Source organism: Streptosporangium sp. NPDC050148, from assembly GCF_055586505.1.
In genome coordinates this window covers 55,915-112,618 of the sequence record NZ_JBVJIA010000001.1, presented here as the reverse complement: position 1 = coordinate 112,618, position 56,704 = coordinate 55,915, and the positions used below count along the sequence as shown (strand labels likewise).

Genomic DNA, 56,704 nt, shown 5'->3' with positions numbered 1-56,704 from the left:
GATGCTCGTGGCGTCGAAGACGGCCTGGTAGTGCTCGGGGCCGATGCCCATCATGTCGCAGATGATCTTCAGCGGGAGCTTGGCGGCCACCTCGGTCACGAAGTCGCAGCCGGGACCGGTGGCGATCAGCTCGTCCACGGTCCGCGCGGCGGTGGCCTCGACGTCGGCCTCGAACTGCTTGATCATCTTCGGGGTGAACGCCCGCGAGACGATCCGGCGGAGCCGGGCGTGCCGGGGATCGTCCATGTTGATCATCGAGCCGAAGTACTCGCTGAAGTCCGGGCCGAGGTCCTGGATGGACGTCGCCCCCCGGCCCGAGGAGAAGACGTCGGCGCGGCGGCTGGCCTCGACGATGTCGGCGTGCCGCACCAGCGCGTAGTAGCCGGGGCCGGGCGGGGCGAAGGGGATCTCGGGTTCGGCGAACATGATCGGGCCCGGCTGGGCGCGGAGCACCGCGAAGGCGGCCTCCCGATCGGCCATCGGACGTTCCCAGAAGGAGATGTCCGACAGGTCGATGTCCGCGAGTGAAACCGTCACGCCAGCCTCCACTAGAACCACATTCTGTTCAATGGATCCTGCCACAGGATCCTCAGCTCAGCCAGTCCAGGACGAGGTCGTTGACCGCCCGGGGCCGTTCCAGGTGCAGGAAGTGTCCCGCCCCGGACACGTGTTCCACCCGGGAGCCGGGCGGGAGGAAGTCCGCGGCCCGGGCCGTCAGACCGGCGTCCAGGCAGCCGTCGCGTTCCCCGTGCAGGTAGAGGATCGGCACCCGCCCTCCGGTCGCGGCCTGCTCGGCGGCGTAGCGGCCGGTGGGCGGCACGGTGCCGAGCATCGCCCGGTAGTAGCCGATCGCGGCGGCGAGGTTCGCCGGGTCGCCCAGGCTGCGCCGTACCAGGGCGACGTCCTCGGTCGCGTCGTAGCCGGGTGACCAGTCGCGCCACAGCCCCTCGATGAAGCCGGGACGGGACGCGGCGGCCTCGGCCGCCCAGGTCTGGAAGAGGAAGATGTAGAAGGACCGCTTGAGCTGCTCGTAGTCGAGGAAGGACTCGGCCATCGACGCCATCGGGGGCACCGCCATCGCGACCGCCCTGCGCCAGCGTCCGGGGGCGAGGGCGGTGGCGCCGTAGACGGGGAAGGCGCCCCAGTCGTGGCCGATGAGCACGGCGTCGCCGTCACCGCCGAGCGCCTCGTGCAGCGCGCAGGCGTCGGCGACCAGCGCACCGCCCTCGTAGGCGCCGTCGGCGGGGATCGAGGTGGGAGCGTAGCCGCGCATGAACGGCGCGACGGCCCGGTGGCCGCGTCCGGCGAGCTCGGGCAGCAGGTGCCGCCAGGTGTGGGCGGTGTCGGGGAAGCCGTGCAGGCAGAGCGCGAGCGGCCCCTCCCCCGCCGTCAGGCAGGTGAACTCGACGCCGTTGGCGGTGACGGTGATGATCTCCATGCAACGCAACCTAGCATCCGCTTGGTAAGCGGCCGTGCCCGCCCGGGCCGAGGTCAGGTGGCGTACGGCAGGTGCTTGACGCCGTTGATGAAGTTGGAGAGCAGCGGGTCGGGCTCGCCCGTCGAGCGGATCCCGGGCAGGCGGGTGAACAGCTCCCGGAACATCACGGTGATCTCCCGCCGGGCCAGGTGCGCGCCCAGGCAGTAGTGGGGACCGGGGCCGCCGAACCCCAGGTGCGGGTTGGGGCGGCGGGTGACGTCGAAGACGTCGGGGTCGGTGAAGACGGCCTCGTCGCGGTTGGCGGAGTTGTAGAAGAGCAGGACCTTGTCGCCCCTGCGGTAGTGCTGCCCGCCCATCTCGTGGTCGCGGGTGAGGGTACGGCGGAACTGGATGACCGGGGTGGAGTGGCGGACGATCTCCTCGACCGCGCCGGGGATGTGCCCCTCGAAGTCGGCGGCGAGCAGCTCGCGCTGGCCGGGGTTCCGGGTGAACAGGTGCAGGCCGTGCGCGATGGCGTTGCGGGTGGTCTCGCTCCCGGCGACCACGAGCAGGATGAAGAACGAGCCGAGTTCCTGGGGGGTGAGGTGCTCGTCGCCGTTCACCAGCATGCCGACCAGGTCGTCGCGGGAGGTGCCCCGGCGCTCGCGGCCGAGCCTGATCGCCAGCCGGCTCAGCCCGCGCCCGGCGGCCAGCAGGGTGACCAGGCCCCGGGCCACGTTCCAGCGGTTCAGGGTGGGCTGGATCCCGGTGTACTCGGCGTCGGCGTTGCCGAGGATGACGTTGGTGGCGCGCAGCACGCGGGGGTGCAGCTCCGGCGGGACGCCCATCATGTCGCAGATGACCTGGACCGGCAGCCGGGCGGCGATCTGGGTGACGAAGTCGCCCGGCCCCTCGGCGATCGCCTCGTCCACGATCCGGGTCGCCGCCCGCTGGAGGTCCTCCTCCATCTTCGCCAGCACCCGGGGGGTGAAGGCCCGGGAGACGATGCGCCGGAGCCTGGCGTGCCGGGGGTCGTCCATGTTGATCATCGAGCCGAAGTAGACGGCCAGCCAGCGGGGCATGTCGACGATGCTGTTGGCGGTCGGCTCGCTGCTGAACACCGCGGCGTTCCTGCTCGCCTCCGAGACGTCGGCGTGCCGCACCAGCGCGTAGTAGCCGGGTCCGTGCCCGACGAAGGGGATCGTGTTCTCCCGGGTGAAGATCGGGCGGTCGAGCGCGCGGAGCCGCCGGAAGACCTCGACGCGCTCCCGCTGGGGCAGCGCCCAGAACGCGATCTCCGACAGGTCGAGGTCCGCCGCGTTCACGGTCATCGCCCCAGATTCCGGCAGGTGCCCGCTCACGTCAAGGGCGGACCCTCCGGGTCACGTCACCGCCTGCCGGACGAACCCGGCACCGGGGCTGTGGGATGGTGGTGACGTGACGTTGGAAGACCTCGTCCGGCTGCGCCGGGCCCGTGACCTGGTGGATCGCGACTACGCGAAGCCGCTCGACGTGCCCGCGCTGGCGCGTGCCGCCCTGATGTCCCCGGGCCATTTCTCACGCAGTTTCCGCGCCGCCTTCGGGGAGACGCCGTACAGCTACCTGATGACGCGCCGGATCGAGCGGGCCAAGGCGCTGCTGCGGCGGGGGGACCTGACGGTGACGGACGTGTGCTTCGCGGTCGGCTGTACCTCGCTGGGGTCGTTCAGCTCGCGGTTCACCGAGCTGGTCGGTGAGAGCCCGAGCGCGTACCGGGCCCGCCGCCACGACGAGGGGGCGGCCATCCCGGCCTGCGTCGCCAAGATCCACACGCGACCGGTCAGGAACGGAGAAGCCAAACCCGTCCCGCGCCCGTAGCGTGAGGAACATGGCAATCAAACTCTCGCAGTGCTTCATCGCCGTCGACGACCACGACAAGGCGCTCCCCTTCTACCGTGACGTTCTCGGCCTGGAGGTGCGCAACGACGTCGGGTTCGAGGGGATGCGCTGGGTGACCGTGGGCGCGCCGTCGCAGCCCGACGTGGACATCGTCCTCGAACCGCCCATCGCCAACCCCAACGCCTCGGCCGCCGACAAGGCGGCCATGGCGGAGCTGCTGGCCAAGGGTCAGCTGCGCGGTGTCATCTTCCACACCGACGACTGCGACGCCACCTTCGAGCGCATCAGCGCAGCGGGCGGCGAGGTGCTGCAGGAGCCGATCGACCAGCCGTACGGCGTTCGCGACTGCGCCTTCCGCGACCCTTCGGGCAACATGCTGCGCTTCAGCCAGCCCAGCGGGCGGTGAGCCCCGGTCCCGCGAGCTCCGCGAGCCCCGCGAGCCCCGTGAGCTCCGCGAGCCCCGTGAGACCTGCGAGACCCGTGGGCCCCGTGAGTTCCGCGGTTCGCGACGGCCACCGGTGACGGTGGCCGTCTCCGCGCCGGTCCGGACGGCGGCGTCACGGTCTACGGCCGGGGTACGCGGCCGGCCGGGGCGGCGACGAGGTCGGCCGCCCTCTCGGCGATCATGACGGTGGGCGCGTGGGTGTGTCCCCGGTTGATGACGGGCATGACCGACGCGTCCACCACCCTCAGGCCCGCGATCCCCCGGACCCGCAGGGCGGGGTCCACCACCGAGCCGGGGTCCTCGCCCATCCGGCAGGTGCCGACCGGGTGGTAGAGGGTCTCGCTGCGCTCGCGGACCCAGCGGGTCAGCTCCTCCTCGGTCCGCGCACCCCAGTAGGGGGCCATCGGCGGCCCGGCCAGCGGCCGGAGCGCCTCGGTGGCGAACAGCTCCCGGGCCTTGACCAGCCCGGCCACCAGCCGCCGTACGTCCGCCTCGGCCGTGAGGTAGCGGGGGTCGATCACGACGTCGCGGCCGTCCAGCCGGACACGGCCGCGGCTCTCGGGCCGGAGCAGGATCGAGGCGATGGTCAGGCCGTGGCCGGGCGGCGGGGTGAGGCCGTGGTCGATGAACGGCCCCGGAGCGAAGATCAGCTCGATGTCGGGGGCGGGCTCCTCGGGCGAGGTACGGATGAACGCCACGGCCTCGCCGACGTTGGAGGTGAGCATGCCGCGACCGGTGGCCAGGAAGCGGAGCAGGTTGCCGGCCGACTCGGCACCGGCCAGCGTGATCGGCCGGGGGCAGTGCAGGAAGACGCCCGAGGCGAGGTGGTCCTGAAGGCCGGCGCCGACCTCGGGAAGCTCGTGGACCGGCTCGACGCCCGCGGCCCGCAGCTCGTCGGCGGGGCCGACGCCGGAGAGCATGAGCAGGTGCGGGGAGCCGATCGCCCCGGCCGAGAGCAGCACCTCCCGGCGCGCCCGCAGCACCGCGACGGCACCGCCGTCCGCACCGCCGCCCCCGGTGGCACCGGTACCACCGGCTGCACCGGAGCCGTCACGCGCACCGCGCCCGCGGCGTCCGCCACGGCGTCCCGGACCGCCCGTGTACTCCACCCCGACGGCGCGGCCGTCCTCGATGAGGATCCGGCGCACGTGCGAGGAGGTCAGCACGGTGAGGTTGGGCCGCCCTCTCGCGGGAGCGAGGTAGGCGTCGGCCGAGCTGCACCGGCGGCCCCGGTGCTGGGTGACCGGCGTCGGCGAGCACCCCTCGTTGGAGGGACCGTTGAGCTCGTCCAGGCGGGCGATGCCCAGCTCCTCGCAGGCCCGCAGGAAGAGCGCGGTGGCGGGGTTCGGGGAGCGCAGCTCCGAGACGTGGACCGGGCCGCCGGTGCCGTACACGCCGCCGTGGTTGGAGCCCGAGCGTCGCTCGGCCCTGCGGAAGTACGGCAGGACCTCCTCGTAGGACCAGCCGGGCACGCCCCAGCCGTCGTAGTCGGCGCGGTGCCCGCGGACCCACATCTGGGCGTTCATCGAGGAGGAGCCGCCGAGCATCCGGCCGCGCGGCCAGTACAGCTCCCGGCCGGACAGCCCGTCCTGCCGGGTCGTGGTGAAGTTCCAGTCGTGCTCGGTCTTGAACAGCCGGGCGAACCCGGCGGGCATCCGCACCGCGAGCATCCGGTCGGACCCGCCCGCCTCGACCAGGGCGACCGTCGTGCCCGGATCCTCGGACAGGCGCGCGGCCAGCACGCACCCGGCCGATCCCGCCCCCACGACGACGTAGTCGTACTCCCCGCCGCCCCCGCCGCCGTGCCTGCCGCCGTGCCTGCCGCCGTGCCTGCCGCCGTGCCCGGCGCCGTCGTTCACGCTCACTGACCCCTCCTCGCCAGACGGTCAGCTCGCCTCCCCGTAAGCGGGCTCTTACCTGCTTACTCCCTCCCGGTTTGCCCGTCAATTTGTGACCGTGATTACCTACCGGTCAGTATCTCGGGCTGCGAGGATGAGCGGGTCAGAGCCCGCCGGAGGAGGACGCACGATGCTCAACCTGTCGATCGCGCTGGAGGACAGCGCCCGGGAGACCCCGGACCGCACCGCACTGGTCTTCGGCGACCTGAGGCTGCCGTACTCCCTGGTCAACACGGTCGCGAACCAGGTTGCCAACCTGCTGGTCTCCCGGGGCATCGGACGCGGCGACAAGGTCGCGCTGGCCTGCCCCAACCTGCCGTACTTCCCGTTCGTCTACTACGGCATCCTCAAGACCGGCGCCACGGTCGTGCCGCTCAACGTGCTGCTGCAGACCAGGGAGATCGCCTACCACCTGGAGGACTCCCAGGCCAAGGCGCTGTTCTGCTTCGAGGGGACCCCCGAGCTGCCGCTGGGCGAGCGCGGGCGGGCGGGCTTCGAGGCGTCCTCGGCCGAGCACTTCTTCGTGCTGCCCGCCACCGCCTTCGCCACCGAGTCCGAGCACGGGGAGACGATCTGGGCGGCGCTGGACGGCGTGCCGGGCGAGTTCGAGACCGTGGCGACCGCGCCCGACGACACCGCGGTGATCCTCTACACCAGCGGCACCACCGGCCAGCCCAAGGGCGCCGAGCTGAGCCACCAGAACATGCTCCTCAACGCCATCGTCTCGGACGAGATGTTCCCCCGCACCGAGGACGGCGACGTCTACCTCGCGGTGCTGCCGCTCTTCCACTCCTTCGGGCAGACCGTCGTCATGAACGCCGGATTCCGCCGCAGGGGCACCATCGTGCTGATGCCGCGCTTCGAGCCGGGTCCGGCCCTGGAGCTGATGCGCACCGAGAAGGTCACGCTGTTCGCGGGCGTGCCGACCATGTACTGGGCCATGCTGACGAAGATCCACGCGGACGGCGACGAGGTGCCCACCTCGCTCAGGGTCGCGGTGGCCGGCGGCTCGTCCTCCCCGGTCGAGGTGCTGCGGGACTTCGAGAAGACCTTCGGGGTCGGCATCTACGAGGGGTACGGCCTGTCGGAGACCTCCCCGGTGGCCAGCTTCAACCAGGTGGGCAGGCCCAGCAAGCCCGGTACGGTCGGCACGCCGATCTGGGGCGTGGAGATGAGGCTGATCGACGCCGACTGGAAGACGATCGAGGGCGAGGGCCCCGGTGAGATCGCGATCCGCGGCCACAACATCATGAAGGGCTACTACAACCGGCCCGAGGCGACCGCCGAGGTCATGAGGGACGGCTGGTTCCGCACCGGCGACATCGCCACCCGCGACGCCGACGGCTACTACTCCATCATCGACCGCGCCAAGGACATGATCATCCGCGGTGGCTTCAACGTCTACCCGCGCGAGCTCGAGGAGGTGCTGATCACCCACCCGGAGGTCTCGCTCGCGGCGGTGGTCGGCGTCTCCCACGACTCGCACGGCGAGGAGGTCAAGGCGTACGTCATCCGCACCCCCGGCGCGACGGTCACCGAGGAGGAGCTGATCGCCTGGGCGAGGGAGAACATGGCGGCGTACAAGTACCCGCGGATCGTCGAGTTCCGGGACGCGCTGCCGATGACCGCGACGGGCAAGATCCTCAAGCGCGAGCTGCGCTGACCCCGAGGGCCGCGACGCCCGCCCGGCGGCGCGGTGTTCCGGGCGCGCGGGCGGTGCTCTCGCGAGGGGCGTTCCCGGGGAGGGACCTCCCGGGAACGCCCCTCGTGCGTGCGGCGCGTCAGGACCGGTCCCGTCCCAGGGCCGGTCGCGCGTCAGGGCCGGTCCCGTCTCAGGACCGGTCGCGCGTCAGGACCGGGCGCGTCTCAGGGTCGGGCGCGTCTCAGGGCCAGTCGCGCGAAGGGCGGAGCGGGACGTGCGCCGCGCCCTGGGCGTCCAGCTTCACCGCGAGGACCTGGTGGAGCTGGACCTTGTTGCGCTCGAAACCGACCACGCAGGCCGCCATGTAGAGCCGCCAGACCCGCGCCGTGGCCTCGCCGACCTCCCTGACCGCCTCGTCCCAGTGCTCGTCGAGGTTGGCGCACCAGTACCGCAGGGTCTGCGCGTAGTGCTCGCGCAGGTTCTCCTCGTGACGGATCTCGAAGCCGGTGTCCTCGATCTGGCGGGCCAGGTAGCCGACCGACTCCAGCTCCCCGTCGGGGAAGACGTAGCGGTTGATGAAGCCGCTCGCGTTGAAGGTCCTCTCCGTGCCCGTCGGCCGGGTGATGCAGTGGTTGAGCAGCCGCCCGCCGGGGACGAGCCTGTCGTACAGGAAGCGGAAGTAGAAGGGCAGCTGGTCCTTGCCGATGTGCTCGGTCAGGCCGATCGAGCTGACCGCGTCGAAGCCCGTCTCGGTCACGTCGCGGTAGTCCATGTGACGGACCTCGGCCAGCTCGCCGAGCCCGGCCTCGGCGATGGCCTTCTGGGCCCACTCGGCCTGCTGGCGCGACAGGGTCACGCCCAGCGCCTTCACCCCGTACTCGCGGGCGGCGTGGATGACCATGCCGCCCCAGCCGCAGCCGACGTCCAGCAGCCTCATGCCGGGCTTGAGCGCGAGCTTGCGGGCGACGAGCTCGAACTTGGTGAACTGCGCCTCCTCCAGCGTGGCGTCCTGCTCGGGGAAGACCGCGCAGGTGTAGGCCATGGACGGGCCGAGCACCCACGAGTAGAACCTGTTGGAGACGTCGTAGTGGTGGTGGATCGCCTCGGCGTCGCGGCGCTTGGCGTGCCTGCTGCCCATCCGCGCCAGCATGCTGCTGCGCACCTCCTGCGGGGGAGGCGGCATCCGCGTGAGCAGCGGGCGCACGCCCAGGGCCCGGATGGCGGCGAGTTTCTCCCTGGCCGGGAGGTCGTTGACGGTGAGCGCCCACATCCGCGACAGCAGCGTGTACATGTCGCCGTGGACGTCGAGGTGACCGGAGACGTAGGCCCTGGCCAGGCCCAGTTCGCCGGGCGCCTGCGCCAGGTAGGCGACGGCCGCCGGGGTCTTCACCTCGACGGTGATGTCGGCCCCGTCGGGCCCGGCCTTGCTTCCGTCGTAGGCGATGAAGCGTACGTCCGCCTCCGGGCCCATGACCTTTTCGAAGATCTCTGCGAGCAACACAGAATCAACCTCTCCTAACGCCCCCGAACACACTTGTCGTAGAGATCGAGCAACCGGCCACCCCCGTCGTATGCCCGCTTGACCGGCCAGTAGGCGGTTCCGTTATAAAACCGCCAGAACTCATCTTCTGGATAGAACGAGGTGGAGTACAGCGATTTATGCCCCTCCAGCTCGTGGACCCGGTTCTCGATGAGACGGTTGTGGTAGCCGTCGAACTGCCCCCGGGGCAGCGGGACCGTTCCCCAGAAGCCGAAATTGACGTACAGCCGCCCGGTCTCCAGCGGGTAGAGCGGCCACTCGCCGGTGGAGCGCAGCGGGCACATCCACACCGGCGTCATGCCGACCTTGTCGTGGAAGAACTCCAGGAACTCGGCGCCGCGCTCGACGGGCACCTCGATGTCCTGGATGACCGACTCCTGCAGGGGCAGGCCGCGCCAGCGGTCCACCCGGGCGACCACGCCGTACTTGCGGTCGAGGCCGACGAGCCTGCGGTAGACGTCCGAGCGCATCCACTTGCGCGGCATCAGGGAGCGCACCAGCGCGTTCTGCACGCCGAAGGCGCGCGAGCACCAGAACCAATCGGTGTCCCAGCGCCACAGATAGTCGCGGACGGTCAGCCAGTCGCGGGTCCTGGTCTGGATCGACCGGTAGTAGATGCGCATCCCGGTGTAGTCGGACAGGTAGGGGGCCCGCTCGGCGAAGCGCCCCACGGTCACGTACAGCTCGCCGGGGCCGAAGAACGTGCCGTCCACGAAGTCGACGCGCTCGCCCTCGTACTCGCCGCTCTCGCAGATGTCGCGCATCGCGAGCATGCACTTGTCGGCGTCGCCGAACGGGATGTGGGTCAGCCTGACGTAGGGCTGGACGGGCTTGAGCCTGATCCGGATGCGGAGCGCGTAGCCGAGCGTGCCGTAGGAGTTGGGGAAGGCCCGGAACAGGTCGCGGTGCTCGTTGTCGTCGCGGGCCACCACGATCCGGCCGTCGCCGGTGAGGATCTCCATCTCCTCCACGGACTCGTGCGGCAGCCCGTCCCTGAAGCTGGTGGACTCGATGCCGAGCCCGGTCACCGCCCCGCCCAGCGTGATCGTCTTCAGCTGCGGCACCACGTACGGCATGAGCCCGTGGGCGAGCGTGGCGTCCACCAGGTCCTCGTAGGTGGTCATCCCCTGGACCTCGGCGGTCATCGTCCCGGGATCGACCTCGATGACCTGGTCCAGATCCCTGGCCGACAGCTTCGCCGCCCGGGCGCCGTCCCTGAAGCGGAACAGGTTCGTGGTGGCCTTGGCCAGGCGCGGCACCGCGTCGTCCGGAAGGGCGGCGTAGGACTCCCTGATCTGCTCCACCGCTTGCCGGTGCGCCGACATCGCCGTCATCCGTCGCACGGTGATCACCCCCACTGCCCGTCGTTGGAAAGATCGCCCCTAGGCACGTTATATCTCGGATCTCTCCGGAGCCAGGCGGGGCGCGTTAAACGCGAGAAAACTCTACGAGAGTGCCGAACGGGACCTGCGGCCGACCACCGGATCGACCCCGTTCACCACGTTGCTCACCGGTCTGCCGTCGATCGCCGCCTCCAGGTTGTCCAGCACGCACCGGATCAGGCGGCCGGTGGACTGCGGGGTGACCCCGGCCACGTGCGGGGAGAGCAGCACCCGGGGGCTGCTGCGCAGCGGGTCGCCGGGCGGCAGCGGCTCGGTGTCGAACACGTCGAGCGCGGCGCCGCCCAGATGTCCCGACTCCAGGGCCGACAGCAGCGCCGCCGAGTTCACCACCTGCCCGCGCGCCGCGTTGACCAGCAGCGAGCCCGCGGGCATCGCCGACGGGTCGATCATCCCCCGGGTCTCCTCGGTGAGCGGGACGACCACGACGAGCACCCGGGAGCCGGCCACCAGCTCGCCGATCTCCCGGTAGGTGTAGGGCACCTCGCGCGGCGTACGGGTCCAGTAGGAGACCTCGCAGCCGTGGGCGGCGAACATCCGCGCGGCCGCCTCGCCGATCGGGCCGAAGCCGACGATGCCGACGGCCGAGCCGTACAGCTCGGCGGGCCCGAGGTCCAGCTGCGGCCAGCGGCCGGCGCGGACCGCGGCGTCGGCCTCCGGCAGCCTCCGCGACAGCGCGAGCGCGGCGGCGAAGCACCACTCGGCCACGCCGATCGCGCTCACCCCGGCGGTGTTGGCCAGCGGCACGCCGGCCGCGGCGAGCGCGGCGAGGTCGTGGCCGTCCACGCCGACGGAGGGCTGCTGCACGAACGCCAGGTCCGGCGCGGCCCGGACGGCCTCGGCGTCCAGGGTGAGCCCGCCGCTCCAGTCGCCGACCACGATCTCGGCGGGGCGCAGGGCCGCCAGCAGCGATTCCCGGTCGCGGGCGGCCGGGACCGACACCTCGATCCGGTCGCCCAGCGATCCGAGCAGGTTGCGCACCGCCGCCTCGGGGAGGGGCGGCAGCGCGAGCACCTTCCAGGTCATGTCACTCGCCTCCGCGGGGGTGGAAACCGGCGAACACCCGGTTCATCAGGGGGCGTTGAGCATCCCACTCCTCGTCGTGGACGGTCCAGGCCAGCACCACGGCCGTGTCGCCGACCTCGATGAACCGCCGCAGCTCGTGGTAGGTCACGCCGGGGACCGCCCAGGGGATCCCGCCGTTGTCCTTGGCGGTCCAGGTGAACTCCCACTCCAGCCCGGCCCCGTAGGCCAGGGGGACCCTGCGCACGTCCTCGGTGTGGATCTCGCTCTGCTGGGAGGCGCTCTCCCTGACGACCTGCTGGAGCCCCTCCAGGCCGTCGAAGGACTGCTCCAGCGGCTCCACCGCCAAATGGGCGCGCCCGTCGCGGCGCAGCCACTGGGTGTAGCCCGTCTCGCCGGCCCAGTCGCCCCTCCAGCCGGCCGGGTAGGTGATGGACCAGTTCTCCGGGGGCCGGGCCCGCCACGTCCGCAGCGCCTGGGCCGGCGCGGCCGTCCTGGTCGCGGTCGGCGTGGGGGTCGGGGTGGGGGTGGACGTGGGCGTCGGGGTGGGCGAGGCGGTCCTCGTCGGCTCGGGCTCCGCCGTCGTGACGGCGGGCCCGGAGCGCGCCACGCTGCGCTGGTCGGGCTGGGACATCGCGACGGCCGCCACCGCGCCGCCCGCCGCCAGCACCAGCACGGACGCCACGATCAGCGGGACCCGCCCGCCGCGCTGCCGGCGGCGCCGTCCCGCGGCCCCGGGCAGGCTCGCGGTGTCGCCCCCGTCGCGAGCCCCGGCCCGGCGGGACGTCCCGGTGGCGCGGTGGACCGTGCTCTCCCCGCTCCGGCGCGAGGAGGTCTGCCCGCCCGGCCGGATCGCGGTCTCGCCGGTCCTGCGGATCGCGGCCGACGGGTCGCTGAGGACCTCCGCCAGCAGCGCGTCGGCCTGCTGGGCGCTCAGCCGGTGCGCGGGGTCGCGCTGGAGCATGCCGGCGAGCACCGCGCGCATCTCCGGCGGCACCCGGCCGAGGTCGGGTTCCTCGCTGATGAGCGCGCCGAGCGTGGCGATGGCGTCGCGGCGCTCGAAGGGGGCCTGGCCGACCAGGGCCGCGTACAGGGTGGCGCCGAGCGCCCACAGGTCCGACCAGGGGCCCGCGTCGGCGCCGGTGGCGCGTTCGGGCGGCAGGAAGCTCGGCGAGCCCGTCACCATGCCGGTCTGGGTCAGCGAGGTGTCGCCCTCGATGGTCGCGATGCCGAAGTCGGACAGGACGGCGCGGCCGTCGGCCTCCAGCAGGATGTTGCTGGGCTTGACGTCGCGGTGCAGGATCCCGGCCCCGTGGGCCGCGCGCAGGGCGGAGAGCACCTGGCGGCCGATGTCGGCGACCACGTGCACCGGAAGCCGTCCGACCTCGTCGAGGCCGCGGGCCCGGACCAGCTCCATGATGATCCAGGGACGGCCGTCCTGCTCGGCCACGTCGTAGATCGCCACGATGCCGCGGTGATTGAGCCGGGCCGCGGTCCTGGCCTCGCGAGAGGTGCGGGCCAGCTGGAGCCGGTGCTCCGCCGGGGAGAGATGGGGCGGCAGCAGGACCTCCTTGACGGCCACCGCGCGGTTGAGGAGGGTGTCGTGGCCTTCCCACACGACCCCCATCCCGCCCCTGCCGAGCTCCCGCAGCAATCGATAGCGCCCAGCGACCACCCGTTCACTGTGCGGATACGTCATCGCAAAACCCCTAGGTCCCGTTCGGAGAGGGCGCAAGTTTCCCATACGCGCGCGGGCGCCACGCGGCTCCTGGCGATGTGTCTTGCCACGGAAAGCCGAATGTTGTTCTACTTGGGCGGAACGGGCCGCCACGGTGGCGGAACGGGCCGCCGGGTCCCTCACCGGGCGTCCGCCCGTGCGGCCCGCGCCGGACCGGAGTCGACATCGCACCGAGGAGAACGTACATGGAGCGCGTGACCAGGAAGGGCCCGCTGGCCGGAGTCCGCGTGCTCGAACTGGCGGGACTGGCCCCCGGGCCGTTCGCCGGGATGATGCTGGCCGACCACGGCGCCGAGGTGCTGCGCGTCGAGCGGGCGAGCACGGTCGCCAAGGCCGGGGACCGTCCGCGCGCCGACGTGATGGACCGCGGCAAGCGGACCGTCGGCGTGGACCTGAAGTCGCCCGAGGGCGTGGCCGCCTTCAAGGAGCTGGCCCGGCACGCCGACGTGGTCGTCGAGGTCTTCCGGCCCGGGGTCGCCGAGCGCCTCGGCATCGGCCCGGCCGACCTGCACGCGGTCAACCCGCGCCTGATCTACGGGCGGATGACCGGCTGGGGCCAGGACGGCCCGCTCGCGGCCACCGCCGGGCACGACATCGACTACATCGCCGTCTCCGGCGTGCTGTCGATGCTGGGCCGCGCGGGCGAGCGGCCCACGCCGCCGATCAACATCCTCGGCGACTTCGCCGGCGGCGGCCTCATGCTCGCGTACGGCGTGCTGCTCGCGCTGATCGAGCGGGAGCGGACCGGCGAGGGCCGGGTCATCGACGCGGCCATGGTGGACGGCGCGGCGGCGCTGTTCGCGATGTTCTACCACGGCGTGCAGAGCGGTTTCTGGGGACCGCGCGGCACCAACCTGCTCGACACCGGCGCGCCGATGTACGACACCTACGAGACCTCCGACGGCGGGTACGTGGCCGTCGGCTCGCTGGAGCCGCAGTTCTGGACGGAGATGATCACCCTGATGGGGCTGGACGCCGCCGGGCTGCCCGACCGCGAGGACCGGTCGAACTGGCCGGAGCTGCGCGAGCGGCTGGCCGAGGCGTTCGGGTCCAGGACCCGCGCCGAGTGGGAGGCGGTGTTCGACGGCTCGGACGCGTGCGTCTCCCCGGTGCTGGAGATGGGCGAGGCCCCCGACCACCCGCACAACAAGGCCCGCGGCACGTTCGTGGAGGTCGGCGGCGTCCGGCAGCCCGTCCCGGTGCCGCGCCTGCTGGGCGTGGCCGAGCAGGACCTCTCCCCCGCGACCCGGCTGGCCGACCTGACCTCCTGGGGCCTGCCGGAGGAGACCGCGGCGCGGCTGCGCGAGGCGGGGGTGCTGGCGTGACGGGCGCCCACGACCCGCGGGACACGCAAGAGACCCTGAAGAGCCTGGAGACGAAGGAGGCGGAACGCGTGAAGGACACGGCGGGATCGGCGGGGATGGACGTCTTCGAGGCGCTGTACACGACCAGGGCGATGCGCAGGGTCAAGCCGGACCCGATCCCCGAGGAGGTCCAGCGCAGCATCCTGGACGCCGCGGTCCGCGCCCCCAGCGGCGGCAACGTGCAGAGCTGGCGGTTCCTGCTCGTCGACGACCCCGGGGTGAAGGAGCGGCTCGGCCCGCTCTACCGGGACGCGCTCGGAAAGCTCTTCGAGGGCCACTACCGGCCGATGCGCGAGAAGGCCGAGGCCGAGGGCGACACCCGGACGCTCAGCGTGCTGAACTCGGCCAAGCACCTGGCCGACCACTTCGAGCACTACCCGCTGCTGCTGTTCGCGTTCGTGCGCAACGACCCGTCCGGCGGCTCGATCTTCCCCTCGGTGTGGAGCGCGCAGCTGGCCGCCCGCGCCCACGGTGTGGGCAGCGCGCTGACCAGCGTGCTCGGCATCTTCCACGCCGAGGAGACGATGCGGGTGCTCGGCGTTCCCGAGGGCAAGGGCTGGACGATGGCCTGCGCGGTCACCTTCGGCTACCCGACCGGACGCTGGGGCGTCGCGCCCCGCCGCCCCGCGCACGAGGTGAGCTACCGCAACCGGTGGGGGCAGGACGTGGGATTCGAGATCCCCGAGCCCCTGTGGAGCCCGGAGGGCTGAGCCCCGGAGGGCCGGGGTCCGGCCCGGTCCTCTTCCGCCGCCCTTTTTTTCGCCGCCCTTCGTGGAGCCCGGAAGGCCGGGACCCGGAGGGCCGAGACCCGCCCGGTCCCCTTCCGCCGCATCCCTTGCCGCCTCCCTCACCGCCCCTTTCGCCGCGTCCCTCAGCGCGTTCCCTGCCGCGTCCTCCGCCGCGTCCCCTGCCGCGTTCTCGTGCGGGGAACGCGGCGGAGCACCCATGGGCCGTCGTTCGCCCTCCCCGGCGCCCTTCCGAGACCCCGGTGATCCCGGTGATCCCGGGCCCCGGGCTTCCAGGCTCCCGGCGCCCTCCTGCCGCCCGGTGACCTCGGCTTCTCCGAGCCCCGGCGTCCCGTCGTTCCCGTAGCACCAGCGGTACCTCCAGCCGGAGGTGTACCGCTTTTCGTCGTACCTGTTGGCTTATATGTAGTAGATGTACTACATTCATTCGCATGAGTACTGCGGTAAGCGTCCGCGAGCTGCGGATGACATACGGTTCCGCCGAGGTCCTGCGAGGCGTCGACCTGCAGATCCGGCGCGGCGAGATCTTCACCCTGCTCGGCCCCAACGGGGCCGGGAAGACGACCACCATCGAGATCCTGGAAGGCTTCAGGAACCGCTCGGCCGGCGAGGTGAGCGTGCTCGGGAGCGACCCGGAGCAGGCCACCGAGGCGTGGCGGGCCAAGCTGGGCATCGTCCTGCAGAGCTGGCGCGACCACGGCCGGTGGGGCGTCCGCGAGCTCCTGGGCCACATCGGCTCCTTCTACGACGACCCGCACGACCCGGACCGGCTGCTGGCCGACCTGGGCCTCACCGCCCAGGCCGACCAGCGGGTCAGCCGCCTGTCCGGCGGGCAGCGCCGCCGGCTGGACGTGGCCCTGGGCATCGTCGGCCGTCCCGAACTGCTCTTCCTGGACGAGCCCACGACGGGGTTCGACCCCGAGGCCCGGCGCGAGTTCCACCTGCTCATCGAGCGGCTCGCGGCCGACGACGGCATCACGGTGCTGCTGACCACCCACGACCTGGCCGAGGCCGAGAAGCTGGCGCACCGTACCGCGATCCTGGTGGGCGGCGAGATCGCCGTCTGCGGCACCCCGTCCGAGCTGGCGAGGCACGTGCAGACCGGTTCGCACATCCGGTGGGTCGAGGACGGCCGGGAGAGGGTCCTGCGCACCGAGGACCCGTCGCGGGCGGCCTGGGAGCTGCATCAGAGGTTCGAGGGGCCGGTGCCCGGCCTGGAGATCCGGCGCCCGTCGCTGGAGGAGAGCTACCTGGAACTGATCGGGAGGGCGGCATGAACGTCAAGGCACTGCGCATCGGGCTGCGACGCGGCTGGAGCGAGCACACGCACCTGCTCAAGGACCGCAGGGAGATGCTGAACACCCTGCTCGGCACGGTCGTCATCTTCGCCGGCCTGCTCGTGTGGATCGGCGACAACGAGGTCAAGGGGACCGGGGTCTCCATGAAGACGTTCATGACGGTGGGCTTCCTGGCCTTCACCGTCTTCTCCAACGGCGTGATGGCGCTGCCGATGGCCATCGCGGCCGACCGGGAGGAGGGCACGCTGCTGCGGCTGCGGACCGTCCCCGGCGGCGTCGGCGCCTACGTGGTGGGACGGAGCGTGACCGTCCTGGGCCAGATCGTCGTGCAGAGCGTGCTGATCCTGGCCATCGGCGTGGCCCTGGGCGGGGTCGCACCGCCCCGCGACTGGGCGACCCTGGCCTGGGTGCTGCTGCTGGGCACGGCCGCCGTGGTGCCGCTGGGCGCGGCCATCGGCTGCATGCTGCCCGGCCCCAAGACCGCCGCGGGGGTCCTGGCGCTGCCGATGATGGTGCTGATGGTCACCTCCGGGGTGATGCTCCCGATGACCTTCCTGCCCGAGGTGGCGCAGTGGATCTCCCAGGTCTTCCCGCTCTACTGGCAGGGGCTCGGCCTGCGGGCGGCCTTCCTGCCCGACACCATGCTCACCGCCGAGATCGGCCGGAGCTGGCGCCTGCCCATGGTGGGAGCGGTGCTGGCGGTCTGGGCGGTGGCCGGGACGCTGCTGGCGCCGCTGCTGATCCGCCGGGTCACCCGTCGCGAGTCCGGCTCGCGCCTCGCCGAGCGCAGGCTCGCCGCACAGGCCTCCTGAGTGCTGGGAGACTGCTGGGATGTCCGCCGAAGACGTGTACAACCGGATCTCGGTGCTGAGAGCCGAGCGTGGCATCTCACGCAAGGAGCTGGCCGCCGCGCTGGGGGTCCACTACCAGACGATCGGTTACCTTGAGCGCGGCGAGTACAGCCCGAGCCTGTTCCTGGCCCTGCGCATCGCCGAGCATTTCGAAGTCCCGTTGGAAGTCGTGTTCTCCCTCAGGCCGTTCCCGCGGCTGGGCAGTGGTTAGGCAGATGAGATCGTGAACGGTTGGAAAGAGAACTGGCGTCGGGCCCGCGTCGAAGCCCTGCAGCGCGACTACCTGCCCGGCTGGTACGCCACCCGGCGTCGCAGGCGGCTGCTCGCCGTCGCGGCGGCCTTCGGCGTCTCGCTGTTCTGGGTGGACGCGGCCGTGGCCTGGATCAGCGGTCCCGGCGACGGCCCCGTCCTGGTCAACATCGTGCTGCTGACGATCTCGCTGATCGTCTACCTGCCGGCCGTCAGCCTGCTCAACGTCGCCACCCGCGGCGTCGTGGAGCTGTCCGAAGGCGACCTGGACGAGCGCCAGGTCGGTGAGCGCCTGCGGGCCACCGCCCTCACCCACCGGATCATGACGGGCGTCCTGATCGTCCTCCTCGTCGTGGTCCTCGCGGTGGGCATACCCCAGAAGCGCGAGTTCTTCGTGCCGGGCGGGGCGCTCGTCCTACTGGTGATCGCGCTGTTCATGACCCACTTCGTGATGCCGCTGATCGTCTCCGGCTGGCGGCTGCCCGACCCGCCGCCCGACGACGACGCCTGAGTCGGACGGCGGGCGGACGGGCGCGGGTGGGCGCGGACGAGCGCCGGGCGGGGGGACCCGGCGCACGGCGCATCGGAGCCCGGCGGATCAGGACCCGGCGCGCGGAGCTCGGCGCGTCGGGCCCCGGCGCGTCGGACTCGGCGGACGGGGACCCAGTGGATCGGGACTCAGCGGATCGGGGACAGCACCGCCGCGTAGATGTCGGCACCCCCGGGGTGGTGGATCTCCACGTCGGTGGTGAAGGCCCGCGGCGGGGTGCCGCCCGACTCGGTGTGCTTCCACAGCTGCTGCCAGGACTCCAGCAGCGCGGCCGGCATCGGCCCCCGGGCCTCCAGCTTCAGCGACGGCACGCCGGGCACCCGGACGGCCACCATGCCCTCGGGCAGCGCGGCGGCGCTGCGCACGGCGACCCCCACGATCTGGGTGTAGGCGCCGTGGTGGTCGCTCTCGTAGTCGGTGAGCACCGCGTAGATGTTCTCGTCCACCCGGCCCGGCACGTGGGCGAACGCCCCCGGGGACCCCGCCCGTGCCCAAAGGACGGTGAGCCTGCCCCTGCCCGGCTCCATCTCGTCGGCGTTCGACGTCCGTACGGCATGGCCTACGACGAGCATCTCGGGCCGGTCAACCACGATCACAGCGCCTCCTCATGGCCATCCACTTATTCACGCAAACGGGATCTTAGCCGTCCGGTCCGACGAGACGGCCCTCTTGGAGAGGCGGAAACGGGGAACGCTCATTTCTGATAATTCACGGGATAAGGTGGATCAACGTGAGATTTCTCAATGGGATGACGCCGGCCTACGACCTGACCTACAGCGACGTGTTCATGGTCCCCTCGCTCTCCGCCGTCGGTTCACGGCTCGCCGTCGACCTCTCCAGCCGGGACGGCACGGGCACCACCATCCCCATCGTGGTCGCCAACATGACGGCGGTGGCGGGGCGGCGGATGGCCGAGACGGTGGCCCGGCGAGGCGGGATCGCGGTGATCCCGCAGGACATCCCGATCGAGGTGGTCGCCGACGTCGTCGACTGGGTCAAGCGCCGCGACCTGGTCCACGACACACCGCTGACCCTCACCCCGCACGACACGGTCGGCGAGGCCCTGAACCTGCTGCCCAAGCGTGCCCATGGCGCGATCATCATCGTGGACTGGGACAACCGCCCGGCCGGTGTGGTCACCGAGAGCGACTGCGTCGGCGTGGACATGTACACGCAGCTCTCCCAGGTGATGTCCGACCACCTGCTCACGCTGCCCGCCGGGCTCGACCCGCGCCAGGCCTTCGACCGCCTGCACGAGGGTCGTCACCGGCTGGCCCCGGTGGTGGACGGCGACGGCCGCCTGGTCGGCATCCTGACCAGGACCGGCGCGCTGCGCGCCACCCTGTACCGGCCCGCGGTCGACGCCTCGGACCGGCTCCGCGTCGCCGCGGCCGTCGGCGTCAACGGGGACGTGGCCGCCAAGGCCAAGGAGATCCTCGAGGCCGGGGTGGACTGCCTGGTGGTGGACACCGCGCACGGTCACCAGGAGAAGATGATCGGCGCTCTGCGGGCGGTCCGCGCGCTGGACCCGGGCGTGCCCGTAGCGGCCGGCAACGTCGTCACCGCCGCGGGCGTACGCGACCTGGTCGAGGCCGGGGCCGACATCGTGAAGGTGGGCGTCGGTCCGGGGGCGATGTGCACCACCCGGATGATGACCGGGGTGGGCCGCCCGCAGTTCTCCGCCGTGCTGGAGTGCTCCACCGAGGCGCGCAGGCTGGGCCGCCACGTCTGGGCCGACGGTGGCGTCCGCCACCCCCGCGACGTGGCACTGGCCCTGGCCGCCGGCGCGGCCAACGTGATGATCGGTTCGTGGTTCGCAGGCACCTACGAGTCGCCGGGCGACACCCGTACCGCCGCGGACGGGCGCAGGTACAAGGAGAACTTCGGCATGGCCTCGGCCCGCGCGGTGCGGCTGCGCACGGCCGAGGACTCGCCCTTCGACCGGGCGCGCAAGGCACTGTTCGAGGAGGGCATCTCCACCTCCAGGATGTACCTCGACCCGGCCATGCCCAGCGTGGAGGACCAGATCGACGCCATCGTGGCGGGCCTGCGCTCCTCGTGCACGTACGCGGGCGCCTCCACCCTGGAGGAGTTCCACGAGCGCGCGGTGGTCGGTGTGCAGAGCTCGTCCGGCTACAGCGAGGGCAAGCCGCTGCACCAGAGCTGGTGACCCTCCCGCCGGTACGCCGCCCCGGCGGGAGCGCACCGTCCCGGTGAGAGGGGGCGAAAAGGCGCGCATCGTCGGGCGGACGAAGGGTAGTCGGCCGGTGGCCCCATCCCCCATGCGAAAGGCGAGCGACATGAAAGAGACGCCCACCGGCCTGAACGACCAGGTCGTCGTGAACCGCAGGGTCCTCGCGGGATACGACAACTACCTGGCGGCGCAGCGGACCGTGGACGGCCTGTCCGACGCGGGGTTCCCCGTCGAGAACGTGGCGATCGTCGGCAGCGATCTCAAGCTCGAGGAGACCGTCACCGGCCGGATGACCAACGGACGGGCCGCCCTCACCGGGGCGGGCAGCGGCGTGCTCTTCGGCGCCGTGGTCGGCATGTTCCTCGGCCTGTTCACCTCGACCACGATGTCGTTCTTCATGCTCGTGCTCTGGGCGGCCCTGTGGGGGGCCGTGATGGGCGCCGCTTTCGGGTTCATCAACCACGTGTTCACCGGCGGCAAGCGGGACTTCGCCTCGCGCAGCGCGATCGTCGCCGGTCGCTACGACGTGCTGGTCGCGGCCTCGCACGTGGACCACGCTCGGGCCATCCTGGACTCGACCCCCGGCCCGGCCGATACCGTCGTGGTCGAGGTCCCCTCGTCCGCGGCCCTGTACGACCCGGCCGCGGCCACCTCTCCCGCCAACTCCGTCCCGCCGCAGCCGACCGCCTCGGACTCCGCCACCGCGTCGTTCGCCTCTCCCGCCGGTTCCGACGTGCCCCCGCAGCCGTCGCTCTCGGACGTCTCCACCCGGCCGACCGTGCCCGCCTCGTCCATGCCGCGGATCGACCAGGACCTTCCCGGCGAGGCCGGTGCCCCGGCCGTCCCCGTCACCGGTGAGCACCTGACCCCGGCCCCGCAGGCCACTGCGGACCGGCCCGCGCCGGCGCGACCGGAGACCGCCGAGCCCCAGGTCCCCGCCCAGGGCACCTCCCCCGACCGGCCCGCCACGTCGGCCGCCCAGGACCGGCCCCGCTCCTGACCCATCGACGAGAACCCGGTGGGCGCCCGGGCAGGGCGCCCACCGGGGCGCGGGAGGAGGGCCGGTCAGCCCTTGACGCTGCCGGCCAGCAGGCCGCGGACGAAGTAGCGCTGCATCGACAGGAAGACGATCAGCGGGATGACCAGCGAGACGAACGCTCCCGAGGTCAGGCGCTGCCACTCGTTGCCCTTGGTCCCGGCCATCTGCGCCAGCCGTACCGTCATGGGGCCGCTCTCCGGGGTGCCGCCGGCGAAGATGAGCGCCACCAGCAGGTCGTTCCAGACCCACAGGAACTGGAAGATGGCGAAGGTGGCCAGCGCGGGCCCGACCAGCGGCAGGACGACGGTGCGCAGGACCTTGCCGTGGCTGGCCCCGTCCACCCGGGCCGCCTCCATCAGCTCGCCGGGCAGCTCGGACATGAAGTTGTGCAGCAGGAAGATGCCCAGCGGCAGCGCGAAGCAGGTGTGGGCGAACCAGACCTGGACGAACCGGGCCGGGCCCTCCAGCTCCCAGGCGGGCATGAGCTGGACGCCGAAGGCGGACACGCCCTCGGAGAAGAACGACAGCAGCGGCACCAGCGACATCTGCAGCGGCACGATCTGCAGCGCGAAGATGCCGATGTAGACCCACTCCCGGCCGCGGAACGGCAGCCAGGCCAGCGCGTAGGCGGCGAAGGTGGCCAGGGCCAGCGGGAAGAGCACCGACGGGATCGTGATGACGATCGAGTTGATCAGGAAGCTCATCATCTGGCCGGAGGACGAGGAGGTGCCGAACAGGACCTCCTGGTAGTTCTCCAGGGTGATCTGCGGGTCGGCGAAGAACGTCCACCACCCGGTGGTCTTGATCTGGTCCTCCGGGCGCAGCGAGGACAGCAGCAGCCCGAAGGTCGGGGTGGTCCAGAGCACCGCGATGACGATCGCGGTGGCGCTGGCGACCCGCCCGCTCAGCCGCCGGCGTACGCGCTGCGGTGCGGTCCCCACCTCGGGGCGCACCGCGGTCCGGGTCAACGTGGCCACGGGTCCTCCTTCGCCCGCCGCGTCCCGGCGGCGCCCTGACGGCGTGCTCGTCCGGTCATCGGAGGGCCTCCCTGCGCTGGCGGATCTGGTAGATCACGATCGGCAGCACCAGCACGAACAGGAAGACCGCCAGGGCCGCGCCCCTGCCCGTCTCGCCGTACCGGAACGCCTGGTTGTACATCTCGTTGGCGATGACGCTGGTGTCGAACTGGCCGCCGGTCATGGTGCGGACGATGTCGAACAGCTTGAGGGTGGCGATCGACTGGGTGACCATCACCACGATCACGGCCGAGCGGATGGACGGCAGCGTCACCTGGAAGAACATCTGCGCCGGGGTGGTCCCGTCCAGCCTGGCGGCCTCGACGATCTCGGCGGGGATGCCCTTGATGGCCGCGGACAGCACCACGGTGGCGAACCCGGCCTGGATCCAGACCATGACCACGATCAGGAAGAGCGTGTTGAGCGGCGGCTCCTGGAGCCACTGCTGCGGCTCGCCGCCGAAGGCGACGACGAGCTGGTTGAGCAGGCCGATCTGGTCCTGCTCCTCGGAGCGGTAGGCGTAGACGAAGCGCCAGATGATGCCCGCGCCGACGAAGGAGATCGCCATGGGCAGGAAGACCAGCGACTTGGCGAGCGACTCGAACCGGGTGCGGTCCACCAGGACGGCGTAGAGCAGCCCGACCGTGGTCACCAGGATCGGGACGAGCAGCACCCACACGAGGGTGTTGCGCAGCACGGTGAGCGCCTCGGTCTGGGTGAACATCCAGGCGTAGTTGTCTGCGCCGACCCAGCTCTGGCCGTCGCCGCTCATGAACGACAGCATGGAGGTCCGGATGGCCGGGATGACCAGGCCGATGGTGAGCAGCAGCACGGCCGGCAGCAGCAGGATCGCCGCGTGCAGCCAGGCGCGGCGGCGCATCGGGACGCGGTCGACCAGGATCAGCACCACCGCGACCACGACGAGGAAGGCGGCGACGCCGATCAGGAGCTGGACGATTTTGGGAAGTTCGGCGGCGAAGTCGAAGTCCATCGGAGGATCTTTCGGAAGGATCGGACCGGGTGGGTGACGGCCCGGCCCCGCGGGGTGCGGGGCCGGGCCGTCGGTGGGTCAGGACTTCGGCCAGGAGGCCTCGATGTAGTCGAGGACCGTCTTGGTGTCCTTGCCGTTGATCCAGTCGGTCATGCCCTTCCAGAAGGTGCCGGCGCCGACCGCGGCCGGCATCTGGTCCGAGCCGTCGAAGCGGAAGGTCGCGTTCGCGTCCTGGAGCATCTCCATGGAGAGCTTGTCGATCGGGTTGCGCGCGTTGGCCGGGTCCACGCCCTTGCGGGCGGTGACGTAGGTGCCCTGCTTCATCCGGGCCACCGGGAACTCGGCGGAGGCGAGGTAGGCCCGCACCGCCTGGACCTCGGGACGGTCGGCGAAGGCCACCACGAACTCGCCCGCGCCCAGCACCGGCTTCTTGGCCGGGTCGTTGCCGGGCAGGTAGAAGGCGAACACGTCGCCGTTCTCGGCGACCTCGGTGCCCTCGGGCCAGAAGTTGGCGTAGAAGGACCCCTGGCGGTGCAGGGCGCACTTGCCCTCGGTGATCGGGACGCCGCCCTCCTGGAAGGCGGTGCTGGCGATCGACTTGACCGGGCCGTAGCCGCCGTTGACGAACTTCTCGTTCTTGAGGATCGCGCCGACCTTGTCCACCGCGGCGCTGACCTTGGGGTCGTTGAACGCCAGCTTGTGGGTCACCCAGTCGTCGTAGCCCTCGGGGCCGATCTCGCGCAGCAGGATGTCCTCGATCCAGTCGGTGGCCGGCCAGCCGGTCGCCTCACCGGACTCGATGCCCGCGCACCACGGCTTGACGCCGGTGCCGGCGATCGTGTTGGTGAGCGTCATGAGCTCGTCCCAGGTCTTGGGGACGGTCCAGCCCTTCTCGCTGAACATCTTCGGCGAGTACCAGACGAGGGACTTCACGCTGGCGCCCAGCGGGGGTCCGTAGAAGACGCCGTCGACCGTGGAGTACTTGGCCCAGTCGGCCGACCAGCCCTCGGTGGCGAGCTTCTTGACCTCGTCGGGGGCCGGCTTGAGCTTGCCCGCCTTGGCGAAACGCTCCACGAGGCCGGGCTGGGGCATGAAGGCGATGTCGGGCGGGTTGCCGCCGTCCGCGCGGACCTGGATCTGGGCCTCGAACTCGCCGGTGCCCTCGTAGGTGATCTTCATGCCGACGCAGTCGGCGAAGGGCTTCCACGCCTGCTCGAAGCGGTCGGCCTCCACGTCGCGGATCGGCGCGTAGATGCTGACCTTCTTGCCCTCGTGCTTGCCGTACTTGGTGAATTCGGCGCATTCGGGGGCCGCGGCCGCGCTGCCGCCACCGTTCGCCGTGGTCTTGTTCTCGGTGGAGCCGCACGCGGTGGCGACCAGCGCCAACCCGATGCTGCCGGCCACCAGGGCGGCACGACGGGGCCGGGAGAGGAGCGACATGGAACCTTCCTCCATATGTACTTGCCGGGGAGCCTGAGAGCGCTCTCTGGAAGAATTGTCGGCACACAACGCAATGTCAACAACTGTGATATTACGGTTACAATCGCGTTTTTCTTGACATGATGGTTGCGGTACGGTGATGCTCCAGAGAGCGCTCTCACGCTATGGCCTAACAGAATGGGGCGGTGAGGACATGACCATGTCCGCCGAAAAGTCCTACGAACTTCAGGACTCCGGCGTGCTGAGGTTTCCCGAGGGCTTCGTCTGGGGGGCCGCCACCGCGGCCTACCAGATCGAGGGCGCCACCCGAGACGACGGCAGGGGCCCGTCCATCTGGGACACCTTCTCACGGACCCCCGGCAAGGTCCATGCTGGTCACACCGGTGACGTGGCGTGCGATCACTACCACCGCTACCGCGAGGACGTCGCGATCATGCGCGACCTCGGCCTGCACGCCTACCGTTTCTCCATCGCCTGGCCCCGCATCCAGCCCGACGGCTCCGGCCCGGTCAACCCGCGCGGCCTGGACTTCTACGACCGTCTCGTCGACGAGCTCCTCGGCGCCGGCGTCACCCCCGTCGTGACGCTCTACCACTGGGACCTGCCGCAGGCCCTCGAGGACCGTGGCGGCTGGACGAACCGGGACACGGCCCGGCACTTCGCCGACTACGCCGCGATCACGCACGCCAGGCTGGGCGACCGGGTCGAGACCTGGACCACCCTGAACGAGCCCTGGTGCTCGGCCTTTTTGGGGTACGCCTCGGGCATCCACGCCCCCGGCCTCGCCGACCCCGCGCTGGGCTTCGCCGCCGCGCACCACCTGCTGCTCGGCCACGGCCTGGCCAACGCGGCGCTGCGCGCCTCGGGCGCGGAGAAGGTCGGCATCACGCTCAACCTCGCCCCGGTCATCAACGACGACACCGCGGCCGACCGGGCCGCCGCCGAGATCGTCGACGGCCTGCAGAACCGGATCTTCCTGGACCCGGTGCTGCGCGGCGAGTACCCCGCCGACGTCGTCGAGCGGGCCCGGCGCTTCACCGACTGGTCCTTCGTCCAGGACGGCGACCTGGAGGTCATCGGCGCGCCCATCGACCTGCTGGGCATCAACTACTACACCCCGCAGACCGTGGCCGCCCGCCCCGGGGAGGCCGGCAACCCGGTCTTCCCCGGCAGCGAGGGCATCGCCTTCGGCGGGGCCGACGCGCCGAAGACCGCGATGGGATGGGCGGTCCAGCCGTTCGGCCTGACCGACCTGCTGCTGCGCCTGTCCCGCGACTACCCGGGCACCCCGCTGATGATCACCGAGAACGGCGCGGCCTTCGACGACTCCGTCGAGGACGACCGGGTGCACGACACCGACCGGCTGTCCTACCTCGACGGGCACCTGCGCGCCGCGCACGCGGCCATCGAGGGCGGCGCGGACCTGCGGGGGTACCTGGTCTGGTCGCTGCTGGACAACTTCGAGTGGGCCGAGGGCTACAACAAGCGCTTCGGGGTGGTGCACGTCGACTACGGCACCCAGCGCCGCATCCCCAAGGACAGCGCCCGCTGGTACGGCGAGGTCGTCCGCCGGAACGGGCTGTGAGAGCGCGTCCGACCCTGGAGAAGGTGGCCGCCCGGGCCGGTGTGTCCCGGGCGACCGCCTCGCGCGTGGTCAACGGCTCCACGCGCGTGGCTCCGCAGATCCGCGAGGCGGTCACCCGTGCCGTCGAGGAGCTGGGGTACGTGCCCAACCAGGCCGCGCGGAGCCTGGTCACCCAGCGGTCCGACTCGATCGCCCTGGTCTTCCCCGAGCCGGCCACCCGCGTCTTCTCCGACGACCCCACCTTCGCCGGGATCATCCGCGGGGTCAGCCTGGAGCTGGAGGAGGCCGACAAGCAGCTCGTGCTGATGCTCACCGACACGGCCGGCGGCTACCAGCGGGTCGAGCGCTACGCCACCAACGGCCACGTCGACGGGGTGGTCATCGCGTCCATGCACGGCACCGACCCGCTGCCCGGCGTCCTGGCCAGGCACGGCGTGCCGGTGGTCTGCAGCGGCCGTCCCGGCGTGCCCAGCAGCCTGCCGTACGTGGACATGGACAACGTCGGCGGTGCCCGGCGGGCGGTGCGGCACCTGGTGGAGCGGGGCCGCCGCCGGATCGCGGCCATCGCGGGACCGCAGGACATGATCGCGGGGATCGACCGGCTGACCGGCTACCGCGAGGTGCTGCGCGACTCCGACCGCCGCTCGATCATCGCGGTGGGCGACTTCACCCGCGACTCCGGGACCGCGGCCATGCGCCAGCTGCTCGCCGACGACCCCGAGATCGACGCGGTGTTCGTGGCCAGCGACCTGATGGCGCTGGGCGCGCTGCTCGCCCTCCGCCAGGCGGGACGACGGGTCCCCGACGACGTCGCGGTGGTCGGCTTCGACGACATCCCCGCGGCGTCCTACACCGAGCCGCCGCTGACCACGGTCAGGCAGCCGACCCTGGAGATGGGACGCCGGCTGGCCCGCATGGTGCTCGGCCAGGAGGAGGGGACCCAGGTGGTCCTGCCCACCGAGCTGGTCGTACGGGGGTCCACGACGCCCTGACCACCGGCCCGGGAGCCTACGACGACGACCTGACCACCAGCTCGGTGGACAGGATCACCGGTTCGGCGCTCTCCCCCTCCAGCAGGGCCAGCAACAGCCGGACCATGGTCGCGGCCTGCTCGGCGTGCGGGTTGCGGACGGTGGTCAGCGGCGGGTCGGTGTAGCGGGCGGCCTCTATGTCGTCGTAGCCCACGATCGCGATGTCGTCCGGGACCCGCCGCCCGATCTGGCGGAGCGCGTGCATGGCGCCGATCGCCATCAGGTCGTTGGCGGCGAAGACCGCGTCGATCTCCGGGTCGTCGGCGAGCAGCTGGCGCATCGCGACCGCGCCGGACTCCCGGGTGAAGTCGCCCACCGCGATGATCGAGCGGCGGTCGGAGTCGCGCAGCGTCTCGCGGTAGCCGGTCAGCCGGTCCTGCCCGGCGATCATGTCCAGCGGCCCGGCGATCGTGGCGATGCGCCGCCGTCCGCGTTCCAGCAGGTGGCGTACGGCGGTGGCGGCACCGGCGACGTTGTCGCCGTCGACGTAGGGCATCTCGACCGGCACGGCCGGGCGCCCGTAGGAGATGACCGGGACGCGCAGCCGGGTGAGCGCGACCGGCAGCGGGTCGGCGCCGTGGCTGGAGACGAGCATGACGCCGTCCACGTGGCCGCCGGCGACGTAGTTCTCCACCCGGGCGTGGCTCTCGGGGGACCCGGCCAGCAGCAGCACGACCTGCTTGTTGACGGCCTCCAGCTCCAGGCTGACCGAGCGGATCACGGTGGAGAACATCGGGTCGTCGGAGAACACCCGGTGGGGCGACTCCGAGACGACCAGCGCGACCGAGTTGGTCCGCTGGGTGGCCAGGTTCCTGGCCGCCCCGTTGGGAACGTAGCCCAGCTCGTTCACCGCGCGCATGACCAGGTCCCGGATGTCGGCCGTGACCGTGGTCTGGCCGTTCACCACCCGGGAGACGGTCGACCGGGAGACCCCGGCTCGGGCGGCGACCGCCTCCAGGGTGGGTCGTCTCATCGTGCTCTCCTACAGTCCGTTCCGCGCGATGACCTCGCGGTACCACAGCGCGCTGTCCTTGAGCAGGCGCCGCTGGGTGGCGAAGTCGACGTGCACTATGCCGAACCTACGCCGGTACCCCTCGGCCCACTCGAAATTATCCAGCAGCGACCACACCAGGTAGCCCCGTACGTCGGCCCCGTCGGCGATCGCGGCGTGCACGGCGCGCAGGTGGCCGTCCAGGTAACCGGTCCTGCGCTCGTCGTGGACGCGCCCGTCCTGGACCACGTCGTCGAACGCCGCGCCGTTCTCGGTGATCATAAGGCCGATCTCGGGATAGTCGTCGGACAGGCGCACCAGCAGCCGGGACAGGCCGGTGGGCACGATCGGCCAGCCCATGGCGGTGGCCGGAACACCGTCGGCCGGGCAGAACCGGACGTCCTCGCTGCCCGGCCACGCCGCGTCCGCCGCCAGGCCGGGCCCGGCCTCCACGACGCACGGGTTGTAGTAGTTGATGCCCAGCACGTCGATCGGCTGGTTGATGATCTCCAGGTCGCCGTCCCGGACGTGGTCGAGGCCGCCGTTGCGGCCGACGATCTCCAGGAACGCGGCCGGGTACTCCCCGCGCAGCGCGGGCTCGGTGAACTGCCGCACCAGCAGGGTGTCGATCCTGGCGACCGCCTCGGCGTCCGCCTCGGACGGCTCCGCGCCCGGGTCGTCCACCTGGGCGGGGGTGATCACCGGCGAGAGGTTCAGCACCAGCGAGATCTCCCGCGCGCCGGCCTCGCGCAGGGCCCGCGCGGCCAGCCCGTGCCCGAGCATCAGGTGGTGGGCCGCCCGGAACGCCGCGGCGGCGTCGGTCCTGCCCGGGGCGTGCACCCCGTTGCCGTAGCCGAGGAAGGCCGCCACCCACGGTTCGTTGAGGGTCGTCCAGTGCCCGACCCGGTCCCCCAGCCGCTCGTACACGGCCGCGGCGTACTCGGCGAAGCGGTGGGCGGTGTCGCGCTCGGGCCAGCCGCCCGCGTCCTCCAGCGCCTGCGGCAGGTCCCAGTGGTAGAGGGTGGCGTACGGCGTGATGCCCGCCGCGAGCAGCCCGTCCACCAGCCGGTCGTAGAAGTCCAGGCCGCGGGCGTTGACCGGGCCGCCGCCGCCCGGCCGGACCCGGGGCCAGGCCACCGAGAAGCGGTAGGCGGCCAGGCCCAGCTCGCCCATCAGGGCGATGTCGCCGGCGTGGCGGGCGTAGTGGTCGCACGCCACGTCGCCGGTGTCGCCCCCGGCGACCTTGCCCGGCGTACGCGAGAAGGTGTCCCAGATCGAGGGCTCGCGGCCGTCCTCGTGCACCGACCCCTCGATCTGGTAGGACGCGGTGGCCGCGCCCCAGACGAAACCGGTGGGGAAGTCGGCACGCCCCTGCGTGAGGGTGGCCCCCCGAGTGCCCACGACGGTCATCCCTTCACCGCTCCCTGCATGATTCCTCCGATGATCTGTTTGCCGAGCAGGGCGAACACCACGACCAGCGGCAGCGTGCCGAGGGTGGTGCCCGCCAGGCCGAGTACGTAGTCGTTGACGTATCCGCTGGCCAGCGTGGACAGGGCGACCTGGACCGTCGGGTCCTCGGGGGTCAGCACGACCAGCGGCCAGAAGTAGTCGTTCCAGACCGACATGAAGGTGAGCATGCCGAGCACCGCGGCGGCCGGGCGCGCGGCCGGGAGCACCACGTGCCAGAACAGGCCCCGGGTGGTGCAGCCGTCGACCCGGCCGGCCTCCAGCAGCTCCGTCGGCAGGGCCCGCGACAGGTACTGGGTCATGAAGAACACGCCGAACGCGTTGACGAGCGCGGGCACGATCAGCGCGTACATGGTGCCGGTCCACTCCAGCTTCACCATCAGCATGTACAGCGGGATGATGCCGAGCTGGGTGGGGACCATCATGGTCGCCACGGTCAGCAGGAGCAGGATGTTCCGGCCGCGGAAGCGCAGCTTGGCGAAGGCGAACCCGGCCAGCGTGGAGAAGAACATCACCGCGATCGCGACCGAGCCCGCCACCAGGACGGAGTTGAGCATCGCCAGGGCGAAGGGCACGGTGTCGAAGACGCGGGCGACGTTGGCGAAGAAGTTGCCGCCGGGCACCAGCGGCGGCGGCACCTCGGCCAGCGCGGCGTTGTCCCGGGAGGCCACCACCACGCTGTAGTAGAGCGGCAGCATGGAGAAGAACGCCACGGCCATGAGCGTCAGGTAGGTGAGCCTGCGGGCGGCGTCGGAGCGACGGCCCCCGGGGCCGCCGGACCCGCGGCGGGCGGGGGGCGCGTCCGGCACGGAGGCCGGGGCCCGGACCGGTGCGTGGGCGGGCAGATGGGCCGGGACGGGGCTCGGGGTGGGCGCGCTCACGTCAGCCCTCCCTTCGCGCGACGGGTGAGCAGGTAGTTGACGCCCGCGACCACGACGATGAAGACGAACATCATCCAGGAGATGGCAGAGGCGTAGCCCAGGTCGAGCTTGGTGAAGTTCTCGTAGATGAGCAGCGCGAGCGTCTGGTACTGCCGGTCCGCCCCGCCGGAGATGCTGTACGAGCCGAACAGCAGCGGCTCGGCGAGGATCTGCATGGCGCCGATCGTCGAGGTGATGACGACGAAGATGATCGTGGGCCTGATCATCGGAACGGTGATCTTGCGGAGCTGGGTCATCCCGCTGGCCCCGTCGATGGTGGCCGCCTCGTACAGCTCGCGCGGCACGGCCTGCATGGCCGCCAGGAAGATCAGGGCGTTGTAGCCCGTCCACCTCCACATGATCATGATGGAGATGGCGGAGTGCGAGGTCAGCACGCCCTCGTTCCAGGCGACGCCCTCGACCCCGAAGAGCGAGAGCATCCAGTTGATCATGCCGAAGTCCCGGCCGAACAGCTGGCTGAAGATGACCACCACGGCGACCACACTGGTCACGTTGGGCAGCAGCATCGTGATGCGGAAGAAGGTCTGGGCCCGCAGCGGCCGGTTGAGCAGGTGGGCCAGCCAGATGGCCAGCAGCAGCTGCGGCACGGTCGAGAGCACCCCGATGGACAGGGTGTTGAAGGTGGCGTTCCAGAAGTAGTCGTCGGCGAGCAGCGTTCGGAAGTTATCCAGGCCGACGAAGGTCTGCTCGTCCGACAGCAGCGTCCACTCGTGCAGGCTCACCCAGGCGGTGTAGGTCAGCGGGAACAGCCCGAAGGCGGAGAACAGCAGGAAGAACGGGGCCACGTACGCGTACGGCGAGCCCTTGACGTCGAGCTGATGGACCAGGTGGCGGCGGAGGCTGCGGCGAGGTCGCACCGGTCTGTTCGGCGGGACCGCCGCCAGGCGGTCGGGAGCGCGGGTGGCCACGGCGGCTCCTTTCGGCGAGTCGTTGGGGGGCGGGGGCGGGCCGCTCGCCGGGTACGGGAGGGCCGTCGCCGGGCCGGGCGCCCGGAGCGCCGGACGGGGGCGGTCTCCACCCGCCCGGCGGACCCGGCAGGCCGTGCCGGCCGGGCGGGTGCCCTGGTCCGTCGGACGGGTGTTCTCGTTCGTCGGGCGGGTGTTCTCTCGTCCGTCCGGCGGTCTCTCGTCCGACGGGCGGGTTTCTCGTCCGACGGGCGGGCGGGTCGTCGGGCGGGTGCCGGACCTCGGGCGGGTGGCCGGATCCGTCGGGCGGGTGGCCGGCCGGTGCGAGCCCGGCCGGCCGGAGCGGGACTACTTGATCCGGCTGACGTCCTTGAGCGCCTGGGTCCAGGCCTCCTCGGCGTTCTGCTTGCCCTGCTCGATGCGCTGCAGGCCGTTGTTGAACGCCAGCAGGACGTCACCGGCCTTGGGACCCGCGGGCTGCGGCTTGAGCGCCTTGGCCGCGTCGGTGAAGATCTTGCCGATCGGCGCGTTGCCGAAGTACGGGTTGACGTAGTCCTTCACGGCCGGGTCGTCGTACAGCGCGGGCAGCGAGGGCAGCGCGCTGGCCTCCTTGAAGAGCTTGATCTGGCTCTCCTTGCTGGTCAGCAGGTCGATCAGCGCCGCGGCCTCCTCGGGGTGCTTGCCCTGCTTGGGCAGCATCAGGTGGGTACCGCCCTGGTTGCCGCCGCCCCCGGGCACCGCGGCGATGTCCCAGGTGCCCTCCCCGGGCTTCTGGTCCTTGATCGTGCCGGTCTTCCAGGCGGGGCAGACCATGGTGGCGAAGGTGCCCTTGGCGATCCCGGTGTTCCACGGCGGCGTGAACGCGGCGAGCTCGGCCGACAGCCCGCTGTCGATGATCTTCACGGACATGTCGTACGCCTTGCGCACCTCGGGGTTGGTGGCGGCGACGATGTTGTACTGGGCGTCGTAGAACCCGACGGGGGCCTGCTCGACCATGGCGCGGAAGTGCTCACCGGGGGCGTCGGTGAACTTGGCGCCCTCGACCTTGGCGTCGACGAACTTCTTGCCGGTCTCGACGTAGGCGTCCCAGGTGGGCCAGAGCGCCGACACCTCGTCGCGCTCGGTGGGCAGGCCGGCCTTCTTGAACAGGTCGGGGCGGTAGCACATGGCCAGGCCGCCGACGTCGGTGCCCAGTCCCATCAGCGAGGAGCCGTCGTTGGAGACGCCCAGCTTCCACTTCCAGTCCAGGTACTCGCTCTGCCGCTTGTCCAGGCCGTATTCCTTGAGGTTGTGGAACTTGGCGGGCACCGGCGTGAAGGCGCCGATGTAGCCGCCCTCGACCGCGACCACGTCGGCGGCTCCCGCGCCGGTGGTCAGCTGGGTGATGAGGTTGGTGTGGTGGTCGTTGAACTGCGCCCGGCGTTCCACGATCTCCACGTTGGGGTGGGTCTTCTTGAACTCCTCGTACAGCGGCGCGTAGTGGAAGTCGCTGAACAGCCCGACGGTCAGCTTGATCTTCTCGGCCGGCTGGGAGGCCGTCCCGCCGCTCCCGGCGCCGCCACCGCTGTCACCGCCGCAGGCGGTCAGGCCGAGGGCCAGGGCTGAGACGGCGACCATCGAGGTGAGGAACCGGTGGCGTGAGTTACGCATGGAACCCTCCCAGGGTTCTCATAAGTGATCATGGAGAGAGCGCTCCCTGAGCAGATTGATACCAAGCGCCGGACCTGTCAACGGCCCCCCGGGCCCGGCGGGGCCACTCGGCACCCGTCCGATGGAGAGCGCTCTCCAAGGTCATTCGATGTTTCAGCAGCTCAGAAGGCATCGAGGGAGTGAACCGGAGAGAATCCGGAGCGGTCCATCGAAGGAAGGTCACATTAAGGTCGCGTTTCCTCTGTGTTCCACCGGGACGGACGGGTCCTTGACACCGGCCGGTGACAGCGTCACTCTCTGATTCAGAGAGCGCTCCCTGACGTCTCTCCGCGGTTCCGCATCCGCCGCCGGCCCTGGCCCGCGGCGCGGGCCCGCGTGCGCGACGCGAGTACCACTCCGTCCCCCTGTCCCCCCTGGTGGTCCCGGACCCCGTAGAGTCGTCCGGCAGCCGGAAACCGACCGGCGCGCACCCAACCGAGGAGAGACACGTGGCACTGGAGAAGCCGGAGATCGACTTTCCGGAGGGCACCCCGCCGTCGGAGCTGGAGATCGTCGACATCGTCGTAGGGGACGGCCCGGAGGCCACGCCGGGGCAGCAGGTCACCGTGCACTACGTCGGCGTCGCCTTCTCGACGGGCGAGGAGTTCGACGCGTCGTGGAACCGGGGTGACACCTTCCAGTTCCCGCTGGGCGGGGGCCGGGTCATCGCGGGCTGGGACCAGGGTGTCGCGGGCATGAGGGTCGGCGGCCGCCGCCGCCTCACCATCCCGCCGCACCTGGGCTACGGCAACGCCGGCGCGGGCAACCGCATCAAGCCGGGCGAGACGCTCATCTTCGTCGTGGACCTGCTCGGCGTGAGCTGACGCCCCGGGTTCGCGAACGGCACGCACGGGCCGCTCCCCCGACGGGGGGGCGGCCCTGCGCGTTCCGGGCCCCTGTTCGCGCGCCTTCCCTCCCCGGTACGTCCCCGCAGGCCTCGGGCGGCGCGGCGGGACGACTCGGAAAAAGCAGGGCCCGACCTCACCGAAATGTCGCCCGCAGCTCTTAGGCTGGCCCATGTGTTGTTGATCGATCTCGCACGCACCTCTGCGGCCGTGACCGCCGGTTCCGCCCGGCTGGCGAAGATCGCCCACCTGGCGGAGCTGCTCGGCCGGGTGGAGCCGGACGAGGCGGAGATCGCCATCGCCTACCTCTCCGGCGAGCTGCCGCAGCGCAACGTCGGCGTGGGCTGGAGAAGCCTGCAGGACCCGCCCGAGCCGCGGCTGGCCGCCACCGCCACACTCCGCGAGGTCCACGACCGCCTCGACCGGGTCAAGGCACTGACCGGGCCCGGCTCACAGGGCGCGCGCAAGGCGCTGCTCGCCGAGCTGTTCGGTTCCCTGACCCGCCAGGAGCAGCTCTTCCTGACGCGGTTGCTGCAGGGCGAGCTGCGACAGGGCGCGCTCGAGGGTGTGATGATCGAGGCCGTCGCGAAGGCGGCCGGGGTGCCCGCGGCCGAGGTCAGGCGGGCCCTGATGCTCCGCGGCTGGCTGCCCGCCGTCGGCGCCGCCGCGCTGAGCGGCGGGATCGAGGCGTTGCGCGCCTTCCACCTGGAGGTCGGCCGGCCGGTGTCGCCGATGCTCGCCCAGAGCGCCGTCTCCATCGAGGCCGCGTTCGACAAGCTCGGCGGGCCCGCCGCGGTCGAGTGGAAACTCGACGGTGTCAGGATCCAGGCGCACCGTGCGGGCGACCGGGTCTCGGTCTTCACCCGGACGCTGGACGACATCACCGCGCAGGTGCCCGAGCTCGTCGAGGCGGTCGGCGCGCTGCCCTCGTCCGATCTGGTGCTGGACGGCGAAGTCCTCGCGATGCGCGCCGACGGCCGCCCCGAGCCCTTCCAGGTCACCTCCGGTCGCGTGTCCAGCCGCACGGACGTGCAGCGTGCCCGTGAGAGGGTCCCGCTGAGCGTCTTCTTCTTCGACGCGCTACGGGCCGACGGCGCCGACCTGCTCGACCTGCCCGGCGAGGCGCGCCATGCCGCCCTGGCCCGGGCCGTGCCTCCCGAGCTGATGACCCCCCGCCTGGTCACCGCCGACGTCGCCGACGGCGAGACGTTCTTCAAGGACGCGGTCAGGAGCGGGCACGAGGGCGTGGTGGTCAAGTCGCTGCTGACGCCCTACGCCGCCGGACGGCGCGGGGCCGGCTGGATCAAGGTGAAACCCCGGCACACGCTCGACCTCGTCGTCCTGGCCGTCGAGTGGGGCAGCGGCCGCCGCGAGGGCCTGCTCTCCAACCTGCACCTGGGCGCCCGGGACCCGGAGACCGGTGGATTCGTCATGCTCGGCAAGACCTTCAAGGGACTGACCGACGAGCTGCTCGCCTGGCAGACCGAACGCCTCCTCGCCATCGCGGAGGGCCCGACCGACGGGTGGACGGTCACCGTTCGTCCCGAGCTCGTCGTCGAGATCGCCTTCGACGGCGTGCAGCGCTCCAGCCGCTACCCCGGCGGTGTGGCGTTGCGCTTCGCCAGGGTCATCCGCTACCGCTCCGACAAGACGGCCGACCAGGCCGACACCGTGGAGATGGTCCGCTCCCTCATGCTCTGACGACCCGCCCCCGACGGCCCCCTCCCGTGGGGGCATACCCCGCCCCAGGCCCCCGCCCCCCAGGCCCCGGGAAGGGACCGGCCGGTCGGCCCTCCCCCCCCCCCCCCCCCCCCCCCCCCCGGCACGGGCGCGGTGTGCCGGACTCACTTCACCAGGCGCACCGTGAAGGGGTAGCGGAAGTCGCCGTCACTCGCTCCCGCGACCCCGCCGATCACCGACAGGACCACGCCGCCGATCCAGAGCAGGGGGGTCAGCACCGCGCCCACGATCGTCGCGACCAGCAACACGGTCACCGCGATCAACGTCAGCTGGAAGTTGAGAGCCTCCACCGAGTGGGCGCGGACGTAGGGCGAGTTCTTTCCCGCGGTGAACATCAGGACCAGCGGCCCGAGGACGGGCAGGCCCGCCAGCGGAAGCAGGTGTGCCAGGGCCGCGCCCAGACGCTCCCCGCTCGTCTCTCCCCGTCCGACCATGCCTCCCTGACGCATGAACGCCGACCGGCCGTCGACGGGCGGGTAGAGGACAGGGTGTGCCGGATGCCCGCCGTACAGCTCGTTCATGATCGGAATCAGGTCGCCGTGCACGCGGGCCGTCATCGCCCGCTCCAGCCGGTCCTCGAATTCGATCCTGTCGAGCCTTCCCTCCGCATAGGCGGTCTTGACGTGCTCGACCACCTGCTCACGATCCTGGTTGCCCACCCGGAGTGTGGGGTGATCGGGTCGCAGACCCGCCACCGGCACTCTCCCGTGCCCCGGGCCCGCTGGTGTCACTGTGCCTGCCATGAGACCGATACCCTTTCGTCGCCTCTTCCCTTTCGATACTGGCCCGGATCGTCGTCTCGGCACATCAGGATGAACCCCCATAGGCCCCTGAGACGCACCCCTGGCATTCGTGCCGGGGAACAAGCAGGAGAGGTATACAGGGAGACATGAGATGGCGAGATCGCTATGGGTTGAGGCGCCTGCGCGGGCCGAAGATCGCCAAGTTCGATCGCGAGGCGACCGACGCCGACATCGAGGCGCTCATCGCCTTCGCGAAGTCGCGTCGCGGTGTGGAGTTCTACGTCGAACCCGAGACGTTCGCGACGGACACCACGGCGGTGGCCGTCGCCGACGACGGTGAGTGGACCCGGCGACGGGTCGGCTCCCCCGCGGTGATCGGCAAGGTGGCACGCGGCCTGTCCCTGCCCGTCTACGACGTTCAACTGACCGGTTATCCGGCTCGGATGAGGGCCTACAACGAACGTCAGCGGCGCGCGGAAGGCTGAGCCGGCACACCGGCGGTCACGGCCCTGCGGCCTGGGCCGCCGGTATCGTCGAGCAACACGGCCATCGGCAGCAGCCAGGCCATCCTGGGAACGCCCATCTCCTGGTCGAGGTCCTCCGGGCTGGGCATCCTGTCGTTGAGGGCATGCGGCGGGACCAGCGTGCGGATGGCGTGCAGGAGCAGGTTCGCCATGGAGTAACCGGGGTCGGCGTCGTGCGCCCGGCCGAGGGCGACGCCCGCGAGCGCGGAGTCGCCTCGGCGCCAGGCGACCAGGCCGAGCAGCGAGGCGACCGGCGGCACGAACCTCGGCTCCAGGCGCCGGGTGAGGTCGTGCCACAGCTTGAGGTGGACGTCGTGGTCGTCATCGGTGATCAGCGCCCATGCCTCGTCCCGGATCCTGATCACCGCCAGGTCGAGCCCCAGCCGGGCCGCCTGGTCGTCGTCGAGCCGTCCGCCCGAGGCGTGGACGGCGATCGCCTCACGGACCCTGGCCATGCCGTCCGCGACGAACTCCGCCGCGAACCCGTCGGCGTCGCGGCACCCGGCGAGCCTGTCGCGCATCTCCCGCGTGACGCGGGCTGTCGCCTCACGGATGGCCGCCCGCTCGGAGCCGGTCACCGGATCGAGCGAGCGCTCCAAGGTCCGCCGGTCCGGAAGGGCGACCAGCCCTTGCAGGGTCGCCTCGGCGGCCACCGCGCCGGCACGCCGCTCGTAGGGCGTGCCGTCGACCGGGCAGCAGTCGCTCCGCGAGCAGCCGTACGACCAGTAGCGGCCCTGCTCCACCCGGAGCGCGTCGACGACGGTCAGACTCCCCGCGCGGAAGAGCGCCACGGCCGCGTCGACGGCCGGGGTGACCAGAGGGCCGGGGCCGTACCCGACCACGACGACCTCGGTCACCCCCTCCTTCCTGAAGAGGGGGACGACCTGGCCGAGCCCGTCGGGCGGCAGCGGCAGATCCCATCGGACGGTGAGGTGCAGCCTGCTCGTCGCCGAGCCGCCGGTGAGGCCGATGACGACGAGGCTCTCGGCCGGATGGAACCCCAGCAGGTAGGGAACGGCCCCCAGGACGTCCTCGGTGGAGCCGAGCATGAGCCGTGGCGGCGGTGACGCCGAAGCCCTTGCGGGCCGCGGGGAGGCCGCTGGTCGCGGTGGGTCCCCGGGTTTCGAGGGATGCGGCTGGGGCCTTGGGGAGGGCACCGGCCGCGAAGCCCGCGTCGATCGTGAAGGACCCGTGGCTCGTGAGGGGTTCGCGGATCGTGAGGGGTCCGCGGACTCCGAGGAACGGGCGGATCGTGAGGAGCGGGCAGGTCGTGAGGGGCGCGCGGGTCGCGGGGAGGGCGCGGGGTGCGGGGGCGTCGGCTCGGGCGAGGCCGGTGGCGTGCTGTCCGTTGTCATGGCCGCAGCCTCCCGGACGCCGGCCCTCCCCATCGGGCCGAATCTCATTCTGTGGACAACGCCCGGTTTTCCACAGCCGGAACGAAGGGCCTTCTCAGACGCCCCTGTCCGTACGAGGATTCACCCGTGGGTCCACACGCGGGTTCGTGAGCGGGTCCGCACGCCGGTCTCCTCCGGCCGCTCCGGCCGTTCCGGTCGCGGGCGCGGACGGTGCCAGGCGGTTACGGACCATGATGGCCGCGCCGGCCACGGCGGCGGGCATCGCGATGACCGCGACGAACGGGATGAGGAAGAGCAGGAAGAGCAGCACCCCGAAACCGAGGGCGGGAGCCTTGTTCCCCCGGAGCAGGCCGAACCGGCGCTTGCGTGCCATCCCCCTGCGTTCCAGGGCCAGTGTGGTCAGCTCGACGGTGAGGAAGAAACCCGACACCAGCGCACCCAGGACCGGCACCACCGTCTGCCCGACCACCGGTATGAAACCGAGGAAGAACAGCGGCACAGTGAAGAGCAGCAACCATCCGAGAGTGACCAGGCTGTCCCTGATGGATCGGGGGATGGACTTCCACAGCGGAAGCTCGTGACCGGTCGGCACCTCCCCGTAGGTCCCCTCCACCTTCTCCGAGAGCTTCTCGTAGAACGGGTCGCCCACGATGAGGGTGACCGCGGTGAAGGTCACCACGGACAGGACCAGTCCCGCCCCGAAGAGCGCCAGCCCGATCACCGCGCGCAGCGCGGTCCGGGCCGATTCGTCCCACCCCTCGGCGAACGGCGTGCCCCAGGCGGCGATCTCCAGCGCGTTCGTGCCGAGGAGGTAGAGGGCCGCCGCGTAGAGGGCGAACGCGATCAGAGCCGGGATCAGCCCGAACAACCACCAGCGCGGGTAGCGCGCCACCCAGCGCACTCCCTGGAAGAAGAACCCGATGCCGTCCAGAAAGGAGCGGAAATGACCCATGGCGGAAGATTATCGGGCTCGGACGCGGTAGGTGACAGCGCGCCGCCTCGTCCTCCCCCGAACCGTCCATGACGAAAGCCCCGGCCGGACCTGGGCCGGATCAGGTCCCGTCGGACTCGCATCAGATCCCACCGGCCCGGATCAGGTCTCGTCGGGCTCGCATCAGGTCTCGTCGGGCTCGGGTCGGATCTCGTTGACCGGGTCGGATCTCACCGAGCCCAGGCCAGATCCCGTCGGCCGGGCCGGGTCTCGCCATGCCCGGGCGAGGTCGCGCGGCCCGCACCGGCCGGGCTCAGCGCCACAGGGTGGGTACGGGGACCCCGAGGGTGGCGAGGAGACGGCGGAGCAGGGGCAGGGACAGGCCCAGGACGTTGCCGTGGTCGCCGTCGATGCCCTCGACGAACCAGCCGCCGCGACCGTCCAGGGTGAAGGCCCCCGCCACGTGGAGGGGCTCTCCCGTGGCGACGTAGGCGGCGATCTCGTCGTCGTCGGGCGTGCCGAAGCGTACGGTCGTGGCGCCCACGTCCGCCGCCTCGCGCCCGTTCACCACGTCGATCACGCAGTGTCCGGTGAGCAGGCGGCCCTCGCGCCCTCGCATACCGTGCCAGCGGGCGACGGCCTCCTCGGGAGAGGACGGCTTGCCGTAGGCCCGGCCGTCGAGTTCGAGCACGGAGTCGCAGCCGACGACCAGGCCGTCGGACAGGTTTCCGGCCACCACCGCGGCCTTGGCGCGGGCCAGCGCGAGGCAGAGCTCGGCTGGGCTGTCGGCGGTGACGGCGGCCTCGTCCACGCCGCTGACGATCACTTTGGGATCCAGCCCGGCACTGCGCAGCAGGGCGAGACGGGCGGGTGAGGCGGAAGCGAGCACGATCTGGGTCACGCCGGTCGAGCCTAGCGCGGCCTCGCCGGTCCCCCCGCCACGGACGGGACGCGCCTGCACGAACCGCCACGGACAGGACGTGCCTCCACGAGACACGCGGCCCAGCCGGGTCCATGAACAGCGCGGCCACCTGGGCTCCACGAACAGCGCGGCTCACCCGAACTCCGCGAAGCACCGGCCCACCCAGCTCCATGAAGCACCCCCCACGGCTCCGCGAAGCACCTGCCCACCCAGGCTCCGCGAAGAGCGCGGCTCACACAGGGGGCGAAGGGGGACGGCCCGGCGGGATCGGGAGCCGCCGGGGCGGGGGCGGGGACATGGGGTCCGGAGCCGGGCGGCGCGGGAGGCCCGCGGCGTCGTACGCCTCGGCCTCGCCCAGGGTCTCGTTCTCCAGCAGCGCGGCGGCGATGCCGTCCAGGCGGTCGCGGTTCTCCCCCAGGACCGCGAGGGCGACCTCGTAGCACTCGTCCACGATGCGCCGGACCTCCTGGTCCACGGTGGCGAGGGTGTCCGGCGCCGCGGTGGGCCGGCCGTCGGCGGACTCGGGCAGGACGGTCAGCGGGCCGATCCTGGCGGACATGCCCCAGCGGCCGACCATGCCGCGGGCGATCACGGTGACCTGTTCCAGGTCGCTCTCCGAGCCGGTGGTCACGACGCCGTAGACGATCTGCTCGGCCGCCATGCCGCCGAGGGCACCGACGATCCGTTCCCGCAGGTGCCTCTCGTCGTAGGCGTACCGGTCGGTGTCGGGCGTGGAGAGGGTGACGCCCAGCGCCCGTCCGCGCGGGATGATCGAGACCTTCCTGACCGGGTCGGCACCCGGCTGGAGCATGCCGAGCAGCGCGTGGCCCGCCTCGTGGTAGGCGGTCCGTCTCCGCTCGTCCTGCGGGATCACGACGGCGCGGGCCGCGCCGAGCAGGATCTTCTCCAGCGCGTCGGCGAAGTCGGCGGAGTGCACCTTCTCGTTGCCCCGCTTGGCGGCGAGCAGCGCGGCCTCGTTGACGAGGTTGGCCAGGTCCGCGCCGGTCATGCCCGGGGTGGTCCTGGCGAGCCGCTCCAGGTGCACGTCCCCGGCGAGCGGCACGCCGCGGCTGTGCACCCGCAGGATCGCCAGCCGCCCGTCGGCGTCCGGTGCGGAGACCACGACGGTACGGTCGAACCGGCCGGGCCGCAGCAGCGCCGGATCGAGCACCTCCGCCCGGTTGGAGGCGGCGATCACGATGACGCCCTCGGAGCCGGTGAAGCCGTCCATCTCGGTGAGGATCTGGTTGAGCGTCTGCTCGCGCTCGTCGTGGCCGCCGATGGTGCTGCCGCCGCGTACCCGGCCGATCGCGTCGATCTCGTCGATGAAGATGATCGACGGGGCGACCTTGCGGGCCTCCTCGAACAGCTCGCGCACCCGCGAGGCGCCCACCCCCACGATCATCTCGATGAACTCCGACGCGCTCGCCGAGAAGAACGGCACGTCCGCCTCGCCCGCCACGGCGCGGGCGAGAAGGGTCTTGCCGGTGCCGGGCGGACCGGCGAGCAGCACGCCCTTGGGCAGCTTCGCCCCGAGCCTGCGGTACTTGTCGGGGTCCTTGAGGTAGTCGACCACCTCGGCGACCTCGTTCTCGACCTCGTCGATGCCGGCCACGTCGTCGAAGTCGACCCGGACCCTGTCCTGCTCCACCGGTTTGGCCGACTTCGACCTGCCGAGACCGCCGAGACCGCCCACCCCGCCGCCCATGGCACCGGCCGCCGCGCGCCGCATGAACCAGATCCACAACCCGGCCAGCAGCAGCACCGGGAACAGGGAGAGCAGCAGGTTCACCAGGAAACCCCGGTCGCCGCCGACGGGCTCGGCCCTGATGTTCACCCCCGTCGCGGTGAGCCGGCGGTAGAGCTCGTCCTCGTCGGCGAAGACCGGCAGCTCGGTGGAGAACCGGTCGTACTGCTTGTCGTCGCTGTCGGGGTCGCGGGCGGGCTTCCTGAGGGTGCCCTGGATGGACGGGCCCGTGGCGTAGAGGTCCTTGACGTTGGCCGCCCGTACCTGCCGGGTGAACTCGGTGTAGGAGATCGGCTCGGTGACGTCGTCGAAGAACGAGGAGACCACGAAGAAGGCCGCGTAGACGACGGCCAGCGTCAGCAGGAAGCGCAGCCAGCTGATGCGCGGGCGCTGCGGGGCGGACGAGCGGTCGGGCAGGCCCTCGGACCTCCAGGGCTTGGAGCCGCTGCCCTCCTCGCCCCTGTCGCCGTCCCTCTGGCGGCCCGTCTCGCCGGACGGCCACCGGCCCGGCCCTTTGCGCTGCCGGAACGGCCGGCTGGACGGCTGCTGAGACGCCGGTCGCTTCACGACTTCCCCCTCGACGACCCGGGGGGACGTGCCGGACGGGCGCCCGGCGATGCGTCCGGCGACCGGGCTCCGTCGCGCGGCCCCCGTCACGCGGCCCCGGCGGACTCCGGTGAGCGAGCCCCGACGAGCGAGCTCCGGCGAGCGGGCTGCTGCGATCGGGGTGCTGTGAGCGGACGAGGACCGCCGCGCGTACGGCGGCGAGGCGACCGGCCGTGAAATCCCCCCGAATTTCACCTGGTCACGCGGACAAGGCGAATCCTGCCCCGGCCGGGCTCACTTCAATCTGAGCGAGGAGACCGCGGTGTTGATGGCGCGCCAGTGCTTCTTCTGGGTGTCGGGGATCGTCACGAAGAGCATCCCCGGCTTGGACGCGGATCCCTCGGTCACCGCGACGGCCGCCATGGAGGAGCGCGCCTTGCCCTTGCGCTCGTACTTCACCCGGTAGGCGAGCAACCAGCCGTCCTTGATCGGCTGCGAGGCCGTCCAGGTGATCTTTCCGCCCTTGGGGTGGTGGTTGAGCGTCCACCGGGCCGCCAGCAGGGCGGTGTCCTTGGTCTCCTGCTGCACCAGGATCGGCACCGGGCAGGTCACCAGCATCGCCCGGTGGGCCGCCCCCTTCACCTTGGGCAGCACCTGCCTGGTGGAGAACGGCGAGGCGCCGAAGACCTTCCAGGGCTTGTCCAGGCGGGCCAGCGAGACACCCGACCGGCGGTCGTTGAGACGGCGCTTGCCCGCGTCCGCCGCGCCGGGGAGGCGGCCCAGCTTCTTGTCGCGGGGCAGTTCGGGCACCCGGGGGTCGGCGAGGGCCGCGATGACGGCACTGCGGTCCGGAGACACGGCCGAACCGGACGGTGAGGACGAGGACGACGCCGTGGGCGACGCGGACGCCGACGGGCTCGCCGAGGCCGAGGGGGATCCCGAGGCCGACGGGGACGCCGACCCCGAGGCGGAGGCCGACACCGGCGCGGACGGCTCCGGCGAGACGGGCCCGGTGGTGGCCGGACCGGGCGAGGGCGGCGCGGCAGATGGCGCGGCGATCTGCCCCGTTCGCTCCTCGCCCGGTTGATCTGGGGTGCCCGACATCAGGAAGCCGACCACGGCCGCGACCGCGACGGCGAGCACCGCGGCGCCCACGGCCAGGGCGCGGTAGATCACGCGCATCGGCAGGTCACCGATGCGGGACCGCTTCACGGCCGGGATCTGCGGGGACGGCGTCCTGCGGGGGATCTCCGCGGCGACCCTCGGCAGCTCCGAGGTGTCCGCGTCGGCGGTCGCGTACGTCGGCGTGGAACCCGTCTCCCGGGCCCCCTGAGTCCCACCCAACCCATCGAGCACGATCGGGAGCGTACGACAAATCCGGTTTTCTCGCGTGGGATCCCCATCACACTTCGGGAACGAGTGCCTTCCTCCCCGTCGGCCGGACCATGCTGCGATGATTCCGGAATGTTCGTGGAACGCCAGGTGGAGATCAGGTTCGACGCCTCCTCACGCGAGGCGAGGACGCACACCAACCTGTCCGCGGTGCGCACCGACGCCCTGGGGCTCTGGCTGGCCGGTGACGAGACCGCCACCGTCGAGCACCTGGCGTTCCGCGGCGGCCGTTACGACGACCAGCGCACCTTCTTCCTCGCCGACTTCGTGGACCTGCCCGCCGGGCGCGAGGAGGAGGCCGACATCGAGGGGCTGGGCCGGGCGGACGGCTGGCTGTGGGCGATCGGGTCGCACAGCCTCAAGCGCAGGCGGATCAAGAGGGGGCATCCGCCGCACAAGGCCCGCCGCCGCCTCGCCACCGTGGTGCGCGAGGAGAACCGCTTCATCCTGGTACGGCTGCCGCTCGTCGGGGCCACCCCGGTCCGCGAGGACGGCAACCGCAGGGCGGAGATCCTGTCGGGTCCCGGCCGCAACCTGGCCGACCTGCTGGCCGGCGATCCGCACCTGGGCCCGTTCGTGTCGATCCCCAGCAAGGACAACGGCCTGGACGTCGAGGGCGTCGCCGTGCTGGGCGGGCGGCTGTTCGTCGGCCTGCGCGGCCCGGTGCTGCGCGGCTGGGCCACGGTCCTGGAGATCCGGCCGGAGAGCGATCCGGGGCGTCCGGGCTTCCTGCGGCTGGCCGGCATCGGCGGCGGACCGTACCGGACGCACTTCCTCGACCTGGGCGGGCTCGGCGTGCGCGACATGTGCCCGTACCGGGACGGGCTGCTGATCCTGGCCGGGCCGACCATGAGCCTGGACGGACCGGTGCGCCTGCTGCGCTGGGACCCGCTGGACGAGCCGTCCGTCCTGCACGAGCCGGTGCCGGTCGGCGACCTTCCGTACGGCGACGGCTGCGACCACCCGGAGGGGATCACCGTGCTCGACGGCGACCGCCTCCTGGTGGTCCACGACAGCCCGTCAGCGCAGCGGCTCACCCCGCAGGGCGGCGTGCTCGCCGACATCGTCAGGATGCCCCGCTGAGCGTACGACAGGGTCGCCGGGCCGTCCTTCAGGGTCGCCGGGCCCTGCGTCGGGGCCGCCCGCGTGGTCGCCGGACCGCCGGCGGGCGATGGCCAGCGACATGACCGCGGCGGCCAGGCAGAGCGCTCCGGCGGCGTACCAGGCGAGGTCGTAGGCGCCGAATTGATCGCGGGTGATCCCGGCCGCGGTCGCGGCGACCGCCGCGCCGATCTGGTGCGAGGCGAAGACCCAGCCGAACACCACTCCCCCGTCGGGACCGTAGATCTGGCGGCAGAGCGCCACCGTCGGCGGGACCGTGGCCACCCAGTCGAGGCCGTAGAAGACGATGAAGACGAGCATGCTGGGTTCGGCGCTGTCCCCGAACAGGCTCGGCAGGGCCAGCAGCGACAGGCCGCGCAGCCCGTAGTAGGCGCCCAGCAGCAGGCGCGAGTCGATCCTGTCGCTCAGCCAGCCGGACGCGACGGTGCCGACCACGTCGAAGATCCCGATCAGCGCGAGCAGCCCGGCGGCGACCGGCTGGGCCATGCCGTGGTCGTGGGCGGCGGGGATGAAGTGGGTGCCCACCAGGCCGTTGGTGCTCATCCCGCAGATCGCGAACCCCCCGGCGAGCAGCCAGAAGGGGCGCGTCCGGGCCGCGCTCCGGAGCACGCCGAGGGCGCGCGAGGCCGCGTTGCCCGGCCGGGTGCCCGGTGCGGGCCGGGCGGGCGGCGGCGCGGCGGGGTCGGCCCCCAGGGCGGTGGTCCCCACGTCCTCGGGCCGGTCCCGCAGCAGGAACCAGACCAGCGGGACCACGACGAGGGCGCACAGGGCGACGGTGAGCGCGGCCGTCCGCCACCCGCTGCCCTCGGCCAGGTGGGCGAGCAGGGGCAGGAAGACCAGCTGGCCGGTGGCGCCCGCGGCGGTGAGCACGCCGGTGACCAGGCCGCGGTGGCGGACGAACCAGCGCTCGGTGAGGGTGGCGGCGAAGACCAGCGCCATGGAGCCGGTCCCCAGGCCGACCATGACCCCCCAGCACATCAGGAGCTGCCAGGGCGCGTCCATCCAGATGGTGAGCCCGCTGCCCGCGGCGACCAGCAGCAGCGCGTACGTCACCACCCTGCGCATGCCGAAGCGGTCCATCAGCGCCGCGGCGAAGGGCGCGATCAGCCCGTAGAGCATCAGGTTGACCGAGACGGCGAGCGAGATCGTGCCCCGCGACCAGCCGAACTCCTCCTGCAACGGTGTGATCAGCACCCCGGGGGTGGCGCGGAAACCGGCCGCGCCGAGAATGGCGACGAAGGCGACCGCCGCCACGATCCAGGCGCGGTGCAGCCCGCGGCCCGGCTGAAGAGTCGTTCTCATGCGCCTCATCATCGGCGGCGCGCCCGTGCCGCCACGAGTGGCCCGAGCGCCAATGTCCGTAAGGATCGGGCCAGGGACGCCCGCGTCCGCCACGGACGCGGAGAATGGTGGGAAGGTCCCTGCCATCTCGCATATTGGCTTAATTCGCTCAAAGGTTATGTTTTTCCTATTCTCGCTCAGAGGGAATCGCGTCCGACGGGGCGACGGGCGGGCGCGGACCCGGTCCCGGGACGACGCCCACGACCACGAGGGGGCGTCCGGACCCGGCTCCGCTCGACCGGCACGGGGGCGACCGGAGATCCGCTGATCGAAGGGGTGGTGCCGTGTTCCACGCACGAAGGCCCGGCGGGGTGCCGGTGCTGCTGGCGGGCGCCGCGCTCCTGCTGGGCGCCTGCGCCGGCCCGGACCCGGACCCGGAGCGGACCCCGGCGAGCTCCGGCCCGGAGCAGGCCCCCCCGGTCGAGACCATCACCTACGCGTACGAGCAGGAGTTCCACTCGTACAACAACAACACCACCGCGGAGAACGCCACCCGCAACTTCGCCCCGCTGCAGCGGGTGCTGACCGGTTTCTGGTTCTACGGCGACAGGGGCGCGATCACCCCCGACCGGGACTTCGGGAACTACCGGAAGATCTCCGACGACCCGCTCACGGTCCGGTACACCATCGACGACAGGGCCGTCTGGTCGGACGGCACCCCGATCGACTGCGACGACGTCATGCTGTGGTGGGCGTTCCGGTCCGGCAAGGTCAGGGGATTCGCCTCCGCCGACACCAACGGCGTCCAGGACACCCGGGTCCCCGACTGCCGCGCCGGCGGCAGGACGTTCGACCTGGTCTACGACAAGCCGTTCGCGGACTGGGTGGCGGGCGGTCCCGGCGCGACCGAGATGCTGCCGGCCCACGTGGTCGCCGCCCGGGACGGCCTGTCGGAGGAGGAGTTCATCGCGGCGGTCAGGGACACCGACGCGGGCAGGCTCGAGAAGGGCATCAGGTTCTTCAACGACGGCTGGGTCTCCGACGGCAGGCTGCCCGACGCCGAGCTGATCCCCTCCTCCGGCCCGTACAAGCTCTCGAAGCTGGACGCCGGGCAGCGGCTGACCCTGGTCGCCAACGACCGGTGGTGGGGCACCCCGGCCGCCACCCCGACGATCGTCGAGCGCTTCATCACCCTCGACGAGCAGGCCCAGGCGCTGCAGAACCGCGAGGTCCAGATCGTCGAGCCGCAGCCGGGGCCGGACGTGCTGCAGCAGCTGCAGTCCCTGAGCGGCGTGCGGGTCAGCGTCTTCGACCGCTACACCTACGAGCACCTGGACTTCAACTTCGACTCCAGCCCGTTCCGGGACGCCCGGCTGCGCGAGGCGTTCGCCCGGTGCGTGCCCCGCCAGCGCATCGTCGACCAGCTGGTCAAGCCGGTCGCGCCCGCGGCCGTGCCGCTGCAGGTCCGTACCGTCGCCCCCTTCCAGGCCAACAGTGCCGAGGTCGTCGCGGCCAGCGGCAGCGCGGACGCGTACACGCGGCAGGACATAGCGGGCGCCAGGGCGCTGCTGAGGCGGGCGGGGAAGATCGGGCTGGAGGTGAGCATCGGCTACCAGACCCCGAACCCGCGCCGTACCGCGGCGGTGCAGCTCATCATCGACTCCTGCAACAAGGCCGGGTTCAAGGTCGTCGACAAGGGGTCCGAGGACTTCCTCGGCACGGTCATGCCGACCAACGGCTACGACGTGGCGCTGTTCGCCTGGTCGGGATCGTCGCTGGTCAGCGGCTGGGCCTCCAACTTCACCTCACCGGAGAAGTGCGACGCCCGCAACAAGGGCAACAACAACGGCTGCTACTCCAGCCAGCGGGTCGACCGTCTCATCGCGAGGCTGAACTCCACGGTGGACCTGGGCGCCCAGAACCCGATCATCGGCGAGATCGAGAAGCGGCTCTGGAGCGACCTGGCCACCATCCCGCTCTTCCAGCACCCGGGGCTCAGCGCGTGGGACGAGACGCTCAGGAACGTCGTCCCGAACCCGGCGCAGTCGACCGTCACCTGGAACATGGACCGCTGGAGCCGCTCCTGACGCGGAGGTGCCGTACCTGACATCAGCTGACAGGTACGGGCGTCATGCTGGTGAGGACAGACGACGTTCCTCTTGGGAGTCCCCTATGCCGCGTGCCGCCGGAACCTTCACCATCGACAGCTGGGAGCCCGAGCCCTACGACGAGGCCGACGGGGCCACGCTCACCCGCGTCCACCTCACCAAGACCTTCGACGGCGACATGACCGGTACCAGCACGACCGACATCATCACCGCGGTGGCCCAGGTCGAGACGTCCGCGGCGTACGCGGGCTTCGAGCGCTTCACCGGGACCGTGCACGGCCGCAAGGGCACCTTCGTGCTGCACCACACGGCCTCCGCCGAGGGCGAGGACACCGGGCTGAGCTGGACGATCCTGCCCGACTCGGGGACCGGTGAGCTGACCGGCATCCGCGGTGGCGGCCAGATCGTCAACGACGACGGCGCCCACTCCTTCCACCTGGACTACGAACTCGGCTGAGCCGGACCCGACCGGGGTCCGGCCGGGGAGGCCCGGCCGGGGGGTCGGCCGGAGGGCGGGGCCGGGGCTCGTTCGGAGAGCCGGCCGGGGCTCGCCCGGAAGGTTCGGCCGGGGAGCCGGTCCGGGCCCGGCCGGAAAAGCGGTTGCGCGGCCCGGTCACCACGGCCCTACCGTGTCGTCGTGACCGGATCGCAGGAGGCCTCCGCGCGGATCGATTCGTACTTCGTCTGTGCCACCCCGCGGACGGGGAGCTCACTCCTTCTGGGCCTGCTGGAGTCGACCGGCGTCGCCGGCCGGCCGCAGGCCTACTTCCGTGAGCCCGACGAACCGCTGTGGGCCGACCGGTGGCGGATTCCGCGTACCGCGCGGGGCGGCTTCGACTACGCCGACTACGTCCGGGCGGCACTGGCCACCGGCCGCGGCGGGAACGGCGTGTTCGGCGCGAAGCTCATGTGGGGGACCGTCGAGCACGTCGTCGCCCGGCTGGGAGCGGTGCACCCCGATCTCGCGGGCGACGACGCGGCCCTGCTGGACCGGGTGTTCGGCCGGACGCGCTTCGTCCTCCTGCGGCGTGACGACGTGGTGGCGCAGGCCGTGTCGTGGCTGCGCGCGGAACAGACCGGCGTCTGGTTCGTCGGCGGGAACGGGGAGATCAGCGGCGCCGCCACCGGTGACGGGCGGCCTCCCGTCTTCGACCGCGACGGGATCGACCGTCTCGTCCGGACGATCGGGGAGCACAACGCGGCCTGGGAGACGTGGTTCGCCGCCCGCGGGATCCGGCCGTACCGGATGCGGTACGAGGACCTCGCCCGTGACCTGGAGGGGAGCACCCGGGACCTTCTGGGATTCCTCGGGCTCGACGTGCCCGCGGACCGGACGGTCACGGCACGGCACCGGCGTCAGGCCGACGAGCTCACCCGCCGGTGGACTGCCCGCTACCGGGAGGGGGCATCGGCCTCGCGACCGGCCCACGGGACGCCCACCGGCGACCGGCCCCATCCGGAGGGCGACGGGAGCCCGCCACGACCACGGTGACCGTCACGGCGCTCCGGCCGTGACGGGAGCCGCCCATGACATCCGGGACGCCCAGAAAGCCCAGGACGCCCGGGATGCCGGGGACGCCGGGGACGCCGGGGACGCCGGGGACGCCGGGGGCGCGGTGCTCACGGGCGGGTCCCGGCCCGGGGCGACGGCCGTCCCCATGACCCGCTCCCGGTGACGCGGCCGCTTCAGGCTCGCGTGACACCGTCGCCGCCGTCGGCATTGTCGGCACCGTCGTCGCCGTCGGCACCGTCGTCGCCGTCGGCACCGTCGGCACCGTCGGCATTGTCGTCGCTGCCGGCGCCGTCGGCCCCGGTGATGCCCGCCTGGATGCCGTCCAGAAGCCAGTTCAGGGCGAGGGCGAAGCCGGTGTCCCAGTCGCCCTCCACGACGAGGGGGCCGTGGGCGGCGAGGGCCGGGTACCGCTCCCGGTTGTCGCGCAGGTGTTCCCGGGCGGCCCCGCGCACGTCCTGCCCGGTGTCGGCCGGCCAGGTGGCCTGCATCAGCCCGGAGCCGATGACGTAGTTGGACAGCCCGTACGCCGCGGCGGTGAGCCGGGGTTCGGTGACCCCGGCCTCCAGGAGGGTCGCGTACAGGAACTCGCTGCGGGCCAGCACGTTCGGGCCGAGCATCGGACGGCTCAGCAGTGCCGCCGACCAGGGATGCCTCAGCAGGACCGCGCGCCATCCGCCGAGCAGCGCGGTGATGTCGGCGCGCCACCCCCGGCCGCTCCCCGACGGGATCTCGACCTCGGCGAAGATCGCGTCCAGGGCGAGGTCGAGGACGTCGTCCTTGGTCCTGACATGCCAGTACAGCGTGGTGGAGCCGGTGCCGAGCCGTTCGGCCAGGCGCCGCATGGTCAGCCGGTCGGCGCCTTCGGCGTCCAGGAGGGCCACCGCCTCCTCGACGATCCGCTCCCTGCTGAGCGGCGGGGCGTCGCGTCCCCGTCGCGCGGGCGGCCGCAGCCACACCTCTCCCGCGGCTGCCGGTCGGCGTTTCCCCGTCTCGGTCTTGCTCGTGTCCACGGGAACGAGTCTAGTATGACGATCGAACACCGGATCATTGGTCCGGTCACTGGAACAACGATCCAGAAGCCATGAGGGACCGGAGTTCGCGTGAAGGAGGAGCCGTGGCGGGACACGTCGAGGTCGACCGGCTGACCTGTGTGCTGCCGGACGGGCGGCTGCTTCTGCACGAGGTGTCGTTCCGGGTCGGGGAGGGGGTCAAGGCCGCCCTGGTGGGGCCGAACGGCGCGGGCAAGACCACCCTGCTGCGGCTGATCGCCGGGGACCTGCGGCCGGACGACGGCCGCGTGGTCTCCTCCGGAGGGCTGGGGGTGATGCGGCAGTTCATCGGCGGCATCCGCGACGGCCGGAGCGTGCACGACCTGCTGCTGTCGGTGGCACCGGACCGGATCCGGGCGTCGGCCGCGGCCCTGGCGCGGGCGGAGGCGGCGCTGGCCGCCGCCGCCGCCGCCGACGACGACGACGACGAGGCGACGCAGCTGGCGTACGCGCAGGCCGTCGCCGACCACGTCGACGCCGGCGGCTATGACATGGAGGTCGTCTGGGACGTCTGCGCCACCGAGTCCATGGGCGTGTCCTACGACGCGATACGGGACCGCCCGGTGGCCTCCCTGTCGGGAGGCGAGCAGAAACGCCTCGTCCTGGAGGCCCTGCTGCGCGGCCCGGACGAGGTCCTGCTGCTGGACGAACCTGACAACTACCTGGACGTACCCGGCAAGGAGTGGCTGGAAGGGCGGCTGCGGGCCACGGACAAGACCGTGCTGCTGGTCTCCCACGACCGCAGGCTCCTGGCCGAGGCCGCCGACCGGATCGTGACCGTGGAGGACCGCGGCGTCTGGATCCACGGCGGAGGCTTCGCCACCTACGCCACCGCACGCCAGGAGCGCATCGACCGGCTGGAGGAGCGGCGCCGCCGGTGGGACGAGGAACACGCCAGGCTCAGGAGGCTGACCCGCACCCTGCAGCAGACCGCGGCGAACAACGACGCGCTGGCGTCGGCCTACCGGGCCGCGCGCACCAGGCTCGGCCGCTTCGAGGAGGCCGGCCCGCCGCAGCGCCCGCCCAGGACGCAGAACGTGCGGATCCGGCTGCGCGGCGGACGTACCGGCAAACGCGCCGTCGTCTGCGAGGACCTGGAGCTCACCGGCCTGATGCGCCCGTTCGGCACCGAGATCTGGTACGGCGAGCGGATCGGGGTGCTCGGCTCCAACGGCTCTGGCAAGAGCACCTTCCTGCACCTGCTGGAACAGGCCGCCGACGGCGCGGTGCCCGCGGTGCCGCACCGTGGTTCGGTCCGGCTGGGAGCGCGGGTGACACCCGGCCGGTTCGTGCAGACCCACGCGCGGCCGGACCTGCACGGCCGCACCCCGGCCGAGCTGGTCACGACCGGCCACGCGCTCACCCTGAACGAGGCGATGGCCGCCCTGGCCCGCTACGAGCTCGCCCCCGCGGCGGGCCAGCGGTTCGAGACCCTGTCCGGCGGCCAGCAGGCCCGGTTGCAGATCCTGTTGCTGGAGCTGTCCGGCGCCACCCTGCTGCTGCTCGACGAGCCCACCGACAACCTGGACCTGGCCAGTGCCGAGGCCCTGCAGCAGGGTCTGGCCTCCTTCTCCGGCACCGTGCTGGCCGTCACCCACGACCGCTGGTTCGCCGCCGACCTCGACCGGTTCCTGATCTTCGGTTCCGACGGGACCGTGTACGAGAGCGCCGAACCGGTCTGGCACGAGGGCCGGGTCGAGCGCGCCCGCTGAAACGACGAGATCCCGCCCGATCGAGGTGATCGGACGGGATCTCGTGAACTGCCTTCGGGCCGCTGCGAGAACGGCTCGACGTGGAGCTATGGGGATTCGAACCCCAGACCTCCTCCATGCCATGGAGGCGCGCTACCAGCTGCGCCATAGCCCCTCGGACGCCGGGCGTCCGGGTGTCCCCGGAACCGGCCCGGCGACGACGCCAGTGTATAGGAAACCATCGCGCACCCTGTAACCACGATCACGCGGCGGCCCGGGGACGCGAGGGCCCGGGGACGCGAGGGCCCGGTGACCCCGGGACGCGGGCGCCGGTACGCGGCTCCCGGGGCACGCTCGTCGACGCACGACCGCCGGAGCACGGCTCCCGGAGCACGGTCGCCGGAACACGGTCAAGGCGCGGGCCCCGGGCGCTCCCGTCAGTCCAGCGCGACGGCCTGCTTGATCAGGCCGGCGAGCTCGGTCACCGCCGGGTCCTCGGTCGAGGCGGCCAGGCGGGTGGCGTGGGAGACCAGGTCGGCGGGCGCCACCCCCGCGATCCTCTCGCGGGCGCGCAGGTACTCGGCGAAACCGGCGGCGACCACGTCCACCTGGAACCTCGGCGCCGCGCCCTGCCAGAGCGACGCCGCCAGGTCCCTCGCGCCCAGCGAGCGGGACGCCTCGGCCGGAGCGCGGGTGTCGGGGTCCTGCCAGCGCACGGTGGCGGTGGCCAGCTGGCCCGACGCCCCGTCGCGCAGCCGCACCTCGTACAGGGCGGTCACCGAGTGACCGGGGCCGATCTCGCCGCCGTCCTTGGCGTCGTCACGGAAGTCCCCGGCCGCGATCCGCCGGTTCTCGTAACCGATCAGGCGGTACGACGTCACGGCCGAGGGGTTGAACACGACCTGCGCCTTGGCGTCCCGGGCCCGCAGGTCGAGGTTGGTGGCCAGCTGCTCGACGAAGACCTTGCGCGCGTCGTCGGCGGAGCCGACGTAGACGGCGGCGCCGTCGCCGTTGTCGGCGAGCTGTTCCATCAGCTCGTCGCCGTAGTCGCGGCCGACGCCGACGCAGAGCAGGGTGATCTTCTTGCCCGCGGCCTCGGCGACCCGGTCGAGGATGCCCTGCCAGGTGGTGTCGCCGGTGTTGGCCAGGCCGTCGGAGAGCAGGACGACCCGGTTGACCGCGGCCGGCCGGAAGCTCGCCGCGGCCTCGTCGTACCCCTGGGTCAGTCCCGCCTCCAGGTTGGTCGACTGCTGCACGGCCAGGCGCTCGACGGCGGCGTGCAGCCGGTCCTTCTCGGTCGCCGGGGTCATCGGGAGGACGACCTCCGCCGCTTCGCTGAAGGCGACGACCGAGACCCGGTCACCGGGCCCGAGCTGGTCGACGAGCCGGTGCAGGGCCTCCCTGACCAGGTCGAGCCTGCCTGGCTCGCCCATGGAGCCCGACACGTCCACCACGAAGGTCAGGTTCGCGGGCCTGCGGGACTCCGCGTCGGTCCCGCGGGTCTGCAGGCCGACGCGGAGCAGGGCGGTGCCGTTCCCCGGCGTGCGCGCGCCGTCCATGTGCACGGTGAAGCCGTCGTCCTCGGGCTCGGCGTAGTCCTGCGCGAAGGAGTTGACGAACTCCTCGGGCCGGACCTGGCCCGCTTCCGGCCACCTGCCCTCGCCCAGGAGCCTCCTGCTGTAGCCGTAGGAGGCGGTGTCCACGTCGAGGGAGAAGGTGGAGATCTGCTCGGCCGCGGTGTCGTGGCTCCGCTCGGCCTCGGGTGCGGCCGAGCTCTCGGCGCTCTCGGAGGTCTCGGCGCTGTCGGTGTCGGCGGGCTCTTCGGCCTCCCCCGCGCGGGTCGTGGCCCGGCCCCGGGACGCCGCGCGGTCGTCGCCGCCGCGCGGCGGGGCGATCTCCGACGGTCCCGACCGGCCCGACGCGGGCATCGGTACGGATCCCTGCTCCGACCCTCCGCCACAGGCGGCGGCCGACAGCAGGGCGAGCACGGCGAGGGCAGTGGCGAGCGGGCGGTACCGGTACGTCATGTCGCCTCCTAGGGATGCGTGTCACCCCCTACGACGACCTCTCGCGAACATCGGCCGATCGCTTGACCCAAGCGAGCGCAAACCGTGTTCGACGCGTGATCAGGGTTTCCAGCCCGGGTCCCGCCCGGCGAGCCCGAGCGCCCGTTCGAACGGCGAGGCGTCCGCCGGTACGGGCACCTCCTCGCCGAAGACACCCCTGGGCCGTCCCTGCGGCGCCATCTGCGCGACGAACGCGGCCAGCAGCTCCCCTGTCCCGGCGTCCACGGTGAACTCCCGGCCGGTGGCCCTGGCCAGGTCCCAGCCGTGCATCACCATGTCGTTCAGCGCCATCCGGAGCACCACGCTCATCGGCAGGCCCATGCCGGCGCTGACCCCCTCCGTGGCACCGGGTTCGGACCAGGCGGCGAGCATGTCGGCGGCCCGGGTCGCGAAGGCGTCGCGATCGGAGTCCTGCGGCGGGGGCCGCTCCCCGCGGGACAGCGCGGCGAACATCGCCGACACCCAGGACAGGTGGTCCAGCAGGGCGCCCACGTCGTAGTCCTCGCAGGGGGTGGGCAGGGACAGCTGATCGTCGCGGACGCCACGGGCCAGGGCGACCGTACGGGCCGTGGCGCTCTCCAGCATCTCGATCTCGTTCATGACGGCCATGGTGGCCGACCGGCGTGCCCCCGTATTGAAGAAACGCGACATAGACTCCGGCACCATGCGCGCGCACGCCGGTCCCGGAGCGCCACCGGTCGCGTCCCTGGTCGCGCCACCGGCCATGTCCCCGGTCGCGCCACGGGGAGCCGGAACCGGCGGGACGGCGCCGCCCGGCGCCCGGGACGCGGCCGGCGAGGCCCCGGGCGTGGACCGCTCCGGCACGGCGGGCGTCCCCGCCGACACCCGGGGCATCCTGAACGCCGAGGCGGCCCGGTTCCGCTACACCCGCCACGCCTGCCATCCCGACCTGGCCTTCTTCGTGGAGCATCACTGGATCATCCGCTGGCGGCTGGACGAACCGTACGAGCAGCGGGTCGTGTCCCACTCGTCGGTGAACCTCGTCTTCCAGGAGCGCGGCTCCTGCGTGGCGGGGGTCGTCACCGGTGACCATCGGGAGGTGCTGACCGGCAGCGGGGTCGTCGTCGGCAGCCGTTTCCACCCGGCGGGTTTCCGCCCCTTCCTGGGCGCTCCCCTGTCCACGATCTCCGGTCGCTTCACGCCGGTCTCCGAGATCTTCGGTCCCGGCGCCGACGCCATCGTCCCGGCCGTGCTGGCCGCCCGTGACGAGGAGGCCGTACGCGTCGTGGAGGAGTTCCTGCTCGCCCGGCTGCCGCCCCGCGACCCCGTGGCCGAGGAGGTGGCCCGGCTCGTCGCGGGCGTACTGGACGATCCCGGCATCACCCGCGTCGACCGGCTCGCCGCCCTGCACGGGCTGAGCGTCCGGCGGCTGCAGCGGCTGTTCAACGACTACGTGGGCGTCTCCCCCAAGTGGGTGATCCGCCGCTACCGCATCCACGAGGCCGCCGAGCGGGCCGGGCCCGACACCGACTGGCCGAGGCTGGCCGCCGAGCTGGGGTACAGCGACCAGTCGCACTTCGTCCGGGACTTCGGCTCCGTGGTCGGCATGTCCCCCGCCGCGTACGGCCGGAGCCTGGGGCGGCCCTGACCCGGAGGGCCCGGTCGGCAGGACCTGGCCTCAGGACCGGTCAGCAGGCGCAGGAGACGCCGGAGACGGGCGAGGTGAGGGCGTCGGCCGGGCGGCTGGACACTCCCTGCGCCGTCTCGACGGGCTGTCCCTCCCGGGCCCAGTACTCGAAACCGCCCAGCATCTCCTTGACCGGGTGGCCCAGCTTGGCGA

At 72.0% G+C, this 56,704-nt stretch carries 50 protein-coding genes and 1 tRNA gene (2 of these 51 running past the window's edge); 22 read left to right on the top strand and 29 right to left on the bottom strand.

The window, feature by feature from the left end; translation table 11 throughout:
• The 3 genes in view from ACZ6RT_RS00520 to ACZ6RT_RS00510 are tightly spaced (at most 53 nt apart) and all read right to left on the bottom strand, a layout consistent with a single transcriptional unit that may run on beyond the window.
• Positions 1-537, bottom strand: partial view of a cytochrome P450 gene (locus ACZ6RT_RS00520; RefSeq protein WP_399187044.1) — the 5' end (the start) only. The gene continues 696 nt to the left of window position 1, outside the view; the window shows 537 of its 1,233 coding nt (coding positions 1-537); its start codon is at positions 535-537; its stop codon lies off the left edge, out of view.
• A gap of 52 nt (positions 538-589) precedes the next feature.
• Positions 590-1,438, bottom strand: coding sequence for an alpha/beta fold hydrolase (locus tag ACZ6RT_RS00515; protein WP_470151571.1), 849 nt, complete (start codon positions 1,436-1,438; stop codon positions 590-592).
• Between the two features lie 53 nt (positions 1,439-1,491).
• Positions 1,492-2,748 (bottom strand): cytochrome P450, encoded by a 1,257-nt coding sequence (locus ACZ6RT_RS00510; protein WP_470151569.1) that lies wholly within the window; start codon positions 2,746-2,748, stop codon positions 1,492-1,494.
• 106 nt (positions 2,749-2,854) lie between these two features.
• Here ACZ6RT_RS00510 and ACZ6RT_RS00505 point away from each other — a divergent pair, with 106 nt between their 5' ends.
• Together ACZ6RT_RS00505 and ACZ6RT_RS00500 are read left to right on the top strand one after the other, a co-directional pair.
• The gene (locus tag ACZ6RT_RS00505; RefSeq protein ID WP_399187048.1) at positions 2,855-3,274 is read left to right on the top strand and encodes a helix-turn-helix transcriptional regulator; all 420 of its coding nucleotides are present in this window, start codon (positions 2,855-2,857) and stop codon (positions 3,272-3,274) included.
• A 10-nt stretch (positions 3,275-3,284) separates the two neighbouring features.
• Complete coding sequence (locus tag ACZ6RT_RS00500) at positions 3,285-3,701, top strand: VOC family protein (RefSeq protein ID WP_399187049.1); 417 nt, start codon at positions 3,285-3,287, stop codon at positions 3,699-3,701.
• A gap of 158 nt (positions 3,702-3,859) precedes the next feature.
• On the opposite strand, the gene ACZ6RT_RS00495 is transcribed toward ACZ6RT_RS00500, so the two are convergent.
• Positions 3,860-5,605 (bottom strand): GMC family oxidoreductase, encoded by a 1,746-nt coding sequence (locus tag ACZ6RT_RS00495; RefSeq protein ID WP_470151567.1) that lies wholly within the window; start codon positions 5,603-5,605, stop codon positions 3,860-3,862.
• Positions 5,606-5,768: 163 nt separating this feature from the next.
• Between ACZ6RT_RS00495 and ACZ6RT_RS00490 the strand changes: the two genes are divergently transcribed.
• The gene (locus ACZ6RT_RS00490) at positions 5,769-7,301 is read left to right on the top strand and encodes a long-chain-fatty-acid--CoA ligase (RefSeq protein WP_470151565.1); all 1,533 of its coding nucleotides are present in this window, start codon (positions 5,769-5,771) and stop codon (positions 7,299-7,301) included.
• Between the two features lie 220 nt (positions 7,302-7,521).
• Here ACZ6RT_RS00490 and ACZ6RT_RS00485 read toward each other — a convergent pair whose 3' ends face one another.
• The 4 genes from ACZ6RT_RS00485 to ACZ6RT_RS00470 all read right to left on the bottom strand — a co-directional run bounded on the left by ACZ6RT_RS00485 (position 7,522) and on the right by ACZ6RT_RS00470 (position 12,918).
• Positions 7,522-8,781 (bottom strand): class I SAM-dependent methyltransferase, encoded by a 1,260-nt coding sequence (locus tag ACZ6RT_RS00485; RefSeq protein ID WP_470151563.1) that lies wholly within the window; start codon positions 8,779-8,781, stop codon positions 7,522-7,524.
• Between the two features lie 14 nt (positions 8,782-8,795).
• Positions 8,796-10,145 carry an FAD-binding oxidoreductase gene (locus ACZ6RT_RS00480; protein ID WP_399187172.1) on the bottom strand — a complete coding sequence of 450 codons (1,350 nt, stop codon included), beginning with the start codon at positions 10,143-10,145 and terminating at the stop codon, positions 8,796-8,798.
• A gap of 120 nt (positions 10,146-10,265) precedes the next feature.
• Complete coding sequence (locus ACZ6RT_RS00475) at positions 10,266-11,246, bottom strand: NAD(P)-dependent oxidoreductase (RefSeq protein ID WP_399187053.1); 981 nt, start codon at positions 11,244-11,246, stop codon at positions 10,266-10,268.
• Position 11,247: 1 nt separating this feature from the next.
• Positions 11,248-12,918 carry a serine/threonine-protein kinase gene (locus tag ACZ6RT_RS00470; protein WP_470151561.1) on the bottom strand — a complete coding sequence of 557 codons (1,671 nt, stop codon included), beginning with the start codon at positions 12,916-12,918 and terminating at the stop codon, positions 11,248-11,250.
• Positions 12,919-13,166: 248 nt separating this feature from the next.
• Here ACZ6RT_RS00470 and ACZ6RT_RS00465 point away from each other — a divergent pair, with 248 nt between their 5' ends.
• From ACZ6RT_RS00465 to ACZ6RT_RS00440, 6 genes are all read left to right on the top strand, one after another.
• Entirely contained in the window at positions 13,167-14,306 is a 1,140-nt protein-coding gene (locus ACZ6RT_RS00465) for a CaiB/BaiF CoA transferase family protein (protein WP_399187055.1), read from the top strand.
• 68 nt (positions 14,307-14,374) lie between these two features.
• Positions 14,375-15,055: a nitroreductase family protein gene (locus tag ACZ6RT_RS00460; protein WP_399187056.1), complete on the top strand. Its 681-nt coding sequence runs from the start codon at positions 14,375-14,377 to the stop codon at positions 15,053-15,055.
• Positions 15,056-15,522: 467 nt separating this feature from the next.
• Positions 15,523-16,368 carry an ABC transporter ATP-binding protein gene (locus tag ACZ6RT_RS00455; RefSeq protein ID WP_399187057.1) on the top strand — a complete coding sequence of 282 codons (846 nt, stop codon included), beginning with the start codon at positions 15,523-15,525 and terminating at the stop codon, positions 16,366-16,368.
• A complete protein-coding gene (locus tag ACZ6RT_RS00450) occupies positions 16,365-17,201 on the top strand; it encodes an ABC transporter permease (protein WP_399187059.1) in 837 nt (278 codons plus the stop codon). Before ACZ6RT_RS00455 ends, ACZ6RT_RS00450 begins: the two co-directional genes overlap by 4 nt.
• A gap of 19 nt (positions 17,202-17,220) precedes the next feature.
• A complete protein-coding gene (locus ACZ6RT_RS00445) occupies positions 17,221-17,451 on the top strand; it encodes a helix-turn-helix transcriptional regulator (protein WP_344896321.1) in 231 nt (76 codons plus the stop codon).
• Positions 17,452-17,463: 12 nt separating this feature from the next.
• Entirely contained in the window at positions 17,464-18,000 is a 537-nt protein-coding gene (locus ACZ6RT_RS00440) for a hypothetical protein (RefSeq protein WP_470151558.1), read from the top strand.
• 167 nt (positions 18,001-18,167) lie between these two features.
• On the opposite strand, the gene ACZ6RT_RS00435 is transcribed toward ACZ6RT_RS00440, so the two are convergent.
• Positions 18,168-18,635: a GyrI-like domain-containing protein gene (locus ACZ6RT_RS00435; protein WP_470151556.1), complete on the bottom strand. Its 468-nt coding sequence runs from the start codon at positions 18,633-18,635 to the stop codon at positions 18,168-18,170.
• A gap of 134 nt (positions 18,636-18,769) precedes the next feature.
• Here ACZ6RT_RS00435 and ACZ6RT_RS00430 point away from each other — a divergent pair, with 134 nt between their 5' ends.
• Together ACZ6RT_RS00430 and ACZ6RT_RS00425 are read left to right on the top strand one after the other, a co-directional pair.
• Positions 18,770-20,209 carry a GuaB1 family IMP dehydrogenase-related protein gene (locus tag ACZ6RT_RS00430; protein WP_399187062.1) on the top strand — a complete coding sequence of 480 codons (1,440 nt, stop codon included), beginning with the start codon at positions 18,770-18,772 and terminating at the stop codon, positions 20,207-20,209.
• Positions 20,210-20,339: 130 nt separating this feature from the next.
• The gene (locus ACZ6RT_RS00425; RefSeq protein ID WP_470151554.1) at positions 20,340-21,233 is read left to right on the top strand and encodes a YflT domain-containing protein; all 894 of its coding nucleotides are present in this window, start codon (positions 20,340-20,342) and stop codon (positions 21,231-21,233) included.
• Positions 21,234-21,298: 65 nt separating this feature from the next.
• On the opposite strand, the gene ACZ6RT_RS00420 is transcribed toward ACZ6RT_RS00425, so the two are convergent.
• From ACZ6RT_RS00420 to ACZ6RT_RS00410, 3 genes are all read right to left on the bottom strand, one after another.
• Positions 21,299-22,249, bottom strand: coding sequence for a carbohydrate ABC transporter permease (locus ACZ6RT_RS00420; protein WP_399187064.1), 951 nt, complete (start codon positions 22,247-22,249; stop codon positions 21,299-21,301).
• A 55-nt stretch (positions 22,250-22,304) separates the two neighbouring features.
• A complete protein-coding gene (locus ACZ6RT_RS00415) occupies positions 22,305-23,279 on the bottom strand; it encodes a carbohydrate ABC transporter permease (RefSeq protein WP_399187065.1) in 975 nt (324 codons plus the stop codon).
• Positions 23,280-23,357: 78 nt separating this feature from the next.
• Positions 23,358-24,719, bottom strand: a complete 1,362-nt coding sequence (locus tag ACZ6RT_RS00410; protein WP_470151551.1) for an ABC transporter substrate-binding protein — start codon at positions 24,717-24,719, stop codon at positions 23,358-23,360.
• A 193-nt stretch (positions 24,720-24,912) separates the two neighbouring features.
• On the opposite strand from ACZ6RT_RS00410, the gene ACZ6RT_RS00405 reads away from it, so the two are divergent.
• On the top strand, positions 24,913-26,304 hold the full coding sequence (locus ACZ6RT_RS00405) for a GH1 family beta-glucosidase (RefSeq protein WP_470151550.1): 1,392 nt from the start codon (positions 24,913-24,915) through the stop codon (positions 26,302-26,304).
• A complete protein-coding gene (locus ACZ6RT_RS00400; protein ID WP_399187068.1) occupies positions 26,301-27,296 on the top strand; it encodes a LacI family DNA-binding transcriptional regulator in 996 nt (331 codons plus the stop codon). The genes ACZ6RT_RS00405 and ACZ6RT_RS00400 overlap by 4 nt, the downstream gene beginning before the upstream one ends.
• 16 nt (positions 27,297-27,312) lie before the next feature.
• On the opposite strand, the gene ACZ6RT_RS00395 is transcribed toward ACZ6RT_RS00400, so the two are convergent.
• The 5 genes from ACZ6RT_RS00395 to ACZ6RT_RS00375 form a co-directional block, all read right to left on the bottom strand.
• Complete coding sequence (locus ACZ6RT_RS00395; RefSeq protein WP_399187069.1) at positions 27,313-28,308, bottom strand: LacI family DNA-binding transcriptional regulator; 996 nt, start codon at positions 28,306-28,308, stop codon at positions 27,313-27,315.
• A 9-nt stretch (positions 28,309-28,317) separates the two neighbouring features.
• Entirely contained in the window at positions 28,318-29,736 is a 1,419-nt protein-coding gene (locus tag ACZ6RT_RS00390) for a GH1 family beta-glucosidase (RefSeq protein ID WP_399187070.1), read from the bottom strand.
• The gene (locus ACZ6RT_RS00385; protein ID WP_399187173.1) at positions 29,733-30,512 is read right to left on the bottom strand and encodes a carbohydrate ABC transporter permease; all 780 of its coding nucleotides are present in this window, start codon (positions 30,510-30,512) and stop codon (positions 29,733-29,735) included. The genes ACZ6RT_RS00390 and ACZ6RT_RS00385 overlap by 4 nt, the downstream gene beginning before the upstream one ends.
• Before the next feature lie 158 nt (positions 30,513-30,670).
• Entirely contained in the window at positions 30,671-31,642 is a 972-nt protein-coding gene (locus ACZ6RT_RS00380; RefSeq protein ID WP_470151547.1) for a carbohydrate ABC transporter permease, read from the bottom strand.
• A 345-nt stretch (positions 31,643-31,987) separates the two neighbouring features.
• The gene (locus tag ACZ6RT_RS00375; protein WP_470151546.1) at positions 31,988-33,289 is read right to left on the bottom strand and encodes an ABC transporter substrate-binding protein; all 1,302 of its coding nucleotides are present in this window, start codon (positions 33,287-33,289) and stop codon (positions 31,988-31,990) included.
• 488 nt (positions 33,290-33,777) lie between these two features.
• Here ACZ6RT_RS00375 and ACZ6RT_RS00370 point away from each other — a divergent pair, with 488 nt between their 5' ends.
• Entirely contained in the window at positions 33,778-34,152 is a 375-nt protein-coding gene (locus ACZ6RT_RS00370; RefSeq protein ID WP_399187073.1) for an FKBP-type peptidyl-prolyl cis-trans isomerase, read from the top strand.
• Between the two features lie 195 nt (positions 34,153-34,347).
• On the top strand, positions 34,348-35,874 hold the full coding sequence (locus tag ACZ6RT_RS00365; RefSeq protein ID WP_399187074.1) for an ATP-dependent DNA ligase: 1,527 nt from the start codon (positions 34,348-34,350) through the stop codon (positions 35,872-35,874).
• Positions 35,875-36,017: 143 nt separating this feature from the next.
• Here ACZ6RT_RS00365 and ACZ6RT_RS00360 read toward each other — a convergent pair whose 3' ends face one another.
• Positions 36,018-36,608, bottom strand: coding sequence for a magnetosome magnetite crystal formation protein family (locus ACZ6RT_RS00360; RefSeq protein WP_470151543.1), 591 nt, complete (start codon positions 36,606-36,608; stop codon positions 36,018-36,020).
• Between the two features lie 194 nt (positions 36,609-36,802).
• On the opposite strand from ACZ6RT_RS00360, the gene ACZ6RT_RS00355 reads away from it, so the two are divergent.
• Positions 36,803-37,141 carry a hypothetical protein gene (locus tag ACZ6RT_RS00355; RefSeq protein ID WP_399187076.1) on the top strand — a complete coding sequence of 113 codons (339 nt, stop codon included), beginning with the start codon at positions 36,803-36,805 and terminating at the stop codon, positions 37,139-37,141.
• Here ACZ6RT_RS00355 and ACZ6RT_RS00350 read toward each other — a convergent pair.
• The 5 genes from ACZ6RT_RS00350 to ACZ6RT_RS00330 all read right to left on the bottom strand — a co-directional run bounded on the left by ACZ6RT_RS00350 (position 37,120) and on the right by ACZ6RT_RS00330 (position 44,037).
• Positions 37,120-38,229, bottom strand: coding sequence for a DUF4192 domain-containing protein (locus ACZ6RT_RS00350; RefSeq protein ID WP_470151541.1), 1,110 nt, complete (start codon positions 38,227-38,229; stop codon positions 37,120-37,122). The two genes, ACZ6RT_RS00355 and ACZ6RT_RS00350, sit on opposite strands and share 22 nt — an antisense overlap.
• Positions 38,230-38,629: 400 nt before the next feature.
• Positions 38,630-39,487 carry an EI24 domain-containing protein gene (locus ACZ6RT_RS00345; RefSeq protein ID WP_470151539.1) on the bottom strand — a complete coding sequence of 286 codons (858 nt, stop codon included), beginning with the start codon at positions 39,485-39,487 and terminating at the stop codon, positions 38,630-38,632.
• A 292-nt stretch (positions 39,488-39,779) separates the two neighbouring features.
• Complete coding sequence (locus tag ACZ6RT_RS00340; protein ID WP_399187080.1) at positions 39,780-40,367, bottom strand: Maf family protein; 588 nt, start codon at positions 40,365-40,367, stop codon at positions 39,780-39,782.
• Between the two features lie 253 nt (positions 40,368-40,620).
• Positions 40,621-42,702 (bottom strand): ATP-dependent zinc metalloprotease FtsH, encoded by a 2,082-nt coding sequence (ftsH, locus tag ACZ6RT_RS00335; RefSeq protein WP_470151537.1) that lies wholly within the window; start codon positions 42,700-42,702, stop codon positions 40,621-40,623.
• 273 nt (positions 42,703-42,975) lie between these two features.
• On the bottom strand, positions 42,976-44,037 hold the full coding sequence (locus tag ACZ6RT_RS00330) for a hypothetical protein (RefSeq protein ID WP_470151535.1): 1,062 nt from the start codon (positions 44,035-44,037) through the stop codon (positions 42,976-42,978).
• A 108-nt stretch (positions 44,038-44,145) separates the two neighbouring features.
• Between ACZ6RT_RS00330 and ACZ6RT_RS00325 the strand changes: the two genes are divergently transcribed.
• Positions 44,146-45,156 (top strand): DUF3616 domain-containing protein, encoded by a 1,011-nt coding sequence (locus ACZ6RT_RS00325; RefSeq protein ID WP_470151533.1) that lies wholly within the window; start codon positions 44,146-44,148, stop codon positions 45,154-45,156.
• Here ACZ6RT_RS00325 and ACZ6RT_RS00320 read toward each other — a convergent pair.
• Entirely contained in the window at positions 45,094-46,497 is a 1,404-nt protein-coding gene (locus tag ACZ6RT_RS00320; RefSeq protein WP_470151531.1) for an MFS transporter, read from the bottom strand. The genes ACZ6RT_RS00325 and ACZ6RT_RS00320 overlap by 63 nt on opposite strands.
• Positions 46,498-46,820: 323 nt before the next feature.
• On the opposite strand from ACZ6RT_RS00320, the gene ACZ6RT_RS00315 reads away from it, so the two are divergent.
• The 3 genes from ACZ6RT_RS00315 to ACZ6RT_RS00305 all read left to right on the top strand — a co-directional run bounded on the left by ACZ6RT_RS00315 (position 46,821) and on the right by ACZ6RT_RS00305 (position 50,076).
• On the top strand, positions 46,821-48,563 hold the full coding sequence (locus ACZ6RT_RS00315) for an ABC transporter family substrate-binding protein (protein WP_399187085.1): 1,743 nt from the start codon (positions 46,821-46,823) through the stop codon (positions 48,561-48,563).
• 85 nt (positions 48,564-48,648) lie between these two features.
• Complete coding sequence (locus ACZ6RT_RS00310; protein WP_470151528.1) at positions 48,649-49,041, top strand: DUF3224 domain-containing protein; 393 nt, start codon at positions 48,649-48,651, stop codon at positions 49,039-49,041.
• A gap of 180 nt (positions 49,042-49,221) precedes the next feature.
• The gene (locus tag ACZ6RT_RS00305; protein ID WP_470151526.1) at positions 49,222-50,076 is read left to right on the top strand and encodes a Stf0 family sulfotransferase; all 855 of its coding nucleotides are present in this window, start codon (positions 49,222-49,224) and stop codon (positions 50,074-50,076) included.
• A gap of 194 nt (positions 50,077-50,270) precedes the next feature.
• On the opposite strand, the gene ACZ6RT_RS00300 is transcribed toward ACZ6RT_RS00305, so the two are convergent.
• On the bottom strand, positions 50,271-51,107 hold the full coding sequence (locus tag ACZ6RT_RS00300; protein ID WP_470151524.1) for a TetR/AcrR family transcriptional regulator: 837 nt from the start codon (positions 51,105-51,107) through the stop codon (positions 50,271-50,273).
• Positions 51,108-51,211: 104 nt separating this feature from the next.
• Between ACZ6RT_RS00300 and ACZ6RT_RS00295 the strand changes: the two genes are divergently transcribed.
• A complete protein-coding gene (locus tag ACZ6RT_RS00295; protein ID WP_470151521.1) occupies positions 51,212-52,858 on the top strand; it encodes an ATP-binding cassette domain-containing protein in 1,647 nt (548 codons plus the stop codon).
• A gap of 81 nt (positions 52,859-52,939) precedes the next feature.
• On the opposite strand, the gene ACZ6RT_RS00290 is transcribed toward ACZ6RT_RS00295, so the two are convergent.
• From ACZ6RT_RS00290 to ACZ6RT_RS00280, 3 genes are all read right to left on the bottom strand, one after another.
• Positions 52,940-53,012: transfer RNA gene (locus ACZ6RT_RS00290), tRNA-Ala, on the bottom strand.
• 262 nt (positions 53,013-53,274) lie between these two features.
• Positions 53,275-54,864 (bottom strand): vWA domain-containing protein, encoded by a 1,590-nt coding sequence (locus ACZ6RT_RS00285; protein WP_470151519.1) that lies wholly within the window; start codon positions 54,862-54,864, stop codon positions 53,275-53,277.
• 99 nt (positions 54,865-54,963) lie between these two features.
• Complete coding sequence (locus ACZ6RT_RS00280; protein WP_470151518.1) at positions 54,964-55,503, bottom strand: TIGR03086 family metal-binding protein; 540 nt, start codon at positions 55,501-55,503, stop codon at positions 54,964-54,966.
• Here ACZ6RT_RS00280 and ACZ6RT_RS00275 point away from each other — a divergent pair.
• Positions 55,472-56,512 carry a helix-turn-helix domain-containing protein gene (locus ACZ6RT_RS00275; protein WP_470151517.1) on the top strand — a complete coding sequence of 347 codons (1,041 nt, stop codon included), beginning with the start codon at positions 55,472-55,474 and terminating at the stop codon, positions 56,510-56,512. The genes ACZ6RT_RS00280 and ACZ6RT_RS00275 overlap by 32 nt on opposite strands.
• A gap of 40 nt (positions 56,513-56,552) precedes the next feature.
• Here ACZ6RT_RS00275 and ACZ6RT_RS00270 read toward each other — a convergent pair whose 3' ends face one another.
• A protein-coding gene (locus ACZ6RT_RS00270; protein ID WP_470151515.1) for a rhodanese-like domain-containing protein crosses the window boundary here: on the bottom strand, positions 56,553-56,704 show its 3' portion. The gene runs 382 nt beyond the window's last position; 152 of the gene's 534 nt are visible here — the last part of the coding sequence; its start codon lies off the right edge, out of view; it ends in the stop codon at positions 56,553-56,555.

Bases quoted from the DNA above. Each gene is read 5' to 3' on its own strand.
- ACZ6RT_RS00515 (WP_470151571.1), bottom strand. From the start codon at position 1,438: ATGGAGATCATCACCGTCACCGCCAACGGCGTCGAGTTCACCTGCCTG.
- ACZ6RT_RS00510 (WP_470151569.1), bottom strand. From the start codon at position 2,748: ATGACCGTGAACGCGGCGGACCTCGACCTGTCGGAGATCGCGTTCTGG.
- ACZ6RT_RS00500 (WP_399187049.1), top strand. From the start codon at position 3,285: ATGGCAATCAAACTCTCGCAGTGCTTCATCGCCGTCGACGACCACGAC.
- ACZ6RT_RS00490 (WP_470151565.1), top strand. From the start codon at position 5,769: ATGCTCAACCTGTCGATCGCGCTGGAGGACAGCGCCCGGGAGACCCCG.
- ACZ6RT_RS00480 (WP_399187172.1), bottom strand. From the start codon at position 10,145: ATGTCGGCGCACCGGCAAGCGGTGGAGCAGATCAGGGAGTCCTACGCC.
- ACZ6RT_RS00475 (WP_399187053.1), bottom strand. From the start codon at position 11,246: ATGACCTGGAAGGTGCTCGCGCTGCCGCCCCTCCCCGAGGCGGCGGTG.
- ACZ6RT_RS00465 (WP_399187055.1), top strand. From the start codon at position 13,167: ATGGAGCGCGTGACCAGGAAGGGCCCGCTGGCCGGAGTCCGCGTGCTC.
- ACZ6RT_RS00455 (WP_399187057.1), top strand. From the start codon at position 15,523: ATGAGTACTGCGGTAAGCGTCCGCGAGCTGCGGATGACATACGGTTCC.
- ACZ6RT_RS00450 (WP_399187059.1), top strand. From the start codon at position 16,365: ATGAACGTCAAGGCACTGCGCATCGGGCTGCGACGCGGCTGGAGCGAG.
- ACZ6RT_RS00445 (WP_344896321.1), top strand. From the start codon at position 17,221: ATGTCCGCCGAAGACGTGTACAACCGGATCTCGGTGCTGAGAGCCGAG.
- ACZ6RT_RS00425 (WP_470151554.1), top strand. From the start codon at position 20,340: ATGAAAGAGACGCCCACCGGCCTGAACGACCAGGTCGTCGTGAACCGC.
- ACZ6RT_RS00415 (WP_399187065.1), bottom strand. From the start codon at position 23,279: ATGGACTTCGACTTCGCCGCCGAACTTCCCAAAATCGTCCAGCTCCTG.
- ACZ6RT_RS00410 (WP_470151551.1), bottom strand. From the start codon at position 24,719: ATGTCGCTCCTCTCCCGGCCCCGTCGTGCCGCCCTGGTGGCCGGCAGC.
- ACZ6RT_RS00405 (WP_470151550.1), top strand. From the start codon at position 24,913: ATGACCATGTCCGCCGAAAAGTCCTACGAACTTCAGGACTCCGGCGTG.
- ACZ6RT_RS00395 (WP_399187069.1), bottom strand. From the start codon at position 28,308: ATGAGACGACCCACCCTGGAGGCGGTCGCCGCCCGAGCCGGGGTCTCC.
- ACZ6RT_RS00390 (WP_399187070.1), bottom strand. From the start codon at position 29,736: ATGACCGTCGTGGGCACTCGGGGGGCCACCCTCACGCAGGGGCGTGCC.
- ACZ6RT_RS00385 (WP_399187173.1), bottom strand. From the start codon at position 30,512: ATGGCCGTGGCGTTCTTCTCCATGCTGCCGCTCTACTACAGCGTGGTG.
- ACZ6RT_RS00375 (WP_470151546.1), bottom strand. From the start codon at position 33,289: ATGCGTAACTCACGCCACCGGTTCCTCACCTCGATGGTCGCCGTCTCA.
- ACZ6RT_RS00355 (WP_399187076.1), top strand. From the start codon at position 36,803: ATGAGATGGCGAGATCGCTATGGGTTGAGGCGCCTGCGCGGGCCGAAG.
- ACZ6RT_RS00350 (WP_470151541.1), bottom strand. From the start codon at position 38,229: ATGCTCGGCTCCACCGAGGACGTCCTGGGGGCCGTTCCCTACCTGCTG.
- ACZ6RT_RS00345 (WP_470151539.1), bottom strand. From the start codon at position 39,487: ATGGGTCATTTCCGCTCCTTTCTGGACGGCATCGGGTTCTTCTTCCAG.
- ACZ6RT_RS00325 (WP_470151533.1), top strand. From the start codon at position 44,146: ATGTTCGTGGAACGCCAGGTGGAGATCAGGTTCGACGCCTCCTCACGC.
- ACZ6RT_RS00320 (WP_470151531.1), bottom strand. From the start codon at position 46,497: ATGAGAACGACTCTTCAGCCGGGCCGCGGGCTGCACCGCGCCTGGATC.
- ACZ6RT_RS00310 (WP_470151528.1), top strand. From the start codon at position 48,649: ATGCCGCGTGCCGCCGGAACCTTCACCATCGACAGCTGGGAGCCCGAG.
- ACZ6RT_RS00285 (WP_470151519.1), bottom strand. From the start codon at position 54,864: ATGACGTACCGGTACCGCCCGCTCGCCACTGCCCTCGCCGTGCTCGCC.
- ACZ6RT_RS00280 (WP_470151518.1), bottom strand. From the start codon at position 55,503: ATGAACGAGATCGAGATGCTGGAGAGCGCCACGGCCCGTACGGTCGCC.